This is a genomic window from Paenibacillus sp. BSR1-1 (assembly GCF_030403775.1).
Taxonomy (GTDB): domain Bacteria; phylum Bacillota; class Bacilli; order Bacillales; family Cytobacillaceae; genus Neobacillus.
Genome location: NZ_JAQMWQ010000013.1, coordinates 57,672 through 115,342, shown reverse-complemented (window position 1 = coordinate 115,342; position 57,671 = coordinate 57,672). Strand labels below are relative to the sequence as shown.

Below are 57,671 nucleotides of genomic sequence, written 5' to 3'. Positions count from 1 at the left end.
TGCCGGCGGACAGTCCGTCAACACAACGATGTCAGCCGTTCGTTTAACTCACATCCCAACAGGAATCGTGGTATCCTGTCAGGACGAAAAATCACAGCATAAAAACAAAGACAAAGCGATGAAGGTTTTGCGTGCGCGCGTCTATGATAAATTCCAGCAGGAAGCACAAGCAGAATACGATCAAGTGCGTAAATCGGCGGTTGGTACCGGCGACCGTTCCGAGCGGATTCGTACTTACAACTTCCCGCAAAATCGCGTGACGGACCATCGCATTGGTTTAACGATTCAAAAGCTGGACCAAATCTTAGAAGGCAAGCTGGATGAAGTCATCGATGCCTTGATTATGGAAGATCAAGCGAAAAGACTGGAAGAGGCTGCAGATGAGTAAAAAAGTATTCGAAGCTCTTAATTGGGCTTCTTCTTTTTTAAAAAAAGCAAATCGGGATGAGAATGCGGGCGAGCTATTGCTTCGGCATTTTACCGGGATGTCGCGGTCGCAGCTGTTTGCCAATATGCGCGATGATGTAGATCCGGCTGTGCTGTTACGTTTTGAGGAAGCTGTTCACGAGCATGTCCGGGGTGTACCGGTTCAGTATATGATCGGCTCTGAGGATTTTTACGGCCGGACGTTCCTGGTGAATGAGGAGGTACTCATTCCAAGGCCGGAAACAGAGGAGCTTGTTTATGAAACGCTCAAGAGAATAAATAAGCTGGGTTTAAAAAAGGTAGTGGATATTGGTACGGGAAGCGGTGCGATTGCCATCAGCCTGAAGCTGGAGCAGCCAGCATTAAAGGTCTTCGCTTCTGATATTGCGGAGGAATCCTTAATTGTGGCGCGGGAAAATGCCAGCCGGCTTGAGGCTGATGTTGAATTTATCCAGGGTGATTTGTTAAAGCCTTTTATTGGCGGTCAGTTTGATGTTGTCATTTCTAATCCGCCGTATATTCCGACGGGGGATATAATGACAATGTCGGAAGTGGTTACTGAGCATGAACCGCATCGGGCTTTATTTGCGGGCGAGGACGGACTTGATTTTTACCGCCGCTTTATGGTGGAGCTTCCTCAGGTGCTAGCGCAGCGCGCACTGGTATGTTTCGAAATTGGGGCCGGTCAGGGCGAAGCGGTAGCGGAGCTTTTTCAAAAAGCATTTAAGGAAGTTAAGGTTGAAATTGTGAATGATATAAACGGCAAGGACCGGATGGTGTTTGCAGAAATTGGCTTCGGGAAGTGATCTCCCGGGGCTTTTTTTATTAGTGTGGGTTTCATAATACCCTTGAACCTGGAAAAAGGGTGCAGCGGTTGATAAGAGAGGTTCATAAAGCCCACGAGTTTAAAAAAAGAGTCTTGGCAGTCGATAAGGGAGGTTCATAAAGCCCGTGAGCTTGGAAAAAGTATCTTGACGGTCGATAAGAGAGGATCATAAAGCCCGTGAGCTTGGAAAAAGAGTCATGACGGTCGATAAGAGAGGATCATAAAGCCCGTCAGCTTGGAAAAAGAGTCATGGCGGTCGATAAAAGAGGTTCATAAAGCCCGAGAGCTTGGAAAAAGAGTCATGACGGTCGATAAGAGAGGATTATAAAGCCCGTCGGACCGGAGTAGAGGCGGTAGTGGTCGATTAGGGCGGAGTAATATGAAATGTTCGGGTAAAAATATTAAAATTTACTAGTTTAAGATTCTTGGTTTCTGTCCACAATGAGGATATCGAAGGGACGGTGCTGAGAGTGAGAAGCAAAGTAGTGGTTTGGGCTTACTTAATAGTATTATCATTGGGAACAATGTTGAGTTTATATATGCCAAAAACAGAAGCGGCGCAGAAGGAATCGATTGTGATTCCAGGGGAAGCGATCCGCCTCCGAATCTTAGCGAATAGTGATTTTGAAAAGGACCAGGCGATCAAGCGGAAGGTGCGCGATGCGGTTAATGCTCAGATTACCTTATGGGTGCAGGATTTAACGTCTATGGAAAAAGCAAGAGCGGTGATCAATGAGAAGCTGCCGGAAATTCAAGCGATTGCGGAACAAGTGGTGCGCGAGCAAAATTCCAACCAGTCAGTGAAAGTAGAGTTTGGCAAGGTTCAGTTTCCGACAAAGCTTTATGGCCAGTTTTTATATCCAGCCGGAGAATACCAGGCGATTTTGATTACATTGGGTAAAGGCGAGGGGGCCAATTGGTGGTGTGTGCTGTACCCGCCGTTATGTTTTCTAGATTTTTCAAATGGGATTGCCGTAAGCAAAGGCTTTGATGAAAAGGAACATGTTGAAGCGCAAACGGTCCAGGAAGAGCCGGTTAAGGCAGCGGTCGAAGAGCCAGTAAAGGCTAAACCGGTTGAAAGACAGCCGCAAGTATCAGTTAAAGCGGTGGTAAAGCAGCCGAAAGCACCCGTTAAAAAAGAGACGGTTGAAAAATCGCCAGCTGTAGTGGAAAATTATACGTTAGCGAAGCAAGAGCAGCTTTTAGAAGAAGAGCCCGTACATGAAAATTTAGCAGAAGAGCCTGTGCAGGAAAAAGAAACGGTTAAGCAAGAGAAAAAACCAGTTTATACGGCAGAGGATGAACAGCCGGTGAAAGTGAAGTTTTTCGTGGTTGAGATGTGGGAAAAGCTATTTAATTAAACCAGTTCCTTTCAGCGGAGCTGGTTTTTTAATAGATTTGCCGGTTCTATTTTATCTATCTTTTTAATAATCATAGAGTAGAAATGAAAAAAGAAGAGGTGGATGAATTGGAATCAGTAATTCGTAAGGCGGGTAAAGAGGATCTCAGCAATTTAAGAGAGTTTTTGGAGAGGGCCAATCTTGGGACGGATGGAGTAAATGAGGACTCGATTGGCTGCTTTTTGCTACTAGAAGATGAGGAAGGTACGCTTAGGGGTACGCTTGGAATGGAGGCTTACGCGGATTTTGGGCTGCTGCGCTCGCTTGTCGTTACGCCTGGACAAGCTGAGAAGGAGATTTTCGTTCTTTTTGATCAAATGGTGCAATTGGCGAAAGAAAAAGGAATGCAAAGTTTATTTTTGGCAACAAATAAAGGAACGGCCCTTCCGTTTTTTGAATTAATGGGCTTTCAGAAAATTGGCCGGGGCGATTTGCCGCAGCAGTTTTATGGATCAAAACATATTCGACACGTTTTGAATGTGGATAACTCGTTATTTTTAAAATTTTCTTTATAACTGTGGATATATCCGCAAAGTTATCCACTATTTCCAGAAACTTATGCACAATTTGTGGATAAAACTTGTATTTATCCCCGCCTTCTTTTATACTTTCAAACGTACTAGGTGGAAAATATGAGTCTAATCGCCGTTATTCGTCAAAATTCGATAAAAGACTCGTTTCTGATAAAGGTGGATAACTATGAACACAAAGGTCTGGATAGTGGATAAAAATGTGGATAATTTAGAAAGTAATCCACAAATTGTGGATGCAGCGAATTTTTTACGGGAAAATGAAGTGGTGGCCCTGCCAACAGAGACCGTTTATGGCCTCGGCGGCAATGCTGAAAGTGACGAGGCGGTAGCGAAAATTTTTGCTGCCAAGGGCAGGCCTGGGGATAATCCGTTAATTATTCATATCGCCGACAAAGAGCATCTTAGTAGATTTGTAAGTGAGGTTTCTCGGACAGCGGAAGTGTTAATGGATGCGTTTTGGCCGGGGCCGCTGACGATTGTTTTTAATAAGAAGGAAGGCGTTCTTTCGGAAAAAGCGACGGCTGGACTTTCGACCGTGGCAGTAAGGATGCCGGATCATCCGGTGGCTCTGGCTTTGTTGAAGTCATGTGGGCTGCCGATTGCGGCGCCAAGTGCGAACAGCTCGGGCAAGCCGAGTCCGACAAGTGCGGATCATGTGCTCGATGATTTAAACGGGAAAATTGCCGGGGTCGTGGATGGCGGACAGACGGGAGTTGGCGTGGAGTCAACGGTGGTGGACTGCACAGAAGCAGTACCAGTTATTTTGCGCCCGGGCGGAGTGACGAAGGAGCAGCTAGAGGATGTGATTGGCGAGGTTCGGATTGACCCGGCTTTGACGGATGAGGCCTCGAAGCCAAAATCCCCGGGTATGAAATACAAGCATTATGCCCCAAATGCTCCGCTTTATTTGGTGTCAGGCACGAGAGATTTTCTTCAGCGTTTAGTGGAAGAAGAGGAGAAGGAAGGGCTTTCGGCCGGAGTGCTGACGACAGAGGAGTACGTGGATCAGTTTAAGGCGGATGTGGTGCTCGCTTGCGGGCATCGGGATGAGCTGGAGACGGTTGCGGCAGCGCTATATGATACGCTTCGTCGTTTTAATCAATTGAAGGTGGATATTATTTTTAGTGAGATGTTTCCGAATGAAGGTGTAGGGCATGCGATCATGAACCGCCTTTTGAAGGCTGCTGGGAATAAAATTATTGGTGAGTAAGCACCAGGTCCTGCTGAATTGCGGGGCTTGGTGTTTTTTTATGTACGCAAGCTTTTTTTAATGAGCCTCGGATTATGTGCCCGAAAACTCAATACAGGAGCAGTTTGGGTAACGTAGAACCCGCCTACGTGACCGAAACCTCGGTACAGGAGGAATTTGGGTAACGTAGAACCTGACTACGTGCCCGAAACCTCGGTACAGGAGGAATTTGGGTAACGTAGAACCTGACTACGTGCCCGAAACCTCGGTACAGGAGCGATTTGGGTAACATAGAACTCGTCTACGTGCCCGGAAACTCGGAACAGGAGCGATTTGGGTAACGTAGCCCCTGTCTACGTGCCTGAAATCTCAGTGTAAGAGCGATTTGGGTAACATAGCCCCCGTCTACGTGCTTGAAATCTCAATTCCAGAGCCAATTCGGTCACGTAGCCCTTTCCCGCATTCCAGAACGCTAAAATAAACTAAACACCCCGGCCATTTCCCCCGCTCGACTTCTAAAACAAATGGGACGTGCATATGCTGAAATAGTTAGTCCAAGGGGGCGAAGACAGAATGTCGGAGATGTTCGGAGAAGTTGTAACACTACTATTAATGGCATTTGCCCTAGGGATGGATGCCTTTTCGGTCGCACTCGGCATGGGAATGCACAAACTGCGGCTCAAAAAAATCTTTGAAATCGGCATCACTATCGGACTGTTCCATGTTTGGATGCCGCTTTTGGGCCTCGTCGCAGGCAAATTTTTATCAGAAAAATTTGGAGCCTTCGCTACCTTTATTGGCGGCTTACTGTTAATCGTTTTAGGGGTGCAGATGATTTGGGCAAGCCTCAAAAAAGGGGAGGAAAAGGCCATCACACCTGTCGGGATTGGCTTAATCATATTTGCGCTTAGCGTCAGCCTCGACAGTTTTTCCGTCGGACTTTCCTTAGGTATATACGGTGCCAAAACGCTTTTGGTCATATTATGCTTTGGAATCGCGGCAACTGTGCAAACATGGGCAGGGTTACTGCTCGGAAGAAAGGTCAGCGGCTGGATGGGGAGCTATAGCGAGGCGCTTGGCGGGGCAATTTTATTAGCCTTTGGCCTAAAACTGCTGGCACCCTTTTGGCAATTTTTATAAAAATAAACAGGATTATCCTCCGAAATGGTAGAATTGTAGAATATATCATTCTATTAATTGGGGGAGGGGCAGCGTGTGCGGCCAAAAATATGGGTAACAATTTGCTTTGCTCTGATCGTATTCTCTTATTCTCTTGTTCCGGGACTGGCAACAGCGGAAACAACCTCGGAAATCCAATTATTCGAAAAAGTGACTGATCAGACGACGTCGATTAAAGGGAAAACGATTGAAAACGCAAAAGTATCAGTGGAAAACAATCAGGGAATCCTTGGCTCTGCTCCAGCCGATTCGGCCGGACAATTTGAAGTGGCCATTCCAAAGCAGCCGGCAGGAACGATGCTGACTATTTCTGCGGAGGATGGGGCCAATCATACATACGAATTGTTAGTTAAGACAGCCGCAACAGGCTGGGTTCAAGAAGGCGGCCTTTGGTATTATTATGGAACAAATGGAGAAAAGCAAACAGGCTGGATCGAAGGTAACGGCCAAGCCTATTATCTTGACCAATCTGGTGTGATGAAAACGGGCTGGTTATTAGAGAATGGCAAGTGGTATTTTTTAAAAAATAATGGCGCAATGGCAACGGGCTGGATTCAAACAGGTGGGAAATGGTATTTTCTCGACACTAAAGGTGTCATGAAGACCGGCTGGCTGCTGGATGGCGGCAGGTGGTATTATTTAAGCGGTTCCGGGCAGATGCTAACCGGATGGATGAAAGACGGAAACCGTTGGTACTATATGAACAGCAAAGGTGCAATGCAGACGGGCTGGGTTTTCACTAGCGGTAAATGGTACTATCTTGCATCAAATGGGGCGATGAAAACCGGCTGGCTGCTGGATGGAGGCAAGTGGTACTATCTCAATAGTGACGGCTCGATGAGGAGCGGCAGCTGGATCCAAAGCGGAAAGGACCGTTTTTACCTAGGCAGCAAGGGGTACGTTTCATCAGTTCAGCTGGATGTTCCGCTGGTCGCGCAAATGCCGGAGCTGCCGCGCGGCTGTGAAGTGACGTCACTCGACATGATGCTTTTGGATGCTGGAAAAAATGTTTCAAAAATGACGCTTGCTTCCCAGGTGCGGAAAGACCCGACGCCATATTCGAAAACGAATGGTCAAGTGTACTTCGGTAATCCGTATTCGGGTTTTGTCGGCGACATGTATACGTTTAATAAGCCGGGGCTTGGAGTTTACCACGGGCCAATTGCGGATTTGGCGGAACGCTACCTGCCAAACCGGGTGATCGATTTCACCGGAAGCAGCTTTGAGGAAATTTATAAGCATTTGAACAGCGGCAAACCGGTGTGGGTCATCAACAATGTGCTGTTTGACACGGTTCCATCGCAATACTGGCAGACATGGAACACGCCGACCGGAAAAATTTCCATTACCTATAAAGAGCACAGCGTCCTGATCACAGGCTATGACAGCCAATATATTTATTTCAATGACCCGCTAAGTGTTACTAAAAATCGGAAAGTCTCAATCAGCGCCTTCAAACGCGGCTGGGAGCAAATGGGGAAACAAGCCATCTCTTATCGCTAAGGGGTGCAGGCATTTTTGAATGGTGGAAATTTTGTTTTATAATAGGGGGAAAGGGGGGCATAAATAGTGCAGCGGATTTTATTTGTTTGTACGGGAAATACGTGCCGGAGTCCAATGGCTGAGGCGATTTTAAGACATAAGAAAATCGATGGGATGGAAGTCAGGTCCGCAGGAATTTATGCCGCACATGGCAACGAGGCATCGGCTCACGCCAAACAGGTGCTCGATGACAACAAAGTCGTCCATAATCACCGTTCTACGCTGTTAACGAATCAAGAGGTGGACTGGGCGGATTTGATTTTAACGATGACCTCCTCCCATAAATTTGCCATCCAGCAGCAATACCCTCATTCGACTGCGAAGGTGTTTACGCTGAAGGAATATACGGGGGAACCGTTTGACCATGATGTCATCGATCCCTACGGCGGTAGTTTAGCACAATATAAAGAAACCTTTAAACAGCTGGACAAATTAATTGAAAAAGCGATTGGAAAAATAAACTCGTAAAACAAGCTCACTTCAATGGGGGCTTTTTTTTCTTTATATTTTTCAGGCGGTATGTCAAAATTAAAAGAAGATTGAGTTGAAAAACCAGGGGGTCTTAACGTGAAAGTAGCATTAGCATCTGATCATGGCGGGGTCAATATTCGCAAGGAAATCGCCCATCTGCTAGAGGATTTGAAAATAGAATATGTGGATTTTGGCTGCGATTGTGAAACGTCCGTCGATTATCCGGACTATGCTCTGCCAGTGGCAGAAAAGGTTGCGAGCGGCGAGTTTGACAGGGGAATCCTGATTTGCGGGACAGGAATTGGCATGAGCATTGCTGCAAACAAAGTAAAGGGAATCCGCTGCGCACTTGTACACGATACCTTCAGTGCGAAAGCAACACGCGCACATAATGATACCAATATGCTTGCTATGGGCGAACGCGTCATTGGCCCAGGGCTTGCCCGCGATATTGTGGAAATCTGGCTGACAGAGGAATTTGAAGGCGGCCGCCATGCAGGACGTGTCGGCAAAATTACGGAATACGAGAAAAAGCAACTATAACTTTCTTTTCAGAAAGGTCGAGGTTCACGATGATCCAGGAATGGGAAAAGGAACTTGAAGCGATTCTAGCAGAATTCAAAGAGCAGGCCGGGTTTAAACCGGGACAGCTGATGGTGGTCGGCTGCAGCACCAGCGAAGTGATCGGCGAACGAATCGGAACCGCCGGCACGTTCGAAGTGGCCGAAATGATTTTTTCAAGCTTAAAAAAGTTGCAAGGAGATACGGGTATCCAGCTGGCGTTCCAATGCTGCGAGCACTTAAACCGGGCCTTGGTGGTTGAGCGCAGAACAGCCATCGAGCGAAATTTGGATGAGGTTTCGGTTGTCCCAGCACGTACCGCCGGCGGGGCGATGGCAACGTATGCGTTTGAAAACATGGACGATGCTGTTGTCGTGGAATTCGTGAAGGCGGAGGCGGGAATCGATATCGGCCATACGTTTATAGGGATGCACTTAAAGCATGTCGCTGTGCCTTTGCGCGTGAAGCAGAAAAATGTTGGCCATGCCTATGTGACACTTGCCAAAACGAGGCCGAAGCTGATCGGCGGCGCCAGAGCGGTGTATGAACGAAAAGACGAAAATTTAAGCTGTAATTAATTTTAATGTTCGTGATTTACTGTTTATCCGGTGGGTGATACAGGTAATTCATCTGAAATTTGTTTAAAAAACGAAAAATGTTTCTCTTTTATTTCATAGTAGTTCGTGTTAAAATGAAAAAGGAATTTTCGAAATAGTCCATAGTCTTTTACATATAAGGGGGATAATCATGAAGCATTTGTCTCAACAGGACGAACAGGTCTTTCAAGCGATTCAAAAAGAACTTGGCCGTCAGCGTGCTAAAATCGAATTAATTGCCTCAGAAAACTTTGTCAGTGAAGCCGTAATGGAGGCACAGGGGTCAGTTTTAACGAACAAATACGCAGAGGGATATCCAGCACGCCGTTACTATGGCGGTTGTGAATATGTTGATATCGTGGAAGATCTTGCCCGCGACCGTGCGAAGCAGATTTTTGGAGCGGAATATGTCAACGTTCAGCCGCATTCCGGTGCACAAGCCAATATGGCCGTTTACTTCACGATCTTAGAGCAAGGCGACACAGTGCTTGGCATGAATTTATCCCATGGCGGCCACTTAACACACGGCAGCCCAGTCAATTTCAGTGGTATCCAATATAATTTCGTGGAATACGGTGTGGATGAAACGACTCACCGCATCAACTATGATGACGTTCGTGCGAAAGCTCTTGAGCACAAGCCGAAGCTAATCGTTGCCGGTGCCAGTGCGTATCCGCGTGCAATCGATTTTGCCAAGTTCCGTGAAATCGCTGATGAAGTCGGCGCTTACCTCATGGTGGATATGGCGCACATCGCTGGACTTGTGGCAGCAGGCCTGCACCAAAATCCAGTGCCATATGCAGATTTCGTTACAACTACAACACATAAAACTTTACGCGGTCCTCGCGGCGGGATGATCCTTTGCAAAGAGGAATTCGGCAAGAAGATCGATAAATCAATCTTCCCAGGAATTCAGGGCGGTCCATTGATGCACGTGATCGCAGCCAAAGCGGTTGCTTTTGGTGAAGCATTGCAGGACAGCTTTAAAGAATATGCCGGCAATATCATTGCCAATGCCCAGCGTTTAGCTGAAAGCCTGGTAAAAGAAGGCTTAACAATAGTTTCCGGAGGGACGGACAACCACTTATTATTGGTGGATGTAACAAGCCTCGGCTTAACAGGAAAAATCGCTGAAAAGGTACTCGATGAAATCGGCATTACTGTTAATAAGAACACGATTCCATTCGATCAAAACAGCCCATTTGTAACAAGCGGTGTCCGTATCGGAACAGCTGCGGTTACCTCTCGCGGCTTCGGTTTAGACGATATGGATGAGATTGCTTCCATCATTGCGTTCACTTTGAAGAATCATGAAGATGAAGCGAAGCTTGAAGAAGCACGCGGACGCGTTGAAGCCTTAACAAGCAAATTTACATTATACCCAGAATATTAAGCATTAGTGAAACGGCCTAATTACTTTTATCATTAGGCCGTTTTTTTTTGAAAAATCTAACTTGTTTCCGGAACTGGTATCCGAGTTGCTCATTGCATTTTTTTTCTGTAAAATGAGACGAAGTTAATTTTTACGAAAAGGGGCGATTTTGTGGCAAAGGTATACGTCTTCGACCATCCGCTTATCCAGCATAAACTTACGTACATACGCGACATAAATACAGGAACAAAGGAGTTCCGCGAGCTCGTTGATGAAGTGGCAACATTGATGGCGTTTGAAATCACAAGGGATATGCCGCTTGAAGATATCGAAATTGAAACACCGGTTTGCAAGACAAATTCAAAGGTGCTTTCCGGGAAAAAATTAGGACTTGTTCCGATTTTGCGCGCCGGAATCGGCATGGTTGATGGGATGCTAAAATGTATTCCGGCCGCAAAGGTAGGCCACGTCGGCTTATACCGCGATCCGGAAACCTTAAAGCCTGTTGAATACTATGTGAAGCTTCCAAGTGATGTAGAAGAGCGCGATTTCATCGTCGTTGACCCGATGCTGGCAACTGGAGGTTCAGCGATTGATGCGATCCATGCCTTGAAAAAGCGCGGCGCGAAAAACATCAAATTTATGTGTTTGATTGCCGCACCAGAAGGCGTAGAAGCTGTAAAAACCGAGCATCCGGACGTTGATATATACATCGCCGCTTTGGATGAGAAATTGAACGACCACGGCTACATCGTACCAGGCCTTGGCGACGCCGGCGACCGTTTGTTTGGAACAAAATAGTTTTTTAAAAAAGTCGAGATCCCTCGGCTTTTTTTGTTTAGGGAAAAATATTCCCGTTGAATTTATATAATTTTTCACATTGTCGAACCCCTTACTGACACCTTTTAAATCTCTTTTATATCCCGCAATGCATAATGTCGAAAAAACTTTGTATGAATATTCAAAAATTATATTGACCAAATAAAAATTTCCAATTAATATAAGGTTTACCTGTTCTGATTTTTCTAAAAAATCGGAATTTGGAAGATACATAGGGGGGAAATATTTTGAAGAGAAAAAGACCGAAAAAAGTGGCTTCTGTTGCACTTGCGTCGGCCCTGGCACTTTCCAATCTAGGGTTCACTGTCCACGCATCAGCTGTAACCACCACACCGCAAAATGATTTTGCGGCAAAAGTAAAACAATTGCAGGATTTGGCAAGCAAGGATTTCAAAAACATCAATACCAGCGATATTAAGGGCACTGCTGACCTTAAGGCGTCGGACAAGGTCCGCGTCATCGTGGAATTAGATGGCCAAACTCCAGTTGAATATGCAACCGAGCAAGGGAAGCTGTATAAAGAATTATCGCAAAGTAAAAAAGCTTCTTTTACTACTAATCTAGTAAAACAGCAAAAAAGTGTAAAAGATAGAATCTCTGCTAAAGGCGTGGCCGTAAAATATAAAAAGAGCTTCACGACAGCTTTTAACGGGTTCAGCGGTGATGTTCAATATGGGGAAATCTCCAAAATTGAATCGATCCAAGGTGTAAAGAATGTCTTTATCGCGAACGAGTACAATCGTCCTGAAGAAACACCTGATATGAAAACAAGTAAGGGCTTCATCCAAACAAATCAAACATGGGCGGATGCCAAGCTCAAAGGTGAAGGCATGGTTGTCGCTGTCATTGATACAGGGGTAGACCCATCCCACCGTGACTTCAAAGTAACGGATCCATCCAAGGATGCGTTAAGTAAAGATAAAGTAGCCCAAGTGGTAAGTGAAGCCGGTTTAAAAGGTAAATTTTACACAGATAAAGTGCCTTATGGCTATAACTATTTCGATGAAAACAGCACCATCCTTGATTTAGGTCCTGCGGCTTCGATGCACGGCATGCACGTTGCCGGTACAGTTGCAGCCAACGGTGACGAAGCAAACGGCGGCATTAAAGGGGTGGCACCTGAAGCGCAAGTCCTTGGGATGAAGGTGTTCAGTAACGACCCGAACTATGCCTCCACACAATCGGATATCTATCTTGCAGCGATTGATGATGCGATCAAGTTAGGGGCAGATGTATTAAACATGAGCCTTGGTTCTGTTGCTTCCTTCTATGATGAAAGAAGTGCTGAAGATTTGGCGATCACTCGTGCCGTGAATAACGGTATTGTCTGTGCGGTTTCTGCGGGTAACTCCGGAAACATCGCTTACGGCTACAATTCCAATCCTTGGGCGAAAAACCCGGATATCGGGGTAGTCGGCGCACCAGGGTTGAATACAGATTCCTTACAGGTTGCGGCTTCTGGTAACCTTAACTACTTATATCAGCACACGATTACACTTGAAGGTGCAGACGGTTTCTCTGCTGTTGGCTATGGTCTAGATGACTGGATGCCGCTTGAAAATGGCGGCACGTTAGAGGTAGTCAGCCTGGGCGGCAAGCTTGGCAAACCGGAAGATTATGCCGGCAAGGATGTAAAGGGCAAAATTGTAGTGGTTCAGCGCGGAGAATTAACATTTGTGGACAAAGCAAAAAATGCCGCAGCAGCAGGGGCAGCTGGAATTATTGTTTATAACAGTACTGCGCCAACCTTCCTTGAAAACCAAGGACAATTCCATGTTCCATTCATGATGGTGAAGCGTGACCAAGGTCTTGCGCTAGAAGCAGCGATTGCCGCTGGTCATACAACTCTTCATGTCGCTCAGACAAAGAAAACCGATGACCCTGAAATCGGCCGCATGACCGACTTTACTTCATGGGGGGTAACACCGAGCCTTGAGCTAAAGCCTGAAATTACGGCACCTGGCGGACATATTTATTCTACGGTAAATAATGATAAGTACGAATACATGAGCGGTACTTCGATGGCATCTCCACATGTTGCCGGCGGATCTGCCCTGGTACAGCAATACCTAAAAGGTGACGATCGTTTCAAAGGCTTATCAGCTGGCGAACGTACTCACTTAGCGAAGGTTCTATTGATGAACACTTCGAATAAAATTGTTGATTTAAACGGCCAGCCATTCTCACCTCGCCGTCAAGGTGCAGGGATGATGCAAACCTTTGGCGCCGTTTCCACACCAGTTTATGTGGTCAACAAAGCGAATAACGAAGGTAAAGTAGAATTAAAGGATTTCACGTCTAAACAGTTTAGCATGACCTTTACCGCGAAAAACGTTTCCGACAAATCGGTAACATATTCAGTCAATACAGACGTACTAACGGATACGATTCAGAAGGCAGCTGCAGGCAAAGAGGATACGAATGCATTAATCGCCGGCAATATGGATGGTGCTGTGGTCGATGCTCCTAAAACAGTGACTGTTCCAGCGGGTAAATCAATTGATTTTACTGTTAACGTAGATCTTTCAAATGCCAAAATTCCTGGCTTAGATGCGGCAGGCCAAAAAATTGCCCTTGATCTAAAAGAAGATATTTTTGTAGAAGGCTTTGTTACTCTTACAGATGCAAACAACAAGCTTGAGCCTACATTGAACATTCCATATGTTGGCTTCTATGGAAAATGGGATCGTCCGGATATCGTTGATGGCTTTAAAGAGCTTGGCGAAAACCGTTTCTTCGGCTTAGCTGCCGGCTGGAATGAAATGCTTTCTGGTGCTTCCGGAACCTTCGTTGCTCCAGTTGCCGTTGCTGGAAAACAATATTATCCTGTATCACCGAATGCAGACGGAAAATTGGATACCATTTATCCGCTTCCATCCTTCGTTCGTAACGTAGCTGAAGCAAAGTTCAACGTTCTCGACAAAGACGGCAAGTTCCTTCGTACAGTTGCCTTGGAAAAAGATGTTCGTAAAAACTACGTCAATGGCGGAAGTGGTACAACTTATTCCTTCAAAGCAAGCCGTGCCTGGGATGGTACAGTTGGCGGCAAGAAGGTAGAAGACGGTGTGTACTACTATGAAATCAAATCGGTCATCGATTATGATGGTGCGGCCTACCAATCTAAGAAAATCCCAGTCTATGTCGACACGACTGCACCAAAAGTGAAGGCCACTTTTGATAATGCCGCATCGACTGTAAACTGGACTACAGAAGAAAATGGTACAGGCGTTAGATCTTACAGCATTTTTGTGGATGGAAAATTAACAGCTACTGTGGCTGGCACTGCATCAAGCTATAAATTTGCGACACCATTAGCTGCGAAAACATCTGTTGAAGTTTTTGCAACTGATAATGCTTTAAACGTAGGCGGTTCGAAAACAGCGGCAGGCGACACAGCGCTTCCGTTAATCTATCTATCGAATCCAGCTGCATCTGGAATCTATAAGTCTCTTGAAGTTCCAGTATCCGGCTACTTTACAGATGATCTTGGTGTGGATAAAGCACAAGTAAACGGTAAAGATGTAACACTTACTTACGATGCTGCGAAAAATCAGTACGCTTTCTCAGCAACTGTGAAGTTTGATAAGGACGGCAAGTACAAGATTCCTGTTGTGGTAACAGACGTTGCTGGCAAGGAATTCTCCATCAGCCGTGAAGTATTTATCGATACCACTCCAGGTGAAATCGTTGTGAATTCTTCTGATAAGGTCGGCTATGATGTCGATGAGGCTAAAGTTCAGTTAACCTTAAAAGATAACTACAATTACCTATCATTATTTGTGGGCGACAACCAAGTATTTGTGCAGCCATATAAGAGCCCGGTGGATGTCATGACACCTGCAAGCACAGATTATGAGTTCACAGTTCCAGTCAAGCATGGTGATAACAAAGTAAACCTTCGTCTTGTTGACTTCGCTGGAAACGTCACAACAAAGGAAATCAGCATTTACCGTGCCGAAGTGAAGGATCCAGATCCAGTTCCTGTTGATCCGAAGCCAGTGGTGAAAAACGGCTGGGTACAAGATAACGGCACATGGTTCTACTTTGTGGATGATGTGAAGAAAACGGGCTGGCTGTTAGACGGCGGCAAATGGTACTACCTAGATGGCAGCGGCGCGATGAAAACGGGCTGGGTGCTTGATGGCGGTAAATGGTACTACTTGGATGGCCACGGCGCAATGCAAAAAGGCTGGCTGAAGGTAGGCGGCGAATGGTACCACCTAAATGGCAGCGGCGCGATGGAAACGGGCTGGAAGTATATCAACGGCAAGTGGTACTACTTCAATCTGAAATCCGGCAAAATGGCTTACAGCACAACAGTTGACGGCTATAAGCTTGGTAAGGATGGGGCTTGGATTAAGTAATTGTATGTTTATGAGCACGCAGTTCCGGGGGACCGGGGCTGCTTGTTTTTTTGTGGAGTGGGTTCCCTTTTTGGGGTTGGTTTTTTACAAAAATTGGTTAAATAGACAATGTGGCTTAAAAATAGACAAAACCCTTTGAAAAATAGACAAAGCACCTTGAAAAATAGACAAAACCCCTAAAAAAATAGACAAAACTCCCCGAAAAATAGACAAACTTAAAAATAGAATCTCAAACCACCGCAAAATTCACAATTTGTCCTTAATATTCGGGCAGGAAATCGAACATTTTAAGAGAATTTACCACTGAATTCTATAAATGAGGTGAAAAGCGAATGAATTACCTGGAATTGAGGGTACCAAATCAAGCTTTACAATGTATGGCGCTATTGAGTCGGATGCCAAGAAATCATCCGGTAAGACCAATTATTGAAAAAGATTTAAGGTCCTGGATGAAGGGGTATTATGGTGAAAAACAAGTGGAGTATTATCTGTCATTACTGCCTGAGGAGCCGTATTATATTTTCCACGGCCTGCGAATAAAGGACAAAAAGTATTTTCAAATGGATTTACTCATCCTTACCATGAACTTTGGGTTGATCGTTGAAATCAAGAATATTTCAGGAAGAATATGCTTTAAAAAAGGCTCGAATTCGGTAACGAGAGTTTATGAAAATAATGAGGAAGGTATATCAAACCCCATCGAACAGGTGAAGAGGCATAAAATGCAATTCCATAATTGGCTTAGCAAGAACCAAATAAAAGGTTATCCCATCGAACATCTGGTTACGTTTAGCAAAACGTCTACCTTAATAGAAACAACTCCTGATAACACACAAATTTTTAAGTATATAATTTATGGAGAATCACTAATCACAAAAATCAAAGAATTAGAAATGAAGTATCCCAATCCACATTTAAGCAAAAAGAAGCTTATTCACCTTACCGATGCCCTCTTACAAGCCCATCAGCCCCTCATGCTGGATATTCTCCAAACTTACAATCTTTCCTTTACCGAATTGTATCCGGGAGTTCAATGCCCCAAGTGTAAAAATTTTCATGTGAATTATTATTCTGGAAATTGGCATTGTTCATATTGCAACCACACTTCAAAAAATGCCCATCTTCCAGCTGTTGATGACTTCCTGTTAATCCATCAAACGATCACACGGAAACAATTTAGTGAGTTTCTTCGTATACCTTCAAGTAGAATAGCGGGAAACTTATTGCGTGCGCTCAACCTCCCCTCCACCGGCAGCAAACGCACCACTCAATATTATCTCCCGCCGGGCTGCATACTTTCCCCGCTCAAGGAAAACGATATGAAAAAAGGGGAAATTTACACATGAAACTTCTATTATGCCTGCTCTTGGCTCTGCAAATTCCGGCATCTTACAAACTACAGCATGCACAAGCCTTTCAACCTTCAAAAATCCTAATTCATCCACCCATTCCAAAAACAACATCGGTTGCCATTGTGGTTCTTGATCAGCCGCAATCTGAGCAGGAAATCAGACAACTGATCAAACCTTATCAACATGTAAAGCTGCGCCGTATTTTTCGTGAGGCACTCAACGGATTTTCCATCGAAGGCAGCCCCGAAAGCATAGAGCAGCTCTCCCAACAAAAACGGATCCTGAATGTCTCGCCCGTTGTCCAATACCAGGCTGAAACTGAGGAAAGTGTCAAAATTATTGGCGGCCAAGAAGTACGAAAGTATTTTGACGAACAAAACGAACGGTTAACGGGGAAGGGGATTAAGGTGGGCGTTATTGATACAGGCGTCGATTATACGCACCCCGACCTCCAGCGAAATTATGCCGGCGGCCACGACCTTGTTGACAATGACCGTGACCCAATGGAAACGAAGGCTATTGGCAGAGCGACCATCCACGGCACCCATGTTGCTGGAATTATTGCTGCCAATGGAAAAATTAAAGGTGTTGCCCCCGAGGCAAAGATTGTCGCATACCGCGCACTCGGCCCGGGCGGCGGTGGGACAACGGAGCAGGTGCTCGCGGCGATTGAACAGGCAATCAAGGACAAGGTCGATATCGTGAATCTTTCACTCGGGAACGATATCAACGGCCCTGACCTTCCGATCAGTCTTGCACTTAACCGGGCCGTTGAGAAAGGAATCGTTGCCGTGGCGGCTTCCGGCAATTCCGGTCCGAATGTGTGGACGGTCGGTTCACCAGGGACCGCTTCAAAAGCCATCTCCGTCGGGGCCTCGACACCGACGATGAAAATACCGAAATTATTAATAGAAGGAACGCGGGATAAATTCCGGATTCAGCCGCTCGAGGGATCGGCTGAATGGAAACTGGACCGATCCGTAGAATTAGTCGATGGCGGCATCGGCCGGCCGCAGGACCTTCAAAACGTTCAAGGCAAAATTGCGCTTATCAAAAGAGGCACGATAATGTTCAGCGAAAAGGCAGAAAATGCCCTCAAAGCCGGGGCAAGAGCCGTGTTAATCTACAATAATATGAGCGGCAGCTTCATGGGGAACCTGGAAACTCAGCTGACCCTCCCGGTCGGAGCACTTGCGAAGGGTGACGGAGTCTTTTTGAAAAAAGAATTAAGTAAACGAAGTGTGCAAGCAAGGCTTGAGGTCACGGAGGAAGTGGACAGGCTGGCGGACTTCAGCTCGCGTGGGCCGGTGACGGGGACGTGGGAGATTAAGCCGGACCTGCTTGCACCGGGGGTTGCGATTAATTCGACAATTCCGGGCGGATACTTGAGCCTGCAGGGGACAAGTATGGCGGCGCCGCATGTGGCCGGGGCCTGTGCGCTGATAAAGCAGGCGCATCCGGACTGGACGCCGGAACAAATTAAGGCGGCTTTGATGAATACAGCTAAGCCATTAACGAAAGCGGCTGCTTTATATCGCACCTATGAACAGGGGGCTGGACGGATTCAGGTGGCTGAGGCGGTTAAGGCGGAATCGCTAGTCACGCCAAGCTCGCTTCATTTTGGCAAATTCCATGAAGAGGATGTTCATAAGTCCATCCTTAAGATAGAGAACACAAGCAGACGCTCCCTCCGTTACACGTTTGATATCCCGCACCATATCGACGGGCTTGAATGGCGGCTGCCGCTAGCGTTCACCTTAGAGCCGAAGCAGACTAAGGATGTTACGGTGGAGTTGACGGTGGACCCTGCTCTTTTCAAAGGAAAGGTCCAGGATGGATACTTGTGTCTGCAGGCGGGGGCGGCCAAGGTTCAAATTCCCTATCTCTATGTACTCGAGGAACCTAATTACCCGCGGGTGATGGGCTTTGATTTTGGAGAGGGAGATCAGCCGGGGCAGTATAAATATGAAGTGTATTTGCCCGGCGGCGCAGAGGAATTCGGAATTGCTCTGTTTAACCCTGAGGATTACAGGTTCATTGGTTTTCTCGATACGGGCACCAATTTAAAAAAAGGACAGCTTGAAAAAGTACTCACGGAAGAGCAGCTGCCGCCGAAGGGAACATACTTGGCAAAAGTGTTTGCTAAAAAGGCGGGCAGGGAGGATTTTATGGAGGCGATGATCACGATCCCAAATTAGGATTATTTCCCGAAATTTCTGAAAACATTGTTCACAAAATAGACACAAAAAGGTCAAAAATTCTTCAATATTTACAATACAATGGTAGTGGAAACTTTAATCCAAAATTTCCAAAAATCATGGGAAATTGTTTGTGGTATATTTCACGTAAAGTCATTGACTTTGACAAGTCGCTATTGTATGCTAACAAAGGGTGTAAAATGATAGGGTTTTCACATAATTGATACATTTTAGACGTATTAATTTACCTCTTACCCTCTTGACATTCTCTTGGAGTGAGGATCGATAGTATGCGTCAAAATAACCGCAACCCATTTCAAGCTATGGCTTTGATGTCCGCAATTGTCTCCCAGTTAGTTGGTTCCATTCTCATAGGTATATTTGCAGGAAGATGGCTGGATAGACATTGGGGTACCGAGCCCATTTTCTTAATAGTCGGATTGCTTCTAGGACTAGCAGCAGGAACGTATTCCATGCTGATTTCAATCCGCCATTTTTATTCAGGAGAAAAATAACGATGCCAGATTTTCGAAAGATGTACAACAGGCAAAAGAAATGGATTTTCTACTTGTTGTCCATTTATGTTCTTGGCTGGGGCTTCACCGAGTACAAAACAGTGTTTCTTGGACTGATTCTTGGGACTGTTTTCAGTTTCCTGAATCTTTGGTTGTTGGTGCGGAAGACTGAAAAGTTTGATAAAGCTGTTTCAGAAGGGAAGAAGGTACGCTCCCTGGGGTCGCTGCAAAGGATGGCGACAGCCGGAATCGCGGGCGTAATTGCACTTCGATACCCTGAGTATTTCCACATCGCTTTTGTAGTGGTAGGACTAATGACATCCTATATTGTCATTATGATAGATTATTTTTACCATGCGTTGCATGTACATAAATAATGGGAAGCGAGGTGAGTTTATATGCATCATGGAGCTCCTGAGTTTGAATTTATGGGTCTTTGGTTTAATGGTGCCAATATCCTGATGATTACGATTGCAAGTTTGGTTGTTTTTCTTATTGCCGTGCTTTCTACCCGCAGGCTTGCAATGAAACCAACAGGAATGCAGAACTTTTTAGAATGGGTGCTTGACTTTGTCAAGGGCATCATCAACAGCACAATGGATTGGAAGGAAGGCGGCAGATTCCACGTCCTAGGGCTGACATTAATTATGTATGTTTTTGTTTCCAATATGTTGGGTTTGCCATTTTCAATCGTCATTGATGAGAAATTATGGTGGAAATCACCAACTGCAGATCCAGTGATAACTTTGACATTAGCCTGTTTGGTAGTGGGGTTATCCCATTTCTACGGCGTCAAGCTAAAAGGCGCAAAGGGATATGGAGAAGGCTTCTTCCAGCCGATGAAATTCTTATTCCCATTGAAAATCATTGAGGAATTTGCGAATACCTTAACACTTGGTCTGCGTCTTTACGGGAACATTTACGCCGGTGAATTACTACTTTCACTATTGGCAGCAGGATTAGCCCATCAAGGTATCGCCGGTATGATAGCAGCAATACCGTTGACACTTGTATGGCAAGGTTTCTCTGTTTTCGTAGGCAGTATCCAAGCTTACATCTTCACTATGTTAACAATGGTTTATCTGTCCCATAAAGTCAGCCATGACCATTAATATATTAAATAATAAAAACTTATTCATACAATTTTAAGGAGGAACAAAATAATGAATCTTATAGCAGCAGCAATCGCAATTGGTTTAGCAGCAGTAGGTGCAGGTATCGGTAACGGTCTAATCGTAGGACGTACAGTAGAAGGTATCGCTCGTCAGCCACACGCTCGTGGTCTATTACAAACAACTATGTTCATCGGGGTAGCGTTAGTTGAAGCCCTTCCGATCATCGGTGTTGTAATTGCGTTCATGGTATTGAACCGATAAAATGACAAAAACTCCAGATGGCGAAGCTCGTAAAAACTTCGCCATTCATTTATGTCTGTTATTTTAAAATGGTTGTTTTACTATCGCTTTAGCGACTCTTGAAAGGAGTGAACCCGGGGTGTTAACGAACAGTCTAGTATTGGGGGCTGCAGCGGAAGCTGGCCACCATGTAAATTACGGAGATATTATTTTCCAGCTTATTATGTTTATCGTTTTGTTAGCATTGCTTAAAAAGTTTGCTTGGGGTCCTTTAATGGGCATTATGAAGCAGCGTGAAGAGCATGTTGTTAGCGAAATCTCTGCGGCTGAATCAAGCCGTGCGGAAGCGAAAAAGCTTTTAGAAGAGCAAAGAAATCTTTTAAAAGAAGCGCGTGTAGAAGCACAAACCTTAATGGAAAATGCGCGCAAGCAAGGCGACCTTCAACGTGAAGAAATCGTTGTTGCGGCCCGCTCTGAAGCAGAACGCATTAAAGAAGCTGCCAAGCTTGAAATCGACCAGCAAAAAGAGAAAGCTGTTGCCGCTATCCGCGAGCAGGTTGCTTCTCTATCTGTTTTAATTGCTTCTAAAGTAATTGAAAAAGAATTGACGGCACAAGATCAAGACCAGCTGATTAACGAATATCTTAAAGAGGCAGGAGAAGGGCGATGAGCAATTCTATGGTAGCAAAACGCTACGCGTCAGCTCTTTTTCAAATTTCAAAAGAACAGCAGATTCTAAGTAACGTAGAAGAAGAACTTCGCGTAGTACGGGAAGTTTTGGATTACAATGCTGACTTGAAGGCTGTTCTAAAATCTTCAAAGCTTACAAATGAAAACAAAAAGGAAATCATCCGCAATGCGTTTTCAACTGTAAATGCTTATGTTTTAAATACGTTGATGATTTTAATCGACCGCCATCGCGAAGATGAAATCGTTGAAGTGGTAAACCAATTTATCGAGCTTGCAAATGAGGAAATGGGCATTGCAGAAGCAAAAGTCTACAGCATTCGTCCACTGACAGAGGCTGAAAGAGAAGCTGTTTCCACAACATTTGCTGAGAAAATTGGCAAGAAATCATTAAGAATTGAAAATATCGTAGATTCCGATTTGCTCGGCGGCATCAAGCTCCGCATCGGAAATCGTATATATGACGGCAGCTTGCGCGGCAAGTTGAACCGTTTAGAACGTAAATTGTTAAGCTAAGACGAAAAGCGGAAGCGACCGTTTAGCGACGTATGGACTGGAGCGCTTCGACTGAGATAAAGGAAACACGAAGAGCGTAGCGATTCGATGTTGACTTATCGTAGGGAGAAGAGCGAAGTACACTAGTCGCTGGGAGCTGAAGCTGGACATCACTCAAAGTCGAATGTAGCAAATAGAATAAGCAAAGATTTAGATAGGGGTGAAACTCATGAGCATCAAAGCTGAAGAAATCAGTGCCCTGATAAAGAAGCAAATTGAAAACTATCAGGCAGAAATTCAAGTTACTGATGTCGGTACAGTTATCTCCGTAGGTGACGGTATCGCTCGTGTTCATGGCCTCGACAATGTCATGGCTGGAGAACTTGTTGAATTTGCAAACGGCGTTATGGGTATGGCACAAAACCTTGAAGAAAATAACGTCGGTATCATTATCCTTGGACCTTTCACTGAAATCCGTGAGGGTGACGAGGTTCGCCGTACAGGACGCATCATGGAGGTTCCGGTTGGTGAGGAACTTATTGGACGCGTTGTAAACTCTCTTGGACAACCAATCGATGGTATGGGTCCAATCAACACAACTAAAACACGCCCAATTGAAGTAGTTGCTTCAGGCGTAATGGCTCGTAAATCCGTTCATGAGCCATTACAAACGGGTATTAAAGCGATTGACGCGCTTGTGCCAATAGGCCGCGGTCAGCGTGAGTTAATTATCGGAGACCGTCAAACAGGTAAAACATCTGTTGCGATCGACACAATCTTGAACCAAAAAAGCGAAAACATGATTTGTATCTATGTTGCCATCGGTCAAAAAGAATCAACTGTACGTAACGCGGTTGAAACTCTTCGTAAGAATGGTGCATTAGATTACACAATCGTTGTTTCAGCTTCTGCGTCACAACCAGCTCCAATGCTATTCTTAGCTCCATATGCGGGTGTATCAATGGCAGAAGAGTTCATGTACAACGGCAAGCACGTTTTAATCGTATATGATGATTTATCTAAGCAAGCGGCTGCATACCGTGAGCTTTCCCTATTACTTCGTCGTCCTCCAGGTCGTGAAGCATATCCAGGGGATGTTTTCTACTTGCACTCCCGTTTACTAGAGCGTGCTGCGAAATTGAACGACACACTTGGTGCCGGTTCAATCACAGCATTACCGTTCATCGAAACACAAGCAGGTGACGTTTCTGCTTATATCCCAACAAACGTTATCTCCATCACAGATGGACAAATCTTCTTGCAGTCTGACTTATTCTTCTCTGGCGTACGTCCAGCGATCAATGCCGGTCTTTCTGTATCCCGTGTAGGTGGATCCGCACAAATCAAGGCGATGAAAAAGGTTGCAGGTACACTGCGTCTTGACCTTGCGTCATACCGTGAACTTGAAGCATTTGCTCAGTTTGGTTCTGACCTTGATAAAGCAACACAAGCAAAGCTTGCTCGTGGTGCCCGTACGGTTGAAGTATTAAAACAAGATCTTAACAAGCCGCTTTCTGTTGAAAAGCAAGTAGCGATTCTATATGCATTAACACGCGGATTCTTAGATGATATTCCTTTAGTAGATATTCGTCGCTTTGAATCTGAATTCTTAAACTGGTTAGACCACAACCGCAAAGAGGTGTTAGACCATATTACAAAGACGAAGGATCTTCCTTCTGATGACGATATGGCATCTGCATTAAACGACTTCAAAAAGACGTTTGCAGTTTCCGAATAAGTATAGGGTCTGACATAAGTTTCGGCACCAGCACCTTTTTCAAAAGGTGCTGATGCTAAACATTCTTTGAATGAGGGTGGTGAGAACCTATGGCATCATTACGTGATATAAAAAATAGTATTAATTCTACGAAAAAGATGAGTCAGATCACCAAAGCGATGGAGATGACGTCAGCTGCGAAATGGAACCGCGGCGTTATGAATGCAAAATCATTCGTACCGTACATGGAAAAAATCCAGGAAGTAACGGCGGCAATCGCTTCGGGTGCACAAGGTGTGGCTCACCCAATGCTTGAAGCCCGTGAAGTAAAGAAAACGGGTTATGTTGTTATGACCTCCGACCGTGGTCTTGCTGGTGCATTTAACAGCAACGTCATCCGTCGTGTCTATCAAACCATTCAAGAACGTCATAAATCGAATGATGAGTTTGCGATTATTGCAGTCGGACGTGTAGCACGTGACTTTTTCTTGAAGCGCGGCATCAATGTAGCTCTCGAGATTACCGGGGTTTCCGATCAGCCGAACTTCAACGACATTAAAGAAATTGCTTCCAGTACGGTTGGCATGTTCGCGGACGGCACATTCGATGAACTATATATTTACTACAGCCATTATATCAGTGCGATTTCTCAAGAAGTAACGGAGAAGAAGCTGCTTCCGCTATCGGATATCACTTCTTCAAAAGAGCTTGCTTCTTATGAATTTGAACCGTCTCCAGAAGAAATTCTTGAAGTTCTCCTGCCGCAATATGCAGAAAGCTTAATTTACGGTGCTCTTTTAGACAGTAAAGCAAGTGAGCATGCTGCCCGGATGACGGCGATGAAGAACGCTACGGATAATGCGAAAGAAATGATCAAGAACTACTCACTTATTTACAACCGTGCCCGTCAGGCAGCGATCACGCAGGAAATTGCGGAAATCGTCGGCGGTGCGGCGGCTTTAGAATAGTCTTCTTAAAAGTAGGTTGGCGTGAGGCCAGCCTTGCAGTATAAATAAATTTTTCGTGAGGGATTGATAAGAATCCCTCACGGATTTGTTCAAAGAGTAAGATAGGAGGGAAAACGATGAACATTGGACGCGTTGTTCAGATTATGGGTCCGGTTGTTGACGTTAAATTTGAAAACGGCAAACTACCTGAGATCTATAACGCTTTAAGAATTAATTCCAAAGCGCGTAATGAATCAGAAGTTGATATCAACTTAACCCTTGAAGTAGCCCTTCATTTAGGTGATGATACAGTTCGTACGATTGCGATGGCTTCTACTGACGGTTTAACTCGCGGTTTGGAAGTACAGGATACTGGTGCACCGATTTCGGTACCGGTTGGGGATCCAACTCTTGGCCGTGTATTTAACGTATTAGGTGATGTTATTGACTTGAAGGAAGAGATTCCGGCAAGTGAGCGCCGTGATTCCATTCACCGCGAAGCGCCAACATTCGAAAATCTTTCTACTGAAGTAGAAATCCTTGAAACTGGTATTAAGGTAGTAGACTTGCTTGCTCCATATATTAAGGGTGGTAAGATCGGTCTATTCGGTGGTGCCGGTGTAGGTAAAACCGTATTAATCCAGGAATTAATCAACAACATCGCGCAAGAGCACGGCGGTATTTCCGTATTCGCCGGTGTTGGTGAGCGTACTCGTGAAGGTAACGACCTTTACCACGAAATGACGGATTCAGGCGTTATCAAGAAAACAGCGATGGTATTCGGACAAATGAACGAGCCGCCAGGAGCACGTATGCGTGTTGCCTTGACTGGTTTGACAATGGCTGAATATTTCCGTGATGAGCAAGGACAGGACGTTCTTTTCTTCATGGATAACATCTTCCGTTTCACGCAAGCAGGTTCTGAGGTATCTGCCCTACTTGGCCGTATGCCATCTGCGGTAGGTTACCAGCCGACTCTTGCAACTGAAATGGGTAAATTACAAGAGCGTATCACATCTACGAACGTAGGTTCTGTTACATCGATCCAAGCGATCTACGTACCAGCCGATGACTATACGGATCCGGCTCCGGCTACGACTTTCGCTCACTTAGATGCAACAACCAACCTTGAGCGTAAGCTTTCTGAGATGGGTATTTACCCTGCGGTGGACCCTCTTGCTTCGACTTCTCGTGCATTGTCACCTGAAATCGTTGGCGAAGAGCACTATAATGTATCTCGTAAAGTACAGCAAACATTACAACGTTACCGTGAATTACAGGATATTATCGCAATCCTTGGTATGGATGAACTTTCTGATGATGATAAGTTAGTCGTAGTTCGTGCACGCCGCCTGCAGTTCTTCTTATCACAAAACTTCCACGTTGCTGAACAGTTCACTGGCCAGCCTGGATCTTATGTGCCTGTTAAGGAAACGGTTAAAGGATTCAAAGAAATCCTTGATGGCAAGTATGACCACCTTCCAGAAGATGCGTTCCGCTTAGTCGGCCGTATTGAAGAAGTGGTTGAGGCCGCAAAACGCATGGGTGTAGAAGTCTAAAGTGCGCCAGGAGGGTAAAAAATGAAGACGATTAAAGTCAATGTTGTTACTCCCGATGGCCCGGTGTATGACTCAGAAGTGGAAATGGTGATTGCAAAGGGTATTGCTGGTGAATTAGGTATTTTGCCTGACCACATTCCTTTGGTTGCTCCGCTTGAGATTAGCGCGGTTCGCCTGTTGAAGGATGGGAAAGAAGATTTGGTTGCGGTTAGCGGTGGATTTTTAGAAGTCCGTCCTGACCAAGTGACGATTTTAGCCCAATCTGCTGAAAAAGGTTCAGAAATTGATGTTGCACGTGCGCTTAGAGCGAAAGAACGTGCTGAGCAGCGTCTTCAAGAACAGCGCCAGGATCATATTGATTTCAAACGTGCTGAGTTTGCTCTTCAACGCGCCATCAATCGCCTCGCCGTATCGGATAAGAAATAATATGGATATAATGGAACCCCTCCAGTTTTTGGAGGGGTTTTTTGCATTTATTGGATTTTTTTGTGGACAAGCCTCACCAAATGTCGACATTTTTTGAAAAAATTTAATTTACAAAAGCCCAGTTTTACTGCTAAGATAATAATAAGTTCAAAAATTGAATTAATTCATAAAATGAACATTTGGGAGGCACCACATGGAAAATCAATATAAAGTACGTGAAGCGGTTATTTTAGCGGCAGGAAAAAGTGTGGATTTTGACGAGCCGGTTAGCCTGCTTGAATTGGATAATAGTAATTTATTAACTAGAAACCTAAATCTATTAAAGCAAAAAGGAATCGAAAAAATTGTCATCGTAACAGGCTATAAGAAGGAATCTTTTGATTTCTTGAAGGATGTTGAAGGAGTTTATTTAGCCGAAAACAACAAGTTCAAGTGGACGGGATCGATGGCATCGCTTGCCTGTGCAGCAGAATACATAACAGGCGATTTTCTTTTGGTGGAGCATGATATCTACACAGAGGAAGAGACTTTTGATCAATTACTCGAAAATAGCCAAAGGTCCTGCATTTTGCTTGCAAATGAAAGCGGATCCGGGGCTGAGGCTTTTGTTGAGTTAAAGAACGGCTATTTATACAAAATTTCAAAGGATATCGCGCAATTTAATAGGATTGATGGCGAAATGGTTGGCATCAGTAAGCTTTCCTTTGAGGTTTTTTCCAAAATGATAGAGGAATATAAAGAGAATAAAAACCCTTATTTAAACTATGAATACTTACTGTTGGATGTTGCAAGAGAGTATAATGTCGGCTTTGTTAAAATGAATGACTTAATCTGGACGGATATCGATACCAATGAAGATTATATCAATGCCAGAAATGTTGTGCTGCCAAAATTAAAACGCAGGGAAGCTCAATTTAAAAAAGAGCAAATTCATGAACTGGTCACAAAAGCGTTAAATGTAACTGAAGCTGAGATTGAAAGCATTGTTCCTTTTGGCGGAATGACAAATAAAAACTTCAAGATTACCTTAACGAATCAAAAGGACTATGTCCTGCGGATTGCAGGCGTTGGAACGGAAGCCATGATTAATAGATTCGCAGAAAAAATCAATTCCAATCTTGTCAGTGAAATCGGCATCGACTCGCCATTAATTTATTTTAATTCCGAAACGGGTGTGAAGATTTCGGAGATTATTCCAAATGCCGAAACGTTAAACGGAAAAATGTGTAAGCGTGAAGACATCATGGAGCTGACGACGGACCGATTACGCACGCTGCATCAATCGAATATTCCTATGGAAAATACGTGGGATGTATTTAAGGAAATGGATAAATATGAACAATTAGTCATCAATGCCGAAGGCCAATTTTATGAAGGCTACGAGGAAGTTCGCAGTCAGGTGAAGGAAATTGAACGGATTTATAAAGCGATGAATATTCAGTTTGTCCCTTGCCATATTGACCCTGTTGCCGAAAACATGGTGAAAAGCGGCGAAAGACTATATCTAATTGACTGGGAATACAGCGGCTTGAGTGATCCAATGTGGGACATCGCGGCACATTCGATGGAAAGTGTGTTTTCACCTGAAGACGAGGAATTGTTCTTATCCCATTACTTTAAGGGAGAAGAAGTTACGGAAGAGATCAAAACAAGAATCTTAATGAATAAGATCTTCCAGGATTTCTTATGGAGCACCTGGACGGTCATAAAGGAAGCAGCAGGTGATGATTTCGGTTCATATGGAATTCATCGTTTCGATCGTGCTAAAGAAAATATTAAGAAGATTTTAGGGGAGGGGAAAGTGCTTGAATACAAAAACTAAAGGTTCATTAGCAGGCTTAATTTCAGCGATAACGTGGGCATTGGATACTGTTTTTATTGGAGTGATCCTAGCACATACTTTATTTGTGTCAACGGACAAAATCATCTTTTTAGCTCCGCTGATTAGCACCTATTTCCATGATGCCTTTTCAGCTGTATGGGTCATGATTTATATGGCGTTTAAAGGGGAACTAAAGAACTCGTTCGCGAAGATGATGACTCGCAGCGGCCGTTACGTCATGCTGGCAGCGTTAATGGGCGGTCCGGTCGGTATGACTTGTTACGTGTTAGCTGTAAAATATATCGGGGCTTCGTACACGGCTTCGATTTCAGCCGTCTATCCGGCTGTTGGCGCCTTGTTTGCCTTCTTATGGTTAAAGGATAAACTTTCGATCAGAAACTGGATCGGACTTTTTGTAAGTATCCTCTTTATTTTTATTTTAGGTTACTCAAGCGGGGGACTTGGGCCTAACGCTACATTAGGGTTCATTTTTGCTTTAGGCTCCGTTTTTGGCTGGGGGATGGAATGTGTTATCTGCGCTTATGGGATGAAGGATGATGTAACACCAGAGCATGCCCTGCAGATTCGACAAGTCACGTCTGCCTTGGTATTCGGATTGATCATCATTCCAATCTTTGGCGGTTATGCGGTAGTCGGTGACATTATCATGTCTAAAGAAATGATCTATATTGCATCAGTCGGATTATGTGGCGCCGTTTCTTACTTAGGCTACTACAAAGCGATTAACGAAATTGGTCCGACAAGAGCAATGGCCCTCAATATTACCTATGTTTCTTGGACGATTTTCTTCGGGTTTATCTTCTTTGGAAGTCCGGTTACAGCAAAACTGCTCATTTGCAGTGTCATGATTATAGTCGGTTCAATTATTACTGTCGCAAATCCAGATGAACTTAACTTCAAAAAATTGTTCAAAAAGGCAGCAGCTTAATTTGCTGCCTTTTTGGCTGATGGAGAGAGGGGATACATAATGGGGAAATTAGATGGAAAAGTAGCGATTATTACGGGTGGAGCAGGCGGCATCGGTATTGAAACGGCCGGGTTATTTTTAAGAGAAGGGGCGAAGGTTGTTTTAGTTGGACAAACCGAGGAGAAACTGCTCAAGGCCAAGGAAGAGCTTGTGATTTTCGGTGAAGTGCTTGTTGTACAGGCGGATGTTTCTAAGGAAGCGGACACTGTGAATTATGTCAGAACGACTATGGACCATTTTGGAAAAATCGATATTTTCTTTAACAATGCCGGTATTGAGGGGCCGATTGGCAAGTTAGTGGATGTATCGGTTGAGGATTTTGATAAGGTGATGAATGTCAATGTAAGGGGTGTGTTTTTAGGCTTAAAGCATGTATTGCCGATCATGATGGAACAACGTAGCGGCAGCATTATTAATACGGCGTCAGATGCCAGCTGGATGGGGTATACAGACTTAGGGCCGTATGTAGCGGCCAAGCATGCTGTTGTCGGGCTGACAAAAACAGCCGCCAATGAAGCGGCACATGCCAATGTAAGGGTCAATTCGATTCACCCGACAAGTGTGAATACGAGAATGATGAGGTCGATTGAAGAGGCAATGAACCCGGGTGAATCAGAAAAGGCAAGGGAAATGTTTGCTGGGCTGATTCCATTCGGCCGTTACGCGGAGCCGATAGATGTTGCGAATCTTGTACTATTCCTTGCTTCCGATGATAGTTCCTTTATTAGCGGCAGCCAGCATCGGATTGATGGCGGGATGTCGGCGAATTCAAATTAATAGTATTCCTAATGAAGCCAGTCATTTGACTGGCTTTTTGTTATTTTATAACAGCTTTGTGGGAATTGGAAATAAGCAATTGTAATTTTAATAATATTTTAACTATTATAATTACTGATTTTATGGTATTTTATCTTATAAATAAACTATCGTAGTATACCTATAGTAGTTTTATTAATAGAGAGGGTGCTGTATTAAAAATAATTTGAAAATTCCCCTTATTTCGATATTGACTTCAAACGTTATAGTATGTAATATAATCTTATAATACAATTGGACATGAGATATAACGTGTTCCATAGAGAGGGAGGCTAAAGAGCTGCAGTACTGAACCTATTTAAAGATGAAAGCGTTTTAGATGAGTTGTATAAGGAATAATTAATTGGGGGTATGTATGTGAAACGTTGGTTTACTCTAGCAGTTGGTATATTCATGGTAATGTCATTAATACTAGCAGGATGTTCGTCAAGCAGCTCTACCTCATCCAAATCAGAAAATGGAAAGAAAACGATCACATTTTTCTACCGCTGGCCAAATGAGCCATACAAAACATATTTTAATAGTGTGATTAAAGAGTTTGAAAAGCAGCATCCAGACGTTCATGTTGAACAAGTAACGGCGTTAAACGATGATTACAAACAAAAGGCAAACGTACTTCTTGGAAGCCAGAATCCACCGGATGTTTTCTTCACTTGGGCCGGAGAATATGGTCAGAAGTTTATCCGTGATGGCGTAGCTTTAGACCTTACAAAATACTATCAAGATGACAAGGCCTGGTCAGACAATTTAATCGCATCACAGGTGAAATTCTTCCAAAAGGATGACAAAACCTATGGTGTTCCACTATTTACCGACAGTAAACTATTCTTCTACAACAAAGATCTATTTGATAAATTAGGTTTGAAAGCACCAACTACATGGGATGAGTTTATCACTGTACTTAAAACCATTAAAAAGAGCGGCCAGACTCCAATCATCTTAGGAAATAAATCACCATGGGCAGCTGCTCACTATGTAACAGCATTGAATCAAAGAATTGTACCGCAGGATGTGTTAGCAAAAGATTTAAGCTTTAAGGGAGCAGAGTTCACAGATCCTAGTTATGTTGAGGCATTAAAGAAGCTGGATGAATTACGCCCTTACTTTAATGAAAATCCAAATGCAACTGCACATGATGAAGCGAGAAACTTATTCCTAGGCGGCAAAGCTGCGATCATGTTCCTAGAAACACAGGAAATTACGTATATGAAAAACGCTGCATTTAAATGGGATTCCTTTAAAGTACCGACCATCGATGGTGCTAAAGGCGACCAGGGAGGCTTAATCGGTGCTCCAGAAGGATTTATGGTTCACAGTAAATCAAAACACCCTAAAGAAGCAGTCGAGTTCTTAGAATTCTTAACTTCTAAGGCAAATGGTGAAAAATTGGCTAAGGATACCGGTATGCCAAGTACGGTTGAAGGAGCGGTTAATGCCAATACCGCAACGGAAGCTGATGTAAAAGCGATGGATATGATTAAAGAACAGCCAAACATGCTGATCTGGACAGACAGCGCATTAGATACTCGAATTTTCAAGCCTTATGGCGATGGCGTTCAAGCTTTGATTGGCGGCACGATGAAGCCAGAACAAATCATGAAGGCCGTACAAGATGCAGCGAAGCAAGTGAAGTAATAAAGAATAATGAATTCTAGAAGGTGTCGGTTAATAGGAAACTAGCTTCCTATTAACCCGGCATTTTCATAGATGTTGATGGGAGGGGTATAGATGCGTAGAACGAGAATAATCCCGCTTGTATATATGGCACCTGCCTTATTGATGCTGGCCCTATTTGTATACTATCCATTGGTTCGAAATATCATTAATGGCTTTTATGAATGGAACCCATTCACATTAGATAGAAGCTTTGTTTCACTAGATAACTATACACGCTTGTTTAAAGATCCCGTCTTTTTCACGGTACTTAAGAACAATCTCCTATACGCCATTATCTCCGTTATCCTCCAGGTTGGGCTTGGATTAGTGATTGCAGCGATATTAGAAGATAAGATTTTCAGGAGATTTTCCACCTTCTTCCGGACAACCTTTTTTATCCCGGTTCTCATTTCAATGACGGTTATTGGGATCCTCTTTAGCTTTATCTATAATCCAGATGTCGGCTTGCTAAATAGCTTTTTAAGATTGGTAGGTTTGGGCGAATGGACGGAAGGATGGCTGGGGAATCCAAAAACATCAATTTTTGCTGTCATTGCCGTTTCCCAATGGCAAAGTATCGGTTATACCGTTATGTTGTATGTGTTAGCGGTTCAAAAAGTCCCTGGAGAATTATATGAAGCTGCTACCATCGATGGAGCAGGGAAAATCCGGACTTTTTTCAGCATTACTGTTCCACAGGTAAAAGAAATGACATTTGTTCTATTAATCTATACGGTGACAGGCTCCTTCTTGGTGTTCAGTGAGGTGTATGTATTAACAGCTGGTGGTCCAAGCAACTCATCACAAGTTTTTAGTACATATCTATATCAGAAGGCGTTTATTGATAATGAACCTGGGTTTGCTTCAGCGATTGCCAACGTGATTTTGGGTATCACACTCATTTTCTATTTTATTCAAAATAAGTTCTTAAAAACAGGGGAGGAGTAAAGATGAAGCCGATGGAAGCACATGAAGATTCACAAATGGTTAGTCCCGGCGGAAAGGTCTTAAAGTTTCCGAATAAAAACTTTAAGGCTTCCAAAAGAAAGCCAGGCTTATCAATTACAGTCGGACTAATCTTTCTTTTCCTAACTCTATACTTTATTGCCATTGCCTATCCTTTATTTTGGATGATTGTCAATTCTTTTAAAAATACAGCTGAGATTTTTAACGACAGCTGGGGACTTCCGAAAGAATGGCTCTTTTCAAACTATACGACAGCCTGGGAACAAGGGGTTTCCAGCTACTTCGTTAATAGCTTGATTATCACGGGAGGCACCTGTATTCTGACGGTTTTAATCAGTGCAGCCTGTGCTTTTGGGTTGACTCGTTATCAACTTAAAGGCGGCAAATTTCTGCTGCTTTTCGTTTCAGCCGGCCTGATGTTTTCACCTCAGAGCAGTTTAATCCCTCTTTATGAATTAGTTCAAAAAATGGGGATATTTGATACGCATTGGGCTCTGATTTTAACCTTTACGGCTTATCGGATTCCATTAACGGTTCTATTAATCCGGTCCTTCTTCTTGTCGATTCCGAAAGAGCTGGAGGAATCCGCATTTCTGGATGGAGCGTCAAGCTTGGATGTATTCGCAAGAATCTACATGCCAATGAGCAAACCGATTATGTTTACGGGTATAATTTTAACCGCTTATTATGCTTGGAACGAGTTTTTATTTTCGATCCTCTTCATTCAAACAGAAGAATTAAAGCCGATAACTTCCGGTCTATTAGTCTTTAAAGATGCGCTTAATACGAACTGGGGAGTTTTAATGGCTGGGTTGGTTATATCCGCACTGCCACTGATAATCATATTTATTTTCATGCAGAAATTTTTTGTCCGCGGTTTGGCAGAGGGAAGCGTCAAGGGATAATAGGGGGAAATATCCCCTGCTTCTCGAATAATTATATAACGTATTATAATGTATTGCATATAAACCAAAGGGAGTGAAAGGAATGTTGAATTTTAACAGGGAAAAATATCTTACAGTAACTTGCGGGGCTGTGGGCCTTCGAGAGGAAATTGAGCGTGTTGCGGACCAGGTTTATGAAAAAGGGTTTAAGAATATTTTCTTAATTGGCTCTGGCGGAGCAGTAGCAACCTTTTATCCGTTTGAATATATGATTAACTCGACATCGACGATTCCAGCTTATGCGGAAATCGCAGCAGAATTTGTGCTGCAGAATCATAAACAGTTTACTTCAGATTCTCTTGTGATTCTTTCATCACTATCTGGAACGACAGAAGAGACAGTCGCTGCAGCAAAATACTGTAAAGAAAGGGGAGCGACAACGATTGGCTTGACAGGCGAATACAATAAGCCGCTTGCTGATACAGTTGATTTTCCGCTTGTGAATTTTGCAGAAAATGATTTTGCCAGCGATTCCAATCAGTTAGTGCTCTATTTGTTGATTTTTAAATTAATGAATAAAAATGGCGATTTCCCTAACTATGAGACATTCGCAGCCCAATTAGAGGTACTTCCTGAAAAATTAATCGAAGTAAAAGAACAGTTCGAAGCTAGGGCAGAAGCATTTGCTGTTGCCTATAAAGATGAGCCTTATCATATGGTGGTAGGATCCGGTTCAACTTGGGGCCGCGCTTACTCCTATGCGATGTGTGTGTTGGAGGAAATGCAGTGGATCAAAACAAAGTCGATTCACGCAGCAGAATTTTTCCATGGCACATTGGAGTTAGTCGATGAAAACACAAGCATGATTCTCCTAACGGGTGAAGATGAAACGCGCCCGCTGATGGAACGGGTGGAGCGCTTTTCAGAAAAGTATACGAAGAAGGTAACAATCCTTGATACGAAGGATTACGAGCTAGAAGGGATCAGCGAAGAGTTTAGAAAATATTTATCACCAATTGTTACATCTACGCAGCTTCAAAGACTCAGTGTCCATTTAGAAGATAAACGCAATCACTCGTTAGAGATTAGAAGATATTATCGTACGGTAACTTATTAAAATAATTGGCGGGAAGATACAATGTTTCGTTGTATCTTTCTGCTATTCAACGAATGGGAGGATTCAATTATGAAGTTAATTGCTGTTGGAGATAACGTAGTAGATTACTATGAAGACCGCGGGGAGATGTTCCCTGGCGGAAATGCCGTCAATGTAGCGGTATTTTGGAGACGGTATGGCGCCGAGTTCGTTTCCTATATTGGAATTGTCGGGAATGATGAAGAGGGCGATCATATCGTCAGTTCGTTAAAGCAGGAAAATATCGATGTTTCCCAGGTTCGTAAAGTGTTTGGACCATCAGGTGAGGCTGTTGTCACTTTAGACGAGCATGGCGATCGGAAGTTTGTAGGCTCGAATAAAGGCGGGGTTCAAAAGCTTGTAAAACTGAATTTTGCAGAAGCAGAATTGGAGTTTATTAGTACTTTCTCATTGCTGCACACAAGCGTATATAGTTATATCGAAAAGGACCTGCCTTTATTGAAAAAATACATCGATATTTCCTTTGATTTTTCAACAAGGTACGATGATGAGTATTTGGAGCTGGTTTGTCCTCATATCAAATTTGCCATCTTCTCTGGAGGCGATTTAACGAAGCAAGAGTGTGAAGCGCTGATCGCGAAAGTTCATGCAGCAGGAACACCAAATGTGATTGTAACCAGAGGATCAGAAGGATCCGTATTTTCAGATTCCCGTCAGGTTTATGAACATGGAATTGCCGAGGCTGATGTCGTTGATACATTAGGAGCTGGCGATACATTTGTGGCTGTGTTCTTAAAGGAGTATGTCCAGCATGGTGATGCAAAGACGGCGATGCAAAAGGGTGCTGCCGCTGCGGCAGAAACGTGCGGACGCTTTGGCGCATTCGGCCATGGCAAGGAACGGGAGAAAAGGATTGTCATTGGGTAAGGTTCTGAGTGGACCCGAAGTAACCCGTTCCTAATAAGGAGCGGGTTATTTTTTCAGATAAGTTTTCAGAGTGCCCGAGATAGGTTAAAAAAGAAGTCGACGGTCACTGTGGAGAGTTCAGAGTGCCCGAGGCAGGTGAAAAAAGAGCTCGGTGGTCATCATTAAATTGAAAAAGCCCCTGAGTCTAAACTCAAGAGCTTCCAAATAATTAGTATTCCACTTTCCACATATAACGTCTTTTTGACAGAGGATGATTACGGGCTTCTGACAGCTGTTCAGCATATCTGCGTAGAATATTATTTAATACCAGCGGAGCAATATAGCCTTTTAATTCTTCGTCTATGCCAGTCAGATCAAGATCCTTAGCGTCTAAAACGACCAATTTTTCGCCGTATTTTTTCGAGAAATCCAATGCTCTTTCATCAAGAGGACGGGTTTCATCCAAGCCAAGCAGGATAATAAATGGAACATCCTTATCGATAATTTCGAATGGACCATGGAAATATTCACCGGAGTGAACGGCATTGGAGTGGATCCATTGCATTTCCATCAGGATACAAATCGCATAGGAGTAAGCGATTCCATAGTTAGCTCCGCTTGCCATTGTATAAATTACTTTTTCATCTTTGTAATCTTGACCAAATTGTTGTGCTTGGCTTTCATATTGCTTGTTTGACTTTTCAAAAACAGCCTCGAGATTGTGTAAGCTGTTGATCAATTTATCAAACTTAGCGTTTCCTTCTAGTACGTTTAAGGCACCTAAAGTTAATTGATAAAGCAAGCCTAAATTTGTATTAAAGGCAATAGATTCTTCGCCCCATTCATATTTAACAACAAATTCACTTTCCTGTGCCAGCGGAGAAGTTGGCTGGTTCGTAAAACCAACAGTTAAGGCGCCTTTTTCACGGGCAAATGTCGCTGCTTTAACGGTTTCAGGTGTTGTACCAGACATAGAGCATAGGATGACCAATGAATTTTCACCAAGTTTTCTAGGGTTGCGATGAATGAATTCATTAGAACTGTAAACGTCTGAAGAAATATTTAGGGCTTCACGGTCCATTATGTACTTATTTGGATACATAATGGCAGAAGAGCCGCCGCATGCTACAAAAAATACGTGGTCAATAGTACGTCCTTTCAAAGCATCTAATACCGTTTGAACCTGTGGATCTACAACTACTTGTGAATTAACCATTCATTTTTCCTCCTTAGAATCTTTGGTTTGAAATATAATAATACATTATATAACATTATATTAACCGCCTATAAAATAATTGTCAATCTTTTTTGAACATTAAATTTATTAGTAATATGGAAATTTATATTAAATTGACTTATAACATAATATAATGTTATATTTATTTTGAATATTTTTACAAAGGGGAGGGTAAGAAGCGTGGTGAAGATCACTCGGGATCAGATTACAGGGATGAACTTCCATTATAAGCACTATCCATTGGAATATTTTTTTGATGCAATGGTTCGCTATGAATTTAAAAATATTGAACTATGGGGAGCGTCTCCTCATTTTTATGTAGAAGAAATGAGCATCCAGGATATTCGAAATGTAAAAAAAGAAATTGATAGAAGAGACTTATCGGTGGTCTGCTTTACACCAGAGCAGTGTGTTTACCCTATTAATCTTGCCGCAAAAGAGAAAAGGATTCGTGAAAATAGTATTCAATATTTTATCAAATCAGCAGAAGCGGCAAAAGAATTAGAAGCACCCATGCTGTTGGTTACTCCAGGATGGGGCTATGAAAATGAAGACAGACAGGAAGCTTGGAAAAGAACGAGAGATTCATTGGAAAGATTAGCAGGTGCAGCGGCAGAGCTGGATTTAACCCTTGCGTTTGAACCATTAACGAGAATGGAGTCCAATTTGGTTAATGATGCGAAGTCCTTAAAAGCGATGTTAGATGAAGTCAATAGCCCGAATCTAAAAGGGATGATTGATACGATTCCAATGGCGCTGGCAAAAGAGGATTTTCTTGATTATCATAACCTATTAAATCAGGACCTGGTTCATATTCATTTCATCGATGGGAAACCGGAGGGCCACCTTGCCTGGGGGGATGGTGTGCTGCCATTACAGAAATACATCGATCAATTGAACCAAATTGGCTATAAAGGGTATCTGACTTTAGAATATACCTCCTACCAATACGTTCAAAACCCCGATGCTGCCATTGAAAAATCGTTGGAGGTCCTATCTAATATAATAGAAGGATAAAAAACAAAATTGATAGCGTAAATGAAATTATATATACTTAGTAGTATCAAGGAAATGCCGAAAATCCCAACTAAAACATTTTTGATAGAAGGCAGGTGAAACAGATGTTAAAACAGGATGATCACATTCCATTGTATATCCAATTAAAGGAGTCTATCCGCAGTTCAATCGTAAATGGAGATTTAAAGTTTGGTGATAAAATACCAACAGAATTAGAGTTGAGCGAGGAATATAAAATTAGCAGGATTACGGTAAGAAAAGCCATTGTCGAATTAGTGGAAGAGGGCTACCTTGTAAAAAAACAGGGTAAAGGGACATTCGTAAACAAAAGGAAAATTGAAAGAAAGATTGTCCATTTTTTAAGCTTTAGTGATGCTTGTAAAGCGAACGGATTAAAAGCGAGCAGCAAAGTCATTAAAAAAGAAATTATCCAGCCAACCTCAAAGGATCAAACAATGCTGCAGCTTGAGGATGGAGATGCTCTGTTATTTATTCAGAGAGTCAGATATGCCGGCGATTCGCCAATCATGATTGAAAACAACTATTTTTCCTATAAAGAATATCACTCTTTATTAAATGAAAATTTAGATGGCTCCATCTATAAGATTTTGGAAGAGAAACTGGGCGTAAAACCAGCCGGTTCGAGCGAACTTTCCTTGGAGATTGTCAGGGCAGGCGATGAAGAAATGGAGCTGCTCAATATCGCAAGCGGCGAACCCCTCTTTTTCATGGATACCACGGTCACAGATGAGAACGGCCAGCCTGTCCATAGAGGAAAACAGTATATTTTAGGGGACAGCTATAAATTTATCTTGAAGCAATAATTATTTGAAAGCGCTTTGATATTTTGAAATAATGAAAAGCCGAGATCCTTCTCGGCTTTTTATATTGGCTCTGTTAAACGATATTGTTGTTTTTTTATACTCTGTTGATTGGAGCGGAGGGCGCTCGACTCCTGCGGGAGTACGGGGCAGGGGAGACCCCGCAGGCGCCAAAGCGCCGAGGAGGCTCACCGGCACGCCCGCGGAAAGCGAGCGCCTGGAGCGGAAATCAACAGCCAAAGTTAACAGAGCCTTTTTATTAAATAGAAAGCTGGTCCTTAAACTTTTTTAATTTATAAATAATAGTAGGCTGACTAAGGCCTAAATATTCCGCCATTTCATAGGTGGTTTTGCACTCCCTGTAAGCTTTTGCTAATAACTCAATTTCTACTTCCTCCAGCACTTCTTTTAAATTCCTTTTTTCGATACACCCCTTCTCAAGGGCCCATGTGGAATCCTTCATATTTTTCTTAAAATCAAAAGGAAGATGTTCAGGCAAAATCATATCATCTTCAATCGTCAGGATCAGCCGTTCCAGCAAATTCTCCATTTCACGGACATTTCCCGGCCACTCATAATCAATTAACAAGTCATACGTAGATGTGTGCAATTTTTTAGACTCGTTGTATTTGGCATTCAGTAATTCCAAGTAATGCTTTAACAAAATCGTAATGTCATCTTTTCTTTCCTTTAAAGAAGGGATGTGAATCGGGATGACATTTAAGCGGTAGTAAAGGTCCAAGCGGAATTTCCCCTCGTCGACCATCCTTTTCAGGTTTTGGTTCGTAGCCGAGATTAGTCGGAAATTAACGTGGCGCTCTTTTTTTCCTCCGATTCGCAGGAATTTTCTTTCTTGGAGAACTTTTAGCAACTTTACCTGCATGTTTAATGGCAGCTCGCCAATTTCATCTAAAAAAATCGTTCCTTGGTCTGCTTGCTCAATCAAGCCTTGTTTTCCTGATTTTTGTGCTCCCGTAAAGGATCCTGGCTCATAGCCGAACATTTCCGATTCAAATAACGCTTCAGGGATTGTACTGCAGTTTACTTCAATGAAAGGTTCTTTTTGACGCTCGCTTTGATCATGTATATATCGGGCCAATGTGCTTTTTCCAACACCCGATTCCCCTAAAAATAAAATTGCCGCATCGGTTGGAGCCACGCGCTTTAGTGTCTTAAAAATTTGCTGCATGCTTGTGCTTCTGAATAAAAGCGGCCGATCGCTGGCGTCTTTTTCGCGCAGCTCCTCTACTTCAGTTTGGAATCCGGCCACCTTTGACTGCAGCTGGCTGTATTGCTCCTGCAATTTCACAATCTCTGTTTGGTCCTGGCTGTAGCTGATTACTCTGATTAAACGTCCTTCCTGATTAAAAACAGGATAGCCAGTCGACATGACGACTTTACCTGACTGGGTATGTTGCATAATCCGGACAATTTTTTTCTCTTTTATGACAAGGGCATTAATCGAAGGAGAGAGGATTCCTTGTTTTTCCAATTCATAGACAGACATTCCGATATAGGATCCGGGTTCTAACCCATACATGACCCAATGTTCCGGATTGGAGCGCAAAATGATGCCATTCTCATCGGTGACCGTAATGTTGTTGTTTGAGGTTTCAATGATTTTATCGAGCTCTAGTTTTACGTCATCGTTCATGTAAATAACCTCCTTGATTAAATTTTCAATCAAATCGGACAATTAATCAATAATTAAATTAATATTGATTGGAAATTAAATCAACGTTCCCTGAAAAAGCGATTTTTCAGGCAGAAAAAGTTGGCATGCTTTTTGCATAAATAAAAGTAAATCAATTTTTAAAAAGGGAGTCATTCAAATGGAAAGCTACGTACGTGAATTAGAAGAATTAGATAAAAAGCATTTTTTACATCCGACTTCACCAATCCAGCAGCAGCAGGCTGATGGCCCCGGCTTTATTTTTACAAAAGGTGAAGGTGTATTTTTAGAAGATATCAAAGGAAATAGGGTTATAGATGGCATGTCTTCTTTGTGGAATGTGAACATTGGGCATGGCCGGGAGGAAATCGGAAAAACAGCGATGGAACAGATGTCCAAATTAGCGTTTAACTCTTGTTTTTCAACCTACAGCAATGAACCAGCCATTCGCTTGGCAGCGAAGCTGGCAGAAATCGCACCCGGGGATTTAACGGCAACGTTTTTTACTTCAGGAGGTTCGGAATCGAATGATACGGCATATAAGCTTGCCCGGCATTATTGGATATTAAAAGGCCGGCCGGAAAAGAAGAAAATCATCACGAGAACGAAATCCTACCATGGGGTAGCAATGGGGGCAACGAGTGCAACCGGTTTAAAGCCGTTCCGGGATTTTACGAACTCATTAGCTCCTGACTTTTATTATGTGGATCATTTTTCAACGTCCGCATTACGCGAACTTATAGAAATAGAAGGCGCTGACACCATTGCCGCTTTTGTCGCTGAACCAGTTCAGGGTGCTGGCGGCGTTCATATCGCACCTGAACACTATTTCAAAGAGATCCGGGAGATTTGCGACCAGTACGGGATATTATGGATTACCGATGAAGTGATAACCGGATTTGGACGGACAGGCACCTATTTTGGAATCGAACATTATGGCGTTGTGCCAGATATGATGTGCTTTGCAAAAGGAGTAACAAGCGGCTATGCCCAGCTTGGAGGTGTGATGATTTCGGAAAAAATGCACCGGGATTTTAAAGAGCTCTCCACAGGCACATTATTGCATGGGTATACGTACAGCGGCCATGCGATGGCCTGCAGTGTGGCTTTGAAAAATCTTGAAATCATCGAACGTGAAAATTTGATTGAAAATGCGAAGCAAATGGGAGCAGAAATGCTGGCCGGATTTAAACAGCTGCAAAGCAAACATAGCATGATTGGTGAAGTTAGGGCCTTAGGTCTTATGGGGGCTATTGAAATTGTGAAAGATCGGCAGACAAACGAGCGTTTCACCACTCCGCTCTCTTCACTGATTGTTTCGGAAGCGGCTAAAAGGGGAGTGGTAGTCCGTGCCGTCGTATTTGATGGCCAGGACACGATTGTATTTGCCCCGCCATTAATTATTAATCAAGAAGAAATGGCACAAATGATGAAGATTTTATCAGAGACCTTATCGGCAGTTGAAAACACCATTAAGCAGGGCGAAGGTGTATAATATCCGTTGAGGAAAAGAAGCTGGATATATTTAATTGGAATTAGTTATTTATAAGGGATCGGGCCAGGCGTTTAGCCTGGCATTTTTTTGTTCATGAAAAGCCGATTTTTGAATAGGATTGTAGGGGAAGGGTTGGCCGAGTGGAGATTGTTCTAAAAACGTTTAAAATAGGTGAACTATTAATGACAAATCTCACTGTTTAAAATCTTATTTTGGTGTTTAATAGGTGTTGTTGTCGAATTCCTTAGGGGTTCTTACGAACTCTATGCTAGGCACGTCATCTTCCGCTTCAGATCACGTGCAACTTGTTCCTTCGGTACATAAGCATGTGCCAATTCGCTCTTGCGTCATCTCTGGGGCAATTCAGGGAGCAATTCAGCGAGATCACGCAAACGCTCAAAGGGTGGGGACCCCTGTCGACTGACTAGTTCAGTTGTAAATTGGAAATCTACCGCCATGTGCTCACGCACATTGCGCTTCCGCTAACGCTGCAGCTTGCAAAAATTCCCCAATTTAAGGCCTTTTTGAGAGCGAGCTCCCCAGGCCTTAAATTGGGAAATTTTCGCGGCGGTAGACTTCCAATATTTATAAATAAGGCTTGTCGACAGGGGTTTGTAACAATGCTATAATGAATTCGGTTACAATATTCATAAGTATGAAAATTTTCAACATTGGAGGGGATAGACATGGAACTTTTGAATGTATATCAGAATAATTATCTGATAGTTTTTGTGTTCCTATGTCTTGGGGTGTTGCTGCCGGTGGTGGCATTATTTTTAGGTAAGCTTCTGCGTCCGCATAAACCTGATGATGCGAAGTATACCACATATGAGAGCGGTATTGAGCCTTTTCACGATTCCCGTGTACAGTTCAATGTCCGCTATTATATTTTTGCCCTAATGTTTGTAATTTTTGATGTAGAGACGGTGTTTTTATATCCATGGGCGGTGGCCTATGATAAGTTAGGACTATTTGCATTAGTCGAAATGTTAATTTTCGTGGTTATGCTGGTAATCGGCTTAATCTACGCATGGAAAAAGAAGGTGCTAAAATGGATCTAAAATTGGACCTTTCACCAGAAGAAATGAAAGAATTAGAACGTAATGTATTTTTCGCGACGCTGGAGCAAATTAAGGCATGGGCTCGAAGTAATTCTTTGTGGCCAATGACATTTGGTCTGGCTTGTTGTGCGATTGAGATGATGGGCGTGGGCGGCGCGAACTATGACTTGGACCGTTTTGGTTCATTTTTCCGTACATCGCCAAGACAGTCAGATTGCATGATTGTGTCTGGTACGGTGACGAAGAAAATGGCGCCGATTGTAAAACGTTTGTATGATCAAATGCCGGAGCCGAAGTGGGTTATTGCGATGGGGTCTTGTGCAACTGCAGGCGGACCGTATATCAAGTCGTATTCCGTTGTTAAGGGAGTCGATCAGATCGTTCCTGTTGATGTGTATATTCCGGGATGCCCGCCGAACCCAGCGGCATTAATTTATGGAATTAATAAGTTAAAGGAAAAGATTCGCTATGAGGCGAAGACTGGGAAGAAGGTGATCTAACCGATGAGCGGGGAAAAGGATCTCGATCAATTAAAGAAAGAGGCGGCTGAGAAAGCTAAGGCTGCGGCACTGGCAAAGCGTCAGGCGAAGGCGGCAGGGGAAGCGGCGCCGAAACCGGCAACGGAAGCACCAAAGCCACCAGCAGATGAGGCACCTAAATCAACAGCACCAGCTTCATCTGGCGGAGATGCCGATGATTTAGCAAAGAAAAAAGCCGCGGCGGCAGCGAAGGCGAAGGCAGCTGCACTAGCAAAGAAAAAGCGTGAAGGCATTGTGGATGAGCCAGCTGCACCGGCAGCCGAAGCACAAGTGCCGGCAGAAGAGACGGCCGCACCGCAGGCCTCATCGAACGACGCTGATGATCTTGCCAGGAGAAAAGCAGAAGCCGTAGCGAAAGCCAAAGCGGCAGCAGCGGCGAAACGGAAAGCGATGGAGCAGGCAGGCGGAGAAGCCCCAGCGGCCGAAACCGTGGCTGATGAAGGCGCTGACGACTTAGCGAAGAAAAAAGCTGCAGCCGTAGCGAAAGCCAAAGCAGCGGCAGCGGCGAAACGAAAAGCGATGGAGCTAGCAGGCGGAGAAGCCCCAGCAGCCGAAACCGTGGCTGATGAAGGTGCTGACGACTTAGCGAAGAAAAAAGCAGCGGCTGTAGCGAAAGCCAAAGCAGCGGCAGCGGCAAAACGGAAAGCGATGGAGCTAGCAGGCGGCGATGCACCAGCGGGCGATACGGGTGAAAGTGCACCAGCAGGTGATGATGCGAAAGCAAAGGCGGCAGCAGCAGCGAAAGCCAAAGCAGCGGCAGCAGCCAAAGCGAAGGCAGCAGCAGCGGCAAAGGCGAAAGCAGCCGTATCGGGTGGCGATACAGGAGCGGACGCAACTGATGATGAAAAAGCAAAAGCAAAGGCAGCAGCAGTAGCGAAGGCCAAAGCAGCGGCAGCAGCGAAAGCCAAAGCAGCAGCGGCAGGGAAAGCGGACGATACAGCGCCAGCCCCATCAGAAACCGCAGCACTGTCAGTCAATCAGCCGTTTTTAGATAAATATGTGAAGGTAATAACCGAAAATCTGGGTGACGATGTTTTAGAAGATTCTTATATTAATAAACTATCCAAGGATGTTCCGACCCTTGTGGCAAAGCGCGATACATATTATAAGCTGGCTCAATTTTTAAAATATAATGAGCTTCTTGGATTTGATTATCTCTCTGAGCTGCACGGAACGGATTTCGAGACACATATGGAAGTATATGTTCACTTATTCTCATATAAAAATCGCCAATCGTTGGCGTTAAAAGTGAAGATTGACCGTGATGAACCAACAATTGAATCCTTGCAGCCGATTTGGGCTGGAGCCAACTGGCCTGAATGTGAGGCATATGACTTATTAGGAATTAAGTTTACCGGACACCCGGATTTGCATCGGATTTTGCTTGGAGAAGAATGGGTTGGCCATCCACTGCGTAAAGATTATGAACCGTATGATGTGGAGGTGTAGCGGGTGATCAGAACAGAAGAAATGCTATTAAACGTTGGGCCGCAGCACCCGAGTACGCATGGAGTATTCCGGCTTGTAGTTAAAATCGATGGCGAGATCATAACGGAAGCAAAACCTGTCATCGGTTACTTGCACCGCGGTACAGAAAAATTGGCCGAGAATTTGCAATACACACAAATTATTCCTTATACCGACCGGATGGACTATTTGTCAGCGATGACGAATAACTATGTCATTTGTCATGCGGTCGAAACGATGATGGGGATTCAAGTTCCGGAACGAGCGGACTTCCTTCGTGTCATGGCAATGGAATTGGGACGTATCGCAAGCCACTTAGTGGCATGGGGTACTTATTTGCTTGACCTTGGTGCGACGAGCCCGTTCATCTATGCATTCCGTGACCGTGAAATGATTATCAATATGCTCAATGAACTTTCAGGAGCGCGCTTGACCTTCAACTATATGCGTGTTGGCGGCGTAAAGTGGGATGCTCCGGAAGGCTGGGTGGAAAAAGTACGGGATTTTGTTCCCTATTTGCGCGAGCAAGTCAAAGGCTATCATGATCTTGTCACCGGAAATGAAATTTTCCTTGACCGGGTAACGGGTGTAGGAAGATACACAAAAGAGGACGCGATTAACTATTCGTTGAGCGGTCCAAACCTTCGCTGTACCGGCGTGAAGTGGGACCTTCGTAAAGATGAGCCATATTCCATTTATGACCGATTTGATTTTGACGTGGTCACCGAGGAAAGCGGAGACTGCCTGGCCCGCTATAAAGTGCGCATGGGCGAGGTTTCACAATCATTAAATATCCTTGAGCAGGCATGTGAACAATTCCCTGCGGAAGGTGAAATTTTAGCAAAAGTACCGAAAATCATTAAAGCGCCTAAAGGTGAAGCGTTTGTCAGAATCGAGTCACCACGCGGAGAAATTGGCTGTTATATCTCAAGCGACGGCAAAAAAGAACCGTATCGCCTGAAGTTTAGAAGACCATCATTCTATAACCTGCAAATTCTCCCGAAATTACTCGTAGGCGAAAATATTGCAAACCTGATTGCTATATTAGGGGCAGTTGATATTGTCCTTGGGGAGGTGGACGGTTAATGGTACAAGATCTACTCCATTCAAGTCCAGGTTTGGCCAACTTTGCAATCTTCTTTTTACTAGGGGTTGTCTTGCTGTTAGTCGTATTAGGCTTCGTAACATATGGGATTTTAGCCGAGCGGAAGGTCATGGGTTACATGCAGCTCCGCCACGGTCCAAACCAGCTTGGCGGTAACTGGGGCTTATTGCAGACCGTCGCTGACGTTTTGAAGCTTTTACTAAAAGAAGACATTATTCCGAAACTGGCAGACCGTCCGTTATTTATCCTGGCGCCAGTCATTGCCTTTGCCCCGTCCTTCATGGTACTGGCAACGATTCCGTTTACTGATAAGTTTCAATTTGCGGATATCGGGGTGGGCTTGCTTTATTACATTGCGGTTTCTGGTTTGACAACCTTTGGTGCCTTGCTTGGCGGATGGGGCTCCAATAACAAGTACGCCCTTTTAGGCGGCGCACGGGCAGCAGCACAGATGATTTCATACGAAATCCCGCTTGTTATGTCCGTTCTTGGTGTCATTCTATTATCAGGAAGCTTAAATTTAAATGATATCGTCCATGCGCAAAAGGGCGGCTGGTTCATCCTGCTGCAGCCGATTGGCTTTATTGTGTTTTTTATTGCTTCGGTTGCCGAATTAAACCGGACGCCGTTTGACTTGCCGGAAGCGGAATCCGAGCTTGTTGCAGGATTTCACGTTGAATACTCCGGATTCCGCTTTGCCTTCTTTATGCTGGCGGAGTATGTGTATCTATTTGCCATGTCGGCCCTGATTACAGTCGTTTTCCTAGGCGGCTGGCTGCCGCCATTTGCGTTCCTTGGCTTTATTCCAGGTGCGGTATGGTTCTCACTTAAGTTCTGTGTGGTTATCTTTGTATACTTGTGGCTCCGCAGTACGCTGCCGCGTTTCCGCGTTGACCGTTTAATGGAGTTCGGCTGGAAAGTGCTGCTTCCAGTGGCGCTAGGAAACATCTTCCTGACAGCCTTGATCAAATCATTATTTTTCTAAAAAGATATCATTAGATCGTGTTCGAAAGGTCGTATCGCCTAGCGATACGCTGGCTGCAATCACAATTTTTAAAAGGTAAAAGGGGTGAAAAACGTGCTTGGAATAGCAAAAGGCTTGAAATATACCCTAAAACAATTATCACGCGAAAAAGTCACTTATGACTATCCAAATAAGCCGCTACCACTGCCGGACCGTTTCCGCGGGATTCAGAAGTTTTATCCGGAAAAGTGTATTGTGTGCAATCAATGTATGAACATTTGTCCGACTGAATGTATCAACCTGACAGGTAAAAAACATCCCGATCCGGCGAAAAAGGGGAAAATCATCGATACGTATGACATCAATTTCGAGATTTGCATCCTTTGTGACCTATGTACGGAAGTTTGTCCGACAGAAGCAATTATCATGACGAATAATTTCGAGCTCGCTGAATACAGCCGCGATATGTTATTTAAAAACCTCGAATGGTTGGATGAAAACGACGAAAACATACGGAAGGAGAATAAAGCATGACCTTCTCAGGCGAATTTCTCGCTTTTATGGGGCTCGCACTTGTGGCGATCATCGGCGGCGTGCTTCTTTTGAACCTTACCAGAGTTGTTCATATGGTCGTTGCCCTCATCTTCACGTTCGTAGCGATTGCCGGAATTTATGTGCTGCTTTCCGCGGAATTTGTCGCGGCTGTGCAAATCTTAATTTATTCCGGTGCCATTACGATCATTATGCTGTTTGGCATCATGTTAACAAGGCATAACGATGAAAGTGAATCAAAAGCAGGCAAATGGAGAAAGTTCCTTCTATTTTTAGGCATTTTGGGCTTCGCCATTGCCGTTTATCTTGGCATTTACAATTTCAATATCGATCAAGTTCCGACCACCTTGCATGAAAATAACACCATGCAAATCGGGCAGGCACTGTACTCAAAACATATTATTCCATTTGAGTTAGTCTCTGTTTTACTTTTAGTTGCGTTGGTTGGTTCCATTGTCTTGGCGAAAAAAGAGGATAAGGAGGCGGATAAGGAATGAGTTCAGTTCCCGCTTCAGCCTTCTTGGCACTAGCACTGATTTTATTTTGCATCGGCTTATACGGTGCATTGACGAAGAGAAACACGGTTATCGTACTTATTTCGATCGAATTAATGCTGAACGCTGTAAACATTAACCTGGTAACCTTCAGCAAATACGGCATGGCGCCATCGATTACAGGCCAAATCTTTGCCTTGTTCGCAATCAGCGTTGCCGCAGCGGAGGCAGCGGTCGGTCTTGCGATTCTTATCGCACTCTACCGCACTAAGAAAACCGTCAACATCGACGAAATGGACACAATGAAAAATTAAAAAAACCTTGGTGCCAGTCGCTTTCCCTCGGATTTGACAAATTCGGGTGGTGACAGGCACGGATAGGAGAAAATGATGGAAAATGCATGGCTTATACCGCTTTTCCCGCTAATATCGTTTTTGATCCTTCTTCTATTCGGTAAGCGATTGAAGGAAGCAAGTGCGTATGTAGGGATTCTGCTTACGCTGGCATCGCTTATTTATTCGATTTTAGTGTTATTTGAGCGCTTTTCAGAGCCAACCTACGTCACGAAGTTTGACTGGCTCACGATAGGAGATTTTCATCTAACAGCGGGCTTTGAAGTGAATCAATTAAATGCATTAATGCTGTTTATCGTATCGCTCGTCAGTTTCTTGGTACATACCTATTCCAAGGGTTATATGCACGGAGACGAGCGCTTTCATGTCTTTTATGCTTACTTAGGATTATTTACCTTTGCCATGCTTGGTCTAGTGATTTCGCCAAACCTGCTGCAAACGTATATCTTCTGGGAACTTGTAGGTGTCGGTTCCTTCCTACTAATCGGTTTCTATTTCTACAAAGAAGAAGCAAAGGCGGCTGCGAAAAAGGCGTTTATCATGACCCGTATCGGGGACGTTGGCCTGTTTATCGGCATGGCGCTGCTCTTCTGGCAAACAAAGAGCTTTGAATACAGTGATATTTTTGCGGCTGTTGACGCTGGACAGGTGTCAGGCACGATGATCACGTTGACGGCGATTCTGATTTTCATCGGTGCAGTTGGTAAATCGGGTCAGTTCCCGCTCCACACATGGCTTCCAGATGCGATGGAAGGTCCAACACCTGTTTCGGCGTTAATCCACGCAGCGACAATGGTTGCCGCTGGGGTATACTTGGTTGCGTCACTGTTCCCATTGTTCTCAGCAAGCCATACTGCACTTATGACTGTTGCCGTTATCGGCGGATTCACAGCTATTTTTGCGGCAAGCATCGGTCTTGTGCAAACGGATATTAAAAGAGTTCTTGCTTATTCAACTGTCAGCCAGCTTGGCTATATGATGCTCGCGCTTGGTTCCGCGGGTTATGTAGCTGGTGTGTTCCACCTAATGACACATGCGTTCTTCAAGGCACTCTTGTTCTTGGCTGCCGGTTCTGTCATTCATGCAGTACACACGCAGGATATCGAAGAAATGGGCGGGCTTTGGAAAAAGCTTAAGCTCACTGGACCATTATTTCTAATCGGAACACTTGCAATCAGCGGTGTGCCGTTATTATCCGGTTTCTTCAGTAAAGACGAAATTTTAGCAGCGGCCTGGGAAGGCGGACATCCAGTTCTTTTCGTCCTTGCTTTAGTCGCAGCATTCTTTACGGCATTCTATATGTTCCGCTTGTTCTTCATGGTTTTCACTGGTGAAGCACGCGGCAATCAGAAACATGTTCACGAGTCACCCTCTGTGATGACCTTCCCAATGATCATCCTTGGTGTTCTAGCGGTAGTTGCTGGTTATGTGAACACACCTTGGTTTGGCACCTTCCTGGGCGACTGGCTCGTTGACGGAAACGAAGCCCTAGCGGCACACGGACACCATGAAGGTCCCGTTTGGATTATGATTCTAGCAACCGTCGTTTCCTTGCTCGGAATCTACCTAGCTTGGTTAATTTACGGAAAACGCTCTGTTTCCCGCAACTGGCTGAGCGGCAGCGGCGACATGCTGCATACCGTTCTACTAAACAAATATTACGTCGACGAATTCTATCAACTGACCATCGTCGCAATTACAAAAGGAATCAGCTACTTCCTGCGTTTCATCGATACCTTCCTTGTTGAAGGCATCGTCAAAGGCATAACCGGCTTTGTCCAAGGACTTGGAGCAACAGGTTCAAAAATGCAATCCGGTCAGGTACAGACGTACGGAGCAGTGGCGTTTATCGGACTGGCGTTACTTGCCGTCATCTATGCATTAACAGGGGGGTACTTAAGATGAACTTACATGCCATTCTTTCAATCCTAGTATTCTCCCCTTTACTAGGTATCGCCGTGTTAGCGCTCATGCCAAAAGATCAGGAAAAATCGATCAAATTGGTCGGCTTCTTGGCTACCCTGCCGGCATTGCTGATATCGCTGGCAGCTTATGCCCACTATCTAGCAGGTAAGCATTTGAGTGATTTTTCCGTGTCAGTGGAATGGATTCATTTCCGCGGCATGAATGTCGAGGCGCCATACTTCGCTGTTAACTATGAGCTGGCATTAAGCGGCTTCCAGCTGCTGTTAGTAGTACTTACTGCGGTAGTGGCAACGCTCGCGTCGATTGCGGCCCGTTATGTGAAAAAAGAATGGAAAGGCTTCTTCATGCTGTTCCTTCTATTAGAAGTAGGCATGCTTGGCGTGTTCACAGCGGAAAACTTAATTCTATTCTTCATTTTCTTCGAGGTTACACTCATTCCGACGTTCTTCTTAATCGGAAAATGGGGTTATTTTGAAAGAGAAAAAGCAGCCTACAGCTTCTTGATCTATAATGGTTTGGGCTCTGCGGTTCTTCTAATCGTGATCATGATTCTGTTTGCCAAAACAGGCACAACGAATATCAATATTTTAAAAGATATTCTGGCAGACCCAAGTGCACCGGTTTCAGGAGACTTAAAGCTTGGCCTCCTCATCGCACTCTTGGTGGCTTTTGGAGTCAAATTACCGATTTTTCCATTGCACAGCTGGATGCTGCGCGTGCACGTACAAGCACCGGTTCCGACTGTTATGATTCACTCTGGTATTCTTTTAAAAATTGGTGCGTACGGATTAATCCGTTTTGGAATGGGACTTTTCCCCGAGCAGTTTGACACTCTTTCGACGCTGATTGCGGTCCTTGGGGTGATAAACCTTCTCTACGGGGCGTTCCTTGCGTTCATTCAAACAGACTTTAAAATGGTTTTGGCTTACTCGTCGATTTCTCATATGGGAATCGTCCTCATCGGACTTGCGGCAATGAATGAGGCCGGGGTTCAGGGAGCGATTTTCCAAGTGATTTCACACGGTTTAATTTCGGCTTTATTGTTCTTCATAGTAGGTGTGTTATACGAACGCACCGATACATCTTTGATTGGAAACCTTGGCGGAATGGCGAAGGGAATGCCGGTTGCGGCAGGCTTCCTTTTAGCAGGAGCAATGGCCTCACTTGGTCTTCCAGGTATGTCCGGCTTTGTCAGCGAATTCATGGCGTTCCTAGGGCTTTTCAAAGAAATGCCTTGGCTTGCGGCCGTTGGTACGATCGGCATCATAATGACGGCAGCGTACTTGCTTCGCGCCGTGCTTGGCATGACGTTTGGCAAGTCACACCGCGAATTTACCGGCGTTGTTGACCTGAAAGGCGTTGAGTTCGTGCCAGTGGTCGTTCTTATGTTGTTAATCGTGTTAATTGGTGTTTACCCAAGTGTTCTAAGCTCACCGCTTCAAGCCACACTTGAGACTATCATGCCAGGGCTGGGAGGGTGATGAAGGATGAGTTTTGAGACATTGAGTCAGTTTAACTGGAGTGTCATGACGCCGGAGTTCATCATCCTTGGTGTTGCTGCACTTCTTACCATTATGGATTTATTTATGCCGAAGGGGCAGGATCGCCGCATCCTCGGCTGGATTGGCATTGCGGCAATCGCGGCGGCAATGGTTTCCGTTGCAAGCTTAGCGGGCGGTGCGGTTGTTTCGATTTTGGATGATACCTTCCGCCTTGACAGTTTTGCGATTGCCTTTAAATTGCTGCTCCTTGGCGGTGCAGGACTGGTTATGTTCCTTGCCGTCAGCTATGAAGCAAAGGATGGCATGGAAGAGTACCGCGGCGAGTTTTACTATCTGTTCTTAACAGCACTGCTCGGTGCGATGTTCATGGCCTCTAGCGGTGATTTGATCACGTTATTTATCGGATTAGAATTGTTATCTGTTTCTTCTTATATTTTAGCGGGAATCCGCAAGCATAACCTAAAGTCGAACGAATCAGCAATGAAATACGTCATAAACGGCGGTATTTCCACTGCGATTACGTTGTTCGGGATGAGCTATGTGTACGGATTAACCGGATCTACAAATTTACTGGCGATTGCGCAAAGCCTGTCAGGTCTAACTGACGGCCAGCACGTTTACTTGCTTGGTTTATCATTTTTGATGATTTTCGTTGGTCTAGCGTTTAAATTGGCAGCAGCGCCGTTCCATATGTGGGCACCGGATGTCTACCAAGGTGCGCCGACACCGGTTACTGCGTTCCTAAGTGTTGTTTCCAAAACGGCTGGTTTTGTGATTGTCATCAGAATTCTGTTAACGGTATTTGGTGCTGCGACAACGAAGGGTCCAGGCTCTATGCCAATTTTGCTCGACATGCAGGACTATATCGCGTTTATCGCGGGAGCTACGATGATCATCGGTAACGTGGTGGCATTAAAGCAGTCGAACATTAAACGAATGTTTGCCTACTCCAGTATCGCCCATGCCGGCTATATCCTAGTGGCATTAACGTCCTTATCGTCCAATATGTTCTATTCCATCTGGTTCTACCTGCTTGCTTACTTGTTCATGAACCTTGGAGCATTTGCGGTAATCCAAATTGTGACAGAAAAGAATGGCTCGGCTAAGATTGCGGATTTTGCAGGCTTATACCGCCGGTCACCAGGTTTGGCTGTTGTGATGGGGATCTTATTGATTTCCTTGGCAGGCTTCCCGGGAACTGCCGGCTTTATCGGCAAATTAAACATCTTTATCGGGGCGTTTGCAGGTACTCCGCATTATGTACTAGCGTCAATCATGATTGCGACAACAGTCGTGTCTTATTTCTACTATTTCGGTGTGATGACACAAATCTTCTTCCGCCCGGCTGCAAATGAAGACAGGTTCAAGATTCCAGCAAGCATTCTTGTTGTCTTAATTGTCGCTGTCGTAGGAAGCGTGCTGTTCGGCGTTATGCCAAACATCGCATTAGATTTTATGAACAACAACTTAGACATCTTGGCTGATTTCTTTAGCTGAGGTTTAAGTGGTTAAATATAAGGGGTAATTGTTTGAAAAAGAAGAGGTTGGGGAGCCTCTTCTTTTTTTGTGGCTAAATGCCGTATGTTTATTTTTGAATAGGATCTGGGGTTTTATTTTCTTCCTTAAGCTCTCTCTCTGATTGTGACTGGTCCATTTCTTTGCCAAGCTTCCGCATTTCCTCCATGTTACGTGCCATCGACCCATTTTTTTCTTCTCTCAATGTCGAAGCATGCTCAATTTCTCTATCAGTGAGGTAATTTCGATCATTGATATCAGCGGTATGCCTTTTTTCAATCAAGACCAAGATTTTTCCTTCTTCCACGGAGTTTCCATAGTATTTTGCTTCATCATCCGGAATTCCCAGCCCTACCAGCGCTCCGGCTATTCCGCCAAGACCAGCCCCTGTTAACGCTCCAATTAAGGTTGCTGCCAGCGGACCTGCCGCGATGATTGGGCCAACACCAGGGATAGCAAGTGCACCAACTCCTACTAATAAACCGGTTACACCGCCGACGGTGCCTCCGGTAATGGCTCCAGTGGCCGCCGCATCTTCAGCAGATGCTCCTGTTTCATCGGTAACATGATTCACATGTTTAAGATTTTTCCCGATCACGGAGATTTCATCTTTACGGTATCCCTGCGCAATCAAATCCTCAACGGCTTCAATCGCTTCTTGTTCCGATGCGTAAACACCTGCAACCTTTTTTTCATGCTTGTCCATGTTTAGTTCCTCCTTTTAATGAATGTGTATATAGATTCTTAGAATTATGATGCCTTTGACATTATTTCGATAGATTTTCTTTTACCTTCCCATAGGACTCTCTTAATTTACCTTTTGCCTTATCCAGCTTACCTTCTGCCACCTTGGAATGATCATCGGTTAATCGGCCCATTTGCTCCTTCGCTTCTCCTTTTACCTGATCAAAATTTCCTTTTAACTCATCTTTATTCATTGAACGTTTCCTCCTTTAGTTTTTGTTATTTTCTTCCATTTTCGTCTCGACATTTTTCATTGCTTCCTTCATATTTTGCTTCGCATCCTCTACGGCGCCCTTGGCGTTATCCTTGGTATCCTGATCAAGCTGGTCCTTTTGCTCGCCGTCGCTGATCCCGTTATCTTGGTCCACTCCATCACCACAGCCGGCTAAACCACCAAAGGTTAATAAAGCGGCCAGTCCTCCCACGAGTAATCCCTTCTTCTGACCCATCCCTTTCAACTCCTTTTGTTGGTTTTATCGTGCACAGATTGTATTCCCATGGGAAAAAGATTTGAAACCTCCCTTTTTTGAAAATTAAATTCCTTCGACTATATGTCTCTGAAAAAATAGTTTTAGCTGCTTCAACTCGGGTGGTTTAAAAAAAAATATCGAGGGTATTACAGTTATCAACCAAGATAAAAGGAGATGAGTTCATGAATACACACGATATGATGCTAGGGTGGTACACCTACCTGGACAAGCTTCCAAACCTGCTATTTGCTCTTATTGTTCTGCTGATTGGCTGGATCATTGCCAAATTTATCGGGAAAGGGGTGGAGGCGGCCTTAAAGAAAACAAGCTTGGATAATAAGCTTTTTTCTAATTCCAGTAAGCGAAAATACTCTTCTGAAAAAATAGCAGGGAAAATTGTTTACTATCTTTTATTGGTTGTCGTTTGGATTATCTTTTTTAACATGCTGAGCTTGAACTTTATTGCGACGCCGCTTGTGGGAATGCTATCGGCGATAACCGGTGCGATTCCTAACCTTTTAAAAGCAGCATTAATTTTACTGCTTGCCTGGGCGGTGGCAACGCTCCTTCGTATGCTTTTTCATAAAGGGTCTGCTATGTTCCATTTACCAAGCCGATTAGTCGGCTGGAGGATGGCGGAATCGGAAACGAGTGCCCAAAATAAGATTAATAGTATCGCCAAAGCGCTGTTCTATTTTGTTCTTTTATTATTCTTGCCAGGTGTTTTGGGTGCACTGCAGCTGGAAGGGGTATCAGAGCCGGTTGCGGGAATTTTGTCAGGCCTGCTTTCCTTTATTCCGAAATTGTTTGCAGCCGCACTTATCGTATTGGTCGGCTGGCTGATTGCGAAAATCGTCCGTGATATTTTGACCAATTTTTTAAGCAGTATTGGGACTGAGAAATTGGGCGAACGTTTTGGACTAAAGATGGAAGGGACGAGCCTTTCCGTTATTGCAGGAAACATCGCGTTTATCTTAATCTTAATTCCAACGATCATCACTGCTTTGGAGAAACTAGATTTAAAAGGGGTTTCCGAACCAGCTGTTGCCATGCTTCATAACGTGGTCACACTGATTCCAAATATTGCAGTGGCCGTCATCCTGATTTTAGCTGGCATAACCTTGGGGAAATGGGTGGAAAAATTAGTCGCGCAAATGCTGTGGCGTTTACGTTTTGATCATTTGTTCCAACAAATGGGGATTGGCTCTGTTAAGCCTGAGCAATCCAAGTATAGTCTATCGAAAATTGTGGGATTGCTGGTAAAAATAGTTGTCGTTCTCTTATTTACGGTGGAAGCCCTGCAAATTGTCGGCCTCGACTTCCTAGTGACACTGGCAACCGGTGTGATTGCCTATTTACCAATGCTGTTTGCCGCCCTTGTAATCTTGGGAATTGGATTATATGTTGGAAATTTAGTAGAACGCATTTTGCAAAACATTTTAAAGAACACTTACTCCAGAACTTTAGCGGCGATCGCCAAATATACGATATTTACGATTACTGTCTTTATGGCATTAGACCAAATTGGTGTGGCCCATTCAATTGTCAATGCTGCCTTCATCCTTGTTTTAGGCGGATTAACCTTAGCATTTGGTCTGTCATTTGGTCTTGGCGGCAGAGATTTTGCATCCAAGTATTTGCGGAAGCTGGACAATAAAATAGATCAAAATAATAGAATATAAGAGTTCAAGAAAAAATAGCAATCCTTGATTGGATTGCTATTTTTTTGGCTGTTTTCTTGCTCCTTAATGATTTTCAATTGGAGGGTGAATATTCTCTAATTTCTTCTCCATGATGGTAATAGCCTGTTTAAATTCCCGAAAGATGACCTCTTTATTGCCAAATAAAAAGACCTGGTCACCTTCATGTATTTCGGAATGATAGACATTTTTTCGAATAATCAATTCGCCTCGTTTGATAAACAAGACGACTAAGTCCAACTGGTCAATGTCATTTATCGCCTGCTTCAGTGTTTTTGAAACAGCAAAAGATTCCTGAAACATATGAAGGTTAAGCAAGAAATCCTCACTATTTGTTAAAAATACTTCGCGTATGGGCAAATCGGCCAGCTCCACATTCTGTTTCATTTTTCGATTAAACAGCCCCGCCAGTTTCTTCTGTATCCAGGAAAGCTTTAATCCGCCAAATGCCAGTAAGATGGCCCCGCCCACATACAATACTTCCTCCATACTCAGCTCATCTGATAGGAAATTGCTAATCGATGAAATGATGACGGCCAGGGAGAAGGCGCCAAAGAGGATGAGGAAGGTGGCAAGTTTCCTTCGGACCGGATGGCCCAAGATCAGCTCGGATTCTCCAGTCGTAAAGCCGGTGCCGGTCATCATCGAAATAACCTGAAACCTGGAAACCTCTACTTTAAGACCGGTTAGCTGAAATAGTATAACGTGAATTTCGATAACCACTAGAATGATGATGAAATAGATGAATAAGAAAAGTAAATTCATTTTTCACCCCACAAAAAATGAGTTGAGGCACGGATGCCTCAACTTTCAATTATTGCATTTTCTCATTATAGAATTTCACGGAATACAAAGCTCCCTCGTCTACCATTTTATTATCCTCCATATCATGGGGATGCGGGACCCCTCCTTTTTGGATTGGGAGACTTTCACTTTTATGAAAGGGGGTCGGTTTTACTTTTCGTTTCAAATCGCGAAGCTTGCTTTCAGCTTTTATTCGGTTGGGTTTTGACGATAACCACCATGCAGCAGATGCTCCTAAACCTACAACAATCATTGATTTAATTGGCAGCGTTGTTTTCATCATCAAGGCCTCCTTTAGCTTTTCAATAGCTTTCAATGGCTATTTAACAGTTACATACCCGTTTGCAGTCCGAGTGAAACATAAGTTTTATTTTTTTCAAAAACGGGGAATTAGATAGAAAATGGTTGCCGAAAGGAGACGTTATGAAAAAATATAATCGGTCCAAAAAGTGGAAATGGTCTCAATTCAGTGCAAACGACATCGAGCGAATCAAGCCGCTCCTCTTACAGGATGGCAGAGAATGGCTGAAAAAGGTACGGGATAATCGC

The 57,671-nt window shown here is 44.0% G+C and carries 56 protein-coding genes (2 of these 56 cut by a window edge); 49 read left to right on the top strand and 7 right to left on the bottom strand.

Annotated elements, in window-relative coordinates; all coding sequences use genetic code 11:
- From prfA to PH210_RS17865, 33 genes are all read left to right on the top strand, one after another.
- Positions 1–388 carry the 3' end of a peptide chain release factor 1 gene (gene prfA / locus PH210_RS18025; protein WP_289987515.1) on the top strand. The gene continues 686 nt to the left of window position 1, outside the view, so the window shows 388 of its 1,074 coding nt (coding positions 687–1,074); its start codon lies beyond the left edge, outside the window; the stop codon is at positions 386–388.
- Complete coding sequence (gene prmC / locus PH210_RS18020) at positions 381–1,232, top strand: peptide chain release factor N(5)-glutamine methyltransferase (protein ID WP_289987513.1); 852 nt, start codon at positions 381–383, stop codon at positions 1,230–1,232. The genes prfA and prmC overlap by 8 nt, the downstream gene beginning before the upstream one ends.
- Before the next feature lie 490 nt (positions 1,233–1,722).
- Positions 1,723–2,613, top strand: a complete 891-nt coding sequence (gene spoIIR / locus PH210_RS18015) for a stage II sporulation protein R (protein WP_289987510.1) — start codon at positions 1,723–1,725, stop codon at positions 2,611–2,613.
- A gap of 107 nt (positions 2,614–2,720) precedes the next feature.
- Positions 2,721–3,167: a GNAT family N-acetyltransferase gene (locus tag PH210_RS18010; RefSeq protein ID WP_289987508.1), complete on the top strand. Its 447-nt coding sequence runs from the start codon at positions 2,721–2,723 to the stop codon at positions 3,165–3,167.
- Positions 3,168–3,351: 184 nt separating this feature from the next.
- Positions 3,352–4,395, top strand: coding sequence for an L-threonylcarbamoyladenylate synthase (locus PH210_RS18005; RefSeq protein ID WP_289987506.1), 1,044 nt, complete (start codon positions 3,352–3,354; stop codon positions 4,393–4,395).
- Between the two features lie 552 nt (positions 4,396–4,947).
- Positions 4,948–5,514: a manganese efflux pump MntP gene (locus tag PH210_RS18000; RefSeq protein ID WP_289987504.1), complete on the top strand. Its 567-nt coding sequence runs from the start codon at positions 4,948–4,950 to the stop codon at positions 5,512–5,514.
- Positions 5,515–5,589: 75 nt separating this feature from the next.
- Entirely contained in the window at positions 5,590–7,056 is a 1,467-nt protein-coding gene (locus tag PH210_RS17995; protein WP_289987502.1) for a C39 family peptidase, read from the top strand.
- A gap of 66 nt (positions 7,057–7,122) precedes the next feature.
- Complete coding sequence (locus tag PH210_RS17990) at positions 7,123–7,563, top strand: low molecular weight protein arginine phosphatase (RefSeq protein WP_289987500.1); 441 nt, start codon at positions 7,123–7,125, stop codon at positions 7,561–7,563.
- Between the two features lie 99 nt (positions 7,564–7,662).
- Positions 7,663–8,109 (top strand): ribose 5-phosphate isomerase B, encoded by a 447-nt coding sequence (gene rpiB / locus PH210_RS17985; RefSeq protein ID WP_289987499.1) that lies wholly within the window; start codon positions 7,663–7,665, stop codon positions 8,107–8,109.
- Positions 8,110–8,138: 29 nt separating this feature from the next.
- A complete protein-coding gene (locus PH210_RS17980; protein WP_289987496.1) occupies positions 8,139–8,705 on the top strand; it encodes a TIGR01440 family protein in 567 nt (188 codons plus the stop codon).
- Positions 8,706–8,874: 169 nt separating this feature from the next.
- The gene (glyA, locus tag PH210_RS17975) at positions 8,875–10,116 is read left to right on the top strand and encodes a serine hydroxymethyltransferase (protein WP_289987495.1); all 1,242 of its coding nucleotides are present in this window, start codon (positions 8,875–8,877) and stop codon (positions 10,114–10,116) included.
- A gap of 150 nt (positions 10,117–10,266) precedes the next feature.
- On the top strand, positions 10,267–10,896 hold the full coding sequence (gene upp, locus PH210_RS17970; protein ID WP_289987493.1) for a uracil phosphoribosyltransferase: 630 nt from the start codon (positions 10,267–10,269) through the stop codon (positions 10,894–10,896).
- Between the two features lie 266 nt (positions 10,897–11,162).
- The gene (locus PH210_RS17965) at positions 11,163–15,299 is read left to right on the top strand and encodes a S8 family serine peptidase (RefSeq protein WP_289987492.1); all 4,137 of its coding nucleotides are present in this window, start codon (positions 11,163–11,165) and stop codon (positions 15,297–15,299) included.
- Between the two features lie 332 nt (positions 15,300–15,631).
- Positions 15,632–16,645, top strand: coding sequence for a nuclease-related domain-containing protein (locus PH210_RS17960; protein WP_289987490.1), 1,014 nt, complete (start codon positions 15,632–15,634; stop codon positions 16,643–16,645).
- Positions 16,642–18,849 (top strand): S8 family serine peptidase, encoded by a 2,208-nt coding sequence (locus PH210_RS17955; RefSeq protein ID WP_289987488.1) that lies wholly within the window; start codon positions 16,642–16,644, stop codon positions 18,847–18,849. Before PH210_RS17960 ends, PH210_RS17955 begins: the two co-directional genes overlap by 4 nt.
- Positions 18,850–19,139: 290 nt before the next feature.
- Complete coding sequence (locus PH210_RS17950; RefSeq protein ID WP_289987487.1) at positions 19,140–19,364, top strand: AtpZ/AtpI family protein; 225 nt, start codon at positions 19,140–19,142, stop codon at positions 19,362–19,364.
- A 2-nt stretch (positions 19,365–19,366) separates the two neighbouring features.
- Positions 19,367–19,741, top strand: a complete 375-nt coding sequence (locus tag PH210_RS17945) for an ATP synthase subunit I (RefSeq protein WP_289987485.1) — start codon at positions 19,367–19,369, stop codon at positions 19,739–19,741.
- A gap of 21 nt (positions 19,742–19,762) precedes the next feature.
- Positions 19,763–20,476, top strand: coding sequence for a F0F1 ATP synthase subunit A (atpB, locus tag PH210_RS17940; RefSeq protein ID WP_289987483.1), 714 nt, complete (start codon positions 19,763–19,765; stop codon positions 20,474–20,476).
- 51 nt (positions 20,477–20,527) lie between these two features.
- Positions 20,528–20,740, top strand: coding sequence for a F0F1 ATP synthase subunit C (atpE, locus tag PH210_RS17935; RefSeq protein WP_223594889.1), 213 nt, complete (start codon positions 20,528–20,530; stop codon positions 20,738–20,740).
- 118 nt (positions 20,741–20,858) lie between these two features.
- Positions 20,859–21,389 (top strand): F0F1 ATP synthase subunit B, encoded by a 531-nt coding sequence (locus tag PH210_RS17930; protein WP_289987480.1) that lies wholly within the window; start codon positions 20,859–20,861, stop codon positions 21,387–21,389.
- Complete coding sequence (locus PH210_RS17925; protein ID WP_289987479.1) at positions 21,386–21,922, top strand: F0F1 ATP synthase subunit delta; 537 nt, start codon at positions 21,386–21,388, stop codon at positions 21,920–21,922. Before PH210_RS17930 ends, PH210_RS17925 begins: the two co-directional genes overlap by 4 nt.
- A gap of 208 nt (positions 21,923–22,130) precedes the next feature.
- Positions 22,131–23,639 carry a F0F1 ATP synthase subunit alpha gene (gene atpA, locus PH210_RS17920; protein WP_289987478.1) on the top strand — a complete coding sequence of 503 codons (1,509 nt, stop codon included), beginning with the start codon at positions 22,131–22,133 and terminating at the stop codon, positions 23,637–23,639.
- Between the two features lie 89 nt (positions 23,640–23,728).
- On the top strand, positions 23,729–24,586 hold the full coding sequence (gene atpG / locus PH210_RS17915) for an ATP synthase F1 subunit gamma (protein ID WP_289987476.1): 858 nt from the start codon (positions 23,729–23,731) through the stop codon (positions 24,584–24,586).
- Positions 24,587–24,702: 116 nt separating this feature from the next.
- Positions 24,703–26,124, top strand: a complete 1,422-nt coding sequence (atpD, locus tag PH210_RS17910) for a F0F1 ATP synthase subunit beta (protein ID WP_223594881.1) — start codon at positions 24,703–24,705, stop codon at positions 26,122–26,124.
- Between the two features lie 21 nt (positions 26,125–26,145).
- On the top strand, positions 26,146–26,550 hold the full coding sequence (locus tag PH210_RS17905) for a F0F1 ATP synthase subunit epsilon (RefSeq protein WP_289987475.1): 405 nt from the start codon (positions 26,146–26,148) through the stop codon (positions 26,548–26,550).
- Between the two features lie 193 nt (positions 26,551–26,743).
- On the top strand, positions 26,744–28,372 hold the full coding sequence (locus PH210_RS17900) for an NTP transferase domain-containing protein (protein WP_289987474.1): 1,629 nt from the start codon (positions 26,744–26,746) through the stop codon (positions 28,370–28,372).
- Entirely contained in the window at positions 28,356–29,321 is a 966-nt protein-coding gene (locus PH210_RS17895; RefSeq protein ID WP_289987472.1) for a DMT family transporter, read from the top strand. Before PH210_RS17900 ends, PH210_RS17895 begins: the two co-directional genes overlap by 17 nt.
- Before the next feature lie 39 nt (positions 29,322–29,360).
- Entirely contained in the window at positions 29,361–30,137 is a 777-nt protein-coding gene (locus tag PH210_RS17890; protein WP_289987470.1) for an SDR family NAD(P)-dependent oxidoreductase, read from the top strand.
- Between the two features lie 390 nt (positions 30,138–30,527).
- Positions 30,528–31,811, top strand: a complete 1,284-nt coding sequence (locus PH210_RS17885) for an ABC transporter substrate-binding protein (protein WP_289987468.1) — start codon at positions 30,528–30,530, stop codon at positions 31,809–31,811.
- A 93-nt stretch (positions 31,812–31,904) separates the two neighbouring features.
- Entirely contained in the window at positions 31,905–32,780 is an 876-nt protein-coding gene (locus PH210_RS17880; RefSeq protein ID WP_289987467.1) for a carbohydrate ABC transporter permease, read from the top strand.
- Between the two features lie 2 nt (positions 32,781–32,782).
- Positions 32,783–33,703, top strand: a complete 921-nt coding sequence (locus PH210_RS17875; RefSeq protein WP_289987465.1) for a carbohydrate ABC transporter permease — start codon at positions 32,783–32,785, stop codon at positions 33,701–33,703.
- Positions 33,704–33,785: 82 nt separating this feature from the next.
- Positions 33,786–34,799, top strand: a complete 1,014-nt coding sequence (locus tag PH210_RS17870) for an SIS domain-containing protein (RefSeq protein ID WP_289987463.1) — start codon at positions 33,786–33,788, stop codon at positions 34,797–34,799.
- 69 nt (positions 34,800–34,868) lie between these two features.
- On the top strand, positions 34,869–35,705 hold the full coding sequence (locus PH210_RS17865; RefSeq protein ID WP_289987461.1) for a PfkB family carbohydrate kinase: 837 nt from the start codon (positions 34,869–34,871) through the stop codon (positions 35,703–35,705).
- 208 nt (positions 35,706–35,913) lie between these two features.
- Here the strand turns inward: PH210_RS17865 and PH210_RS17860 are convergent, their stop codons facing one another.
- Positions 35,914–36,900: an SIS domain-containing protein gene (locus PH210_RS17860; RefSeq protein ID WP_289987458.1), complete on the bottom strand. Its 987-nt coding sequence runs from the start codon at positions 36,898–36,900 to the stop codon at positions 35,914–35,916.
- 201 nt (positions 36,901–37,101) lie between these two features.
- Between PH210_RS17860 and PH210_RS17855 the strand changes: the two genes are divergently transcribed.
- On the top strand, positions 37,102–37,938 hold the full coding sequence (locus PH210_RS17855; RefSeq protein ID WP_289987457.1) for a sugar phosphate isomerase/epimerase family protein: 837 nt from the start codon (positions 37,102–37,104) through the stop codon (positions 37,936–37,938).
- Positions 37,939–38,042: 104 nt separating this feature from the next.
- On the top strand, positions 38,043–38,762 hold the full coding sequence (locus tag PH210_RS17850) for a GntR family transcriptional regulator (RefSeq protein WP_289987456.1): 720 nt from the start codon (positions 38,043–38,045) through the stop codon (positions 38,760–38,762).
- Between the two features lie 256 nt (positions 38,763–39,018).
- On the opposite strand, the gene PH210_RS17845 is transcribed toward PH210_RS17850, so the two are convergent.
- Complete coding sequence (locus PH210_RS17845) at positions 39,019–40,413, bottom strand: sigma-54 interaction domain-containing protein (RefSeq protein WP_289987454.1); 1,395 nt, start codon at positions 40,411–40,413, stop codon at positions 39,019–39,021.
- Between the two features lie 178 nt (positions 40,414–40,591).
- On the opposite strand from PH210_RS17845, the gene PH210_RS17840 reads away from it, so the two are divergent.
- From PH210_RS17840 to nuoN, 12 genes are all read left to right on the top strand, one after another.
- Positions 40,592–41,926: an aminotransferase family protein gene (locus tag PH210_RS17840; protein WP_289987452.1), complete on the top strand. Its 1,335-nt coding sequence runs from the start codon at positions 40,592–40,594 to the stop codon at positions 41,924–41,926.
- A 686-nt stretch (positions 41,927–42,612) separates the two neighbouring features.
- Positions 42,613–42,987 (top strand): NADH-quinone oxidoreductase subunit A, encoded by a 375-nt coding sequence (locus PH210_RS17835; protein WP_289987451.1) that lies wholly within the window; start codon positions 42,613–42,615, stop codon positions 42,985–42,987.
- Positions 42,978–43,487 (top strand): NuoB/complex I 20 kDa subunit family protein, encoded by a 510-nt coding sequence (locus PH210_RS17830; RefSeq protein ID WP_223594862.1) that lies wholly within the window; start codon positions 42,978–42,980, stop codon positions 43,485–43,487. Before PH210_RS17835 ends, PH210_RS17830 begins: the two co-directional genes overlap by 10 nt.
- Before the next feature lie 3 nt (positions 43,488–43,490).
- On the top strand, positions 43,491–44,975 hold the full coding sequence (locus PH210_RS17825) for an NADH-quinone oxidoreductase subunit C (RefSeq protein ID WP_289987449.1): 1,485 nt from the start codon (positions 43,491–43,493) through the stop codon (positions 44,973–44,975).
- A gap of 3 nt (positions 44,976–44,978) precedes the next feature.
- Positions 44,979–46,079, top strand: coding sequence for an NADH-quinone oxidoreductase subunit D (locus PH210_RS17820; protein WP_289987448.1), 1,101 nt, complete (start codon positions 44,979–44,981; stop codon positions 46,077–46,079).
- Positions 46,079–47,083 (top strand): NADH-quinone oxidoreductase subunit NuoH, encoded by a 1,005-nt coding sequence (nuoH, locus tag PH210_RS17815; RefSeq protein ID WP_289987446.1) that lies wholly within the window; start codon positions 46,079–46,081, stop codon positions 47,081–47,083. The genes PH210_RS17820 and nuoH overlap by 1 nt, the downstream gene beginning before the upstream one ends.
- A gap of 93 nt (positions 47,084–47,176) precedes the next feature.
- Positions 47,177–47,596, top strand: a complete 420-nt coding sequence (gene nuoI / locus PH210_RS17810; RefSeq protein ID WP_223594858.1) for an NADH-quinone oxidoreductase subunit NuoI — start codon at positions 47,177–47,179, stop codon at positions 47,594–47,596.
- Entirely contained in the window at positions 47,593–48,111 is a 519-nt protein-coding gene (locus PH210_RS17805) for an NADH-quinone oxidoreductase subunit J (protein ID WP_289987443.1), read from the top strand. Before nuoI ends, PH210_RS17805 begins: the two co-directional genes overlap by 4 nt.
- A complete protein-coding gene (nuoK, locus tag PH210_RS17800) occupies positions 48,108–48,422 on the top strand; it encodes an NADH-quinone oxidoreductase subunit NuoK (protein WP_223594854.1) in 315 nt (104 codons plus the stop codon). Before PH210_RS17805 ends, nuoK begins: the two co-directional genes overlap by 4 nt.
- 72 nt (positions 48,423–48,494) lie before the next feature.
- Entirely contained in the window at positions 48,495–50,366 is a 1,872-nt protein-coding gene (gene nuoL / locus PH210_RS17795; RefSeq protein ID WP_289987437.1) for an NADH-quinone oxidoreductase subunit L, read from the top strand.
- Positions 50,363–51,868 carry an NADH-quinone oxidoreductase subunit M gene (locus PH210_RS17790; protein WP_289987434.1) on the top strand — a complete coding sequence of 502 codons (1,506 nt, stop codon included), beginning with the start codon at positions 50,363–50,365 and terminating at the stop codon, positions 51,866–51,868. The genes nuoL and PH210_RS17790 overlap by 4 nt, the downstream gene beginning before the upstream one ends.
- Before the next feature lie 6 nt (positions 51,869–51,874).
- Positions 51,875–53,386, top strand: coding sequence for an NADH-quinone oxidoreductase subunit NuoN (gene nuoN / locus PH210_RS17785; RefSeq protein ID WP_289987433.1), 1,512 nt, complete (start codon positions 51,875–51,877; stop codon positions 53,384–53,386).
- Between the two features lie 88 nt (positions 53,387–53,474).
- Here the strand turns inward: nuoN and PH210_RS17780 are convergent, their stop codons facing one another.
- From PH210_RS17780 to PH210_RS17770, 3 genes are all read right to left on the bottom strand, one after another.
- Positions 53,475–54,110 carry a YflT domain-containing protein gene (locus tag PH210_RS17780; protein WP_289987430.1) on the bottom strand — a complete coding sequence of 212 codons (636 nt, stop codon included), beginning with the start codon at positions 54,108–54,110 and terminating at the stop codon, positions 53,475–53,477.
- A 61-nt stretch (positions 54,111–54,171) separates the two neighbouring features.
- Positions 54,172–54,342: a CsbD family protein gene (locus PH210_RS17775; protein ID WP_289987428.1), complete on the bottom strand. Its 171-nt coding sequence runs from the start codon at positions 54,340–54,342 to the stop codon at positions 54,172–54,174.
- Positions 54,343–54,357: 15 nt separating this feature from the next.
- A complete protein-coding gene (locus tag PH210_RS17770) occupies positions 54,358–54,597 on the bottom strand; it encodes a hypothetical protein (protein WP_289987427.1) in 240 nt (79 codons plus the stop codon).
- Positions 54,598–54,800: 203 nt separating this feature from the next.
- Between PH210_RS17770 and PH210_RS17765 the strand changes: the two genes are divergently transcribed.
- Positions 54,801–56,300 carry a mechanosensitive ion channel gene (locus PH210_RS17765; RefSeq protein WP_289987424.1) on the top strand — a complete coding sequence of 500 codons (1,500 nt, stop codon included), beginning with the start codon at positions 54,801–54,803 and terminating at the stop codon, positions 56,298–56,300.
- A 63-nt stretch (positions 56,301–56,363) separates the two neighbouring features.
- Here the strand turns inward: PH210_RS17765 and PH210_RS17760 are convergent, their stop codons facing one another.
- Positions 56,364–57,083: a hypothetical protein gene (locus PH210_RS17760; protein WP_289987422.1), complete on the bottom strand. Its 720-nt coding sequence runs from the start codon at positions 57,081–57,083 to the stop codon at positions 56,364–56,366.
- Positions 57,084–57,132: 49 nt separating this feature from the next.
- Entirely contained in the window at positions 57,133–57,405 is a 273-nt protein-coding gene (locus tag PH210_RS17755; protein ID WP_289987421.1) for a YbyB family protein, read from the bottom strand.
- 140 nt (positions 57,406–57,545) lie between these two features.
- Here PH210_RS17755 and PH210_RS17750 point away from each other — a divergent pair, with 140 nt between their 5' ends.
- Positions 57,546–57,671, top strand: the 5' end (the start) of a protein-coding gene (locus PH210_RS17750) for a magnesium transporter CorA family protein (RefSeq protein WP_289987420.1). 810 nt of this gene lie beyond the right edge of the window; only the first 126 of its 936 coding nucleotides appear in the window; it begins with the start codon at positions 57,546–57,548; its stop codon lies off the right edge, out of view.

Coding starts and splice junctions, on each gene's coding strand:
- prmC (WP_289987513.1), top strand. CDS start 381: ATGAGTAAAAAAGTATTCGAAGCTCTTAATTGGGCTTCTTCTTTTTTA.
- PH210_RS18005 (WP_289987506.1), top strand. CDS start 3,352: ATGAACACAAAGGTCTGGATAGTGGATAAAAATGTGGATAATTTAGAA.
- PH210_RS18000 (WP_289987504.1), top strand. CDS start 4,948: ATGTCGGAGATGTTCGGAGAAGTTGTAACACTACTATTAATGGCATTT.
- PH210_RS17980 (WP_289987496.1), top strand. CDS start 8,139: ATGATCCAGGAATGGGAAAAGGAACTTGAAGCGATTCTAGCAGAATTC.
- glyA (WP_289987495.1), top strand. CDS start 8,875: ATGAAGCATTTGTCTCAACAGGACGAACAGGTCTTTCAAGCGATTCAA.
- PH210_RS17960 (WP_289987490.1), top strand. CDS start 15,632: ATGAATTACCTGGAATTGAGGGTACCAAATCAAGCTTTACAATGTATG.
- PH210_RS17955 (WP_289987488.1), top strand. CDS start 16,642: ATGAAACTTCTATTATGCCTGCTCTTGGCTCTGCAAATTCCGGCATCT.
- PH210_RS17950 (WP_289987487.1), top strand. CDS start 19,140: ATGCGTCAAAATAACCGCAACCCATTTCAAGCTATGGCTTTGATGTCC.
- PH210_RS17945 (WP_289987485.1), top strand. CDS start 19,367: ATGCCAGATTTTCGAAAGATGTACAACAGGCAAAAGAAATGGATTTTC.
- atpB (WP_289987483.1), top strand. CDS start 19,763: ATGCATCATGGAGCTCCTGAGTTTGAATTTATGGGTCTTTGGTTTAAT.
- atpE (WP_223594889.1), top strand. CDS start 20,528: ATGAATCTTATAGCAGCAGCAATCGCAATTGGTTTAGCAGCAGTAGGT.
- PH210_RS17925 (WP_289987479.1), top strand. CDS start 21,386: ATGAGCAATTCTATGGTAGCAAAACGCTACGCGTCAGCTCTTTTTCAA.
- atpA (WP_289987478.1), top strand. CDS start 22,131: ATGAGCATCAAAGCTGAAGAAATCAGTGCCCTGATAAAGAAGCAAATT.
- atpG (WP_289987476.1), top strand. CDS start 23,729: ATGGCATCATTACGTGATATAAAAAATAGTATTAATTCTACGAAAAAG.
- atpD (WP_223594881.1), top strand. CDS start 24,703: ATGAACATTGGACGCGTTGTTCAGATTATGGGTCCGGTTGTTGACGTT.
- PH210_RS17905 (WP_289987475.1), top strand. CDS start 26,146: ATGAAGACGATTAAAGTCAATGTTGTTACTCCCGATGGCCCGGTGTAT.
- PH210_RS17900 (WP_289987474.1), top strand. CDS start 26,744: ATGGAAAATCAATATAAAGTACGTGAAGCGGTTATTTTAGCGGCAGGA.
- PH210_RS17890 (WP_289987470.1), top strand. CDS start 29,361: ATGGGGAAATTAGATGGAAAAGTAGCGATTATTACGGGTGGAGCAGGC.
- PH210_RS17885 (WP_289987468.1), top strand. CDS start 30,528: ATGTATGTGAAACGTTGGTTTACTCTAGCAGTTGGTATATTCATGGTA.
- PH210_RS17880 (WP_289987467.1), top strand. CDS start 31,905: ATGCGTAGAACGAGAATAATCCCGCTTGTATATATGGCACCTGCCTTA.
- PH210_RS17875 (WP_289987465.1), top strand. CDS start 32,783: ATGAAGCCGATGGAAGCACATGAAGATTCACAAATGGTTAGTCCCGGC.
- PH210_RS17870 (WP_289987463.1), top strand. CDS start 33,786: ATGTTGAATTTTAACAGGGAAAAATATCTTACAGTAACTTGCGGGGCT.
- PH210_RS17865 (WP_289987461.1), top strand. CDS start 34,869: ATGAAGTTAATTGCTGTTGGAGATAACGTAGTAGATTACTATGAAGAC.
- PH210_RS17860 (WP_289987458.1), bottom strand. CDS start 36,900: ATGGTTAATTCACAAGTAGTTGTAGATCCACAGGTTCAAACGGTATTA.
- PH210_RS17850 (WP_289987456.1), top strand. CDS start 38,043: ATGTTAAAACAGGATGATCACATTCCATTGTATATCCAATTAAAGGAG.
- PH210_RS17845 (WP_289987454.1), bottom strand. CDS start 40,413: ATGAACGATGACGTAAAACTAGAGCTCGATAAAATCATTGAAACCTCA.
- PH210_RS17840 (WP_289987452.1), top strand. CDS start 40,592: ATGGAAAGCTACGTACGTGAATTAGAAGAATTAGATAAAAAGCATTTT.
- PH210_RS17835 (WP_289987451.1), top strand. CDS start 42,613: ATGGAACTTTTGAATGTATATCAGAATAATTATCTGATAGTTTTTGTG.
- PH210_RS17830 (WP_223594862.1), top strand. CDS start 42,978: ATGGATCTAAAATTGGACCTTTCACCAGAAGAAATGAAAGAATTAGAA.
- PH210_RS17825 (WP_289987449.1), top strand. CDS start 43,491: ATGAGCGGGGAAAAGGATCTCGATCAATTAAAGAAAGAGGCGGCTGAG.
- nuoH (WP_289987446.1), top strand. CDS start 46,079: ATGGTACAAGATCTACTCCATTCAAGTCCAGGTTTGGCCAACTTTGCA.
- PH210_RS17805 (WP_289987443.1), top strand. CDS start 47,593: ATGACCTTCTCAGGCGAATTTCTCGCTTTTATGGGGCTCGCACTTGTG.
- nuoK (WP_223594854.1), top strand. CDS start 48,108: ATGAGTTCAGTTCCCGCTTCAGCCTTCTTGGCACTAGCACTGATTTTA.
- nuoL (WP_289987437.1), top strand. CDS start 48,495: ATGATGGAAAATGCATGGCTTATACCGCTTTTCCCGCTAATATCGTTT.
- PH210_RS17790 (WP_289987434.1), top strand. CDS start 50,363: ATGAACTTACATGCCATTCTTTCAATCCTAGTATTCTCCCCTTTACTA.
- nuoN (WP_289987433.1), top strand. CDS start 51,875: ATGAGTTTTGAGACATTGAGTCAGTTTAACTGGAGTGTCATGACGCCG.
- PH210_RS17780 (WP_289987430.1), bottom strand. CDS start 54,110: ATGGACAAGCATGAAAAAAAGGTTGCAGGTGTTTACGCATCGGAACAA.
- PH210_RS17775 (WP_289987428.1), bottom strand. CDS start 54,342: ATGAATAAAGATGAGTTAAAAGGAAATTTTGATCAGGTAAAAGGAGAA.
- PH210_RS17770 (WP_289987427.1), bottom strand. CDS start 54,597: ATGGGTCAGAAGAAGGGATTACTCGTGGGAGGACTGGCCGCTTTATTA.
- PH210_RS17765 (WP_289987424.1), top strand. CDS start 54,801: ATGAATACACACGATATGATGCTAGGGTGGTACACCTACCTGGACAAG.
- PH210_RS17760 (WP_289987422.1), bottom strand. CDS start 57,083: ATGAATTTACTTTTCTTATTCATCTATTTCATCATCATTCTAGTGGTT.
- PH210_RS17755 (WP_289987421.1), bottom strand. CDS start 57,405: ATGATGAAAACAACGCTGCCAATTAAATCAATGATTGTTGTAGGTTTA.